Origin of the sequence: Variovorax sp. Varisp41 (assembly GCF_047325085.1) — a bacterium.
Classification (GTDB): domain Bacteria; phylum Pseudomonadota; class Gammaproteobacteria; order Burkholderiales; family Burkholderiaceae_C; genus Variovorax.
Genome location: NZ_CP168540.1, coordinates 6179365 through 6233537, shown reverse-complemented (window position 1 = coordinate 6233537; position 54173 = coordinate 6179365). Strand labels below are relative to the sequence as shown.

The window sequence follows — 54173 nt, the reverse complement described above, 5'->3', positions numbered from 1 at the left end:
CGCCCACCGCGTGGCGGCGCGCCCCGCGTCCGTGGGTAGGCGCATGCCGCGCGGCACGGGTTCGAACTTCCGTCTACATCTTTCGGCAGGACGGCAGCCCGATGCGCATGGCCGAGAATGGCTGCCGCTTTCCAGCCCCGCGCATTCCCCGCGCGCACCCCTGCCCTGATGCCGACGCCCATCGCCCTGTTTCATTCCCCCGCGCTCCCGCGCCTCACGCTGGCGCTCGCCGCGCTGATGCTGACGGCGCAGGCCGCATGGGCCGTGCCGAGCTTCGAGGAGGTGAAGCGCGACTTCCGCTCGTCCGACACCGCGGTGCTCGACCGCAACGGCGAGCTGCTGCAGCGCGTGCGCACCGACGCCAGCGTGCGGCGCGGCCAGTGGACGGCGCTGGCCGACATCTCGCCGGCCTTGCGCACGGCGATGGTGCTCAGCGAGGACCGGCGCTTCTACGAGCACAGCGGCGTCGACTGGCGCGCGGTCTCGGCCGCGGCCTGGGGCAACCTCTGGAACACGCGCACGCGCGGCGCCTCGACCATCACGATGCAGCTCTCGGGCCTGCTCGACGAGGACCTGCGGCGCGGCGGCGGCGGCCGCAGCCTGACGCAGAAGCTCGGCCAGACCGTGGCCGCGACCCAGCTCGAGCGCCAGTGGCGCAAGGACCAGATCCTCGAGGCCTACCTCAACAGCGTGCCGTTCCGCGGCGAGATCGTGGGCATCGACGCGCTCTCGCGCACGCTGTTCGGCAAGGCGCCGAGCGGCCTCGACGCGCGCGAGGCCGCCGTGGCCGCCGCGCGGGTGCGCGCGCCCAACGCGCGGCCGGCCCTGGTGGCGCAGCGCGCCTGCGAGGTGCTGCGCACCATGGAGCCGCAGCGCAAGGCCGACTGCGAGGCGCTCGACATGTTCACCAGCGCCGCGGTGCAGCGGCGCGCCTTCGAGGCCAGTGAAGGCATCGCGCCGCATGCCGCGCGGCGCGCGCTTCGCCAGGCGCGCGAGGGCCGCGAGCCCGGGCAGGAAGACACGCCGCCGGCCGAAGCCAGGGCGGCGGCGAAGGACACCGGCGACGGCAGCGTGCGCACCACGCTGCGCGCGCCGCTGCAGCGCTTCGCGCTCGGCACCCTGCAGCGGCACCTGCGCGAGCTGCGCGGCCGGCACGTGGAGGACGGCGCGCTGGTGGTGCTCGACAACGCCACCGGCGAGGTGCTGGCCTGGGTCGGTTCCTCGGGGCCGCTGAGCCAGGCGGCCGAGGTCGACGGCGTGATCGCGATGCGCCAGCCGGGCTCGACGCTCAAGCCGCTGCTCTACGGCCAGGCGATCGCCGAACGGCGGCTCACCGCGGCTTCGCTGATCGAGGACTCGTCGGCGCAGATCAACACCGCGAGCGGCCTCTACATCCCGCAGAACTACGACCGCCGCTTCAAGGGCCCGGTGTCGGCGCGCACCGCGCTCGCGGCCTCGCTCAACGTGCCGGCCGTGCGCACGCTGGTGATGGTGTCGCCCGAATCCTTCGCGCGCGGGCTGCGCGCGGCCGGCCTGCCGCTGCGCGAGAGCGGCGACTACTACGGCTACAGCCTCGCGCTCGGCAGCGCCGAGGTCACGCTGCTGTCGCTGACCAACGCCTACCGCATGCTGGCCAACGGCGGGCGCTACGGCACGACCACGCTGCTGGCGCCGGCGGCGCCCGACAAGTCGAGGAAGACCGCCGCCGCCACCGCGAAGAGCCCCCCGGCGCCGGTGCTCGACCCGCGCGCCGCCTTCATCGTCGGCGACATCCTGTCCGACCCCAACGCGCGCACCCGCAGCTTCGGCCTCGACAGCATCCTCTCGACCCGCTTCTGGAGCGCGGTGAAGACCGGCACCAGCAAGGACATGCGCGACAACTGGGCGGTGGGCTGGTCGCAGCGCTACACGGTCGGCGTGTGGGTCGGCAACGCGAGCGGCGAGTCGATGTGGGACGTGAGCGGCACCAGCGGCGCGGCGCCGGTCTGGGCCGAGGTCATGCGCTTCCTGCACGCGCGCGAGCCGAGCCGGGCGCCCGCGCCGCCGCCAGGCCTGGTGCGCACGCACATCGACTTCGGCCCCGGTCCCGACGGCAATGCGCTCGAGGCCGCGCGCGACGAATGGTTCGTGCAGGGCACGGAGCAGCCGCTGTTCGCGCTCGCGAACGAACCCGGCGCCGCGGGCACGGCCGCCATCGCGCGCATCACCGCGCCGGCCGACGGCACGATCATCGCGCTCGATCCCGACATCCCGCCGCTGCGCCAGCGCGTGCGCTTCGAATCGGAAGGCCGCGGCGTGCAATGGCGCATCGACGGCAAGCACTTCGCGCGCGGCAACAGCGCGCAGTGGCTGCCCTGGCCGGGCCGCCACCTGATCGAGCTGGTCGATGCCGGCGGCAAGGTGGTGGACCAGCGCCGGCTCGAGGTGCGCGGCGCGGGCGTCGTGACGAAGAGCGCCCAGCGATGAAGGCGACGACCCCGAACTCCCGACCCGGCCTGCACCTCTGGCTGTGTCTGGTGCTGCTGTTCGCCGCGGTATTCGGCGCGCAGGCCAAACCCGTGCCCGTGCCGGCGATGAAGTCGCGCGTGATCGACCAGAACAAGACGCTCGACGCCGCGCAGGCCGAGGCGCTGCGCGAGCGCATCGCCGACATCGAGCGCGAGACCCGGGCCCAGCTCGCGGTGCTGATCGTGCCGACCACCGGCGAGGACAGCATCGAGCAATACGCCACGCGCGTGTTCGCGCAGTGGAAGCTCGGGCGCAAGGACGAGGACGACGGCGTGCTGCTGCTGGTGGCGATCCGCGACCGGCGCATGCGCATCGAGGTCGGCCGCGGCCTCGAGGGCCGCATCACCGACATCCAGGCCGCGCGCATCATCGACCAGGAGATGACGCCGCGCTTTCGCGCCGGCGATTTCGACGGCGGCCTGGGTGCCGCGGTCGACGGCATCGCGCAGCTGATCCGCGGCGAGCCGATGGCCATGGCCCAGGAGCTGCCGCTGATCGATCCGGGCGAGCCCGTCGAATCGACGCCGCCCGAGCCGCGCGGATGGCACGTCACGCCCGAGGGCTGGGCCTTCTTCGCCGTGATCGGCTGGTCGGCGCTGGTCGGGCTCTGGCAGAGCCGGCAGAAGAAGAGCGCGGCCGAGCTGCGCACCGACGCCGACTGGCTCGCCCGGCGGCGCGCACGGCAGGCCCGCAGCAGCGCGCGCCGCTCGTCGAAGCGCGCACGCCGCGCGCAGGCCAGCGTCGCGGCCGAGCTGGAAAGCGCCTCGGCCCTTGCCGCGGCCGCGCCCGGCAGGACGCTGCGGCGCTGGCCCTGGACCTTCGGCGCGCTCGCGGTCGCGCCGGTCGCCGCGGCTGCTACGCTCGGCGAACCGATGTTCGCGATCGCGCTCGCGATGATGCCGGTGCCGATGGGCTTCGGCATCGGCTATGGCTGCGGCCTGTGGCGCACCATGCGCCTCGTCGTCGCCGGCATCGCGCTGCTGATCGCGGGCGTGGCGGTCGCGGGCCGGCAACTGGGCTGGGAGCGCGTGGGCTGGTCGCTGCTCGGCATGCTGGCGCTGGGCGCGGCGGTGCTGGTCGGGCTGCTGATCGTGACCGGCATGCGCAAGGCCTGGGGCAAGGGCGTGCGCAGCTTCGTCTCGCGCTGGATCGTGGTGTGCGTGGTGGTGGGCCTGTTCGTCGGGCTGATGCACGACGAGCTCGAGCCGCAGCTGTTCCTGCTCGTGCTGGCGGCCGTCACGGTGGTGGCGCTGCTCGTGGCCTTCTTCCCGGCCGATGGCGGCGGGGGCGGCGGGCACGGCAACGACTACGGCGACAGCGGATGGGGCAGCAGCAGTTCCTCGTCCTCCTCTTCGTACGAGTCCTCGTCCTCCTCGTCGTCGGATTCGTCGTCGTCCTCGTCGGACTCGGGCGGCTCGAGCAGCGGCGGCGGCGCCTCGGGAAGCTGGTAGCGGACGACCCGGGGGAACGCCCCGACCCAAGCCCCTCCCGCCACAAGGCCTACCGACCCCCGGCCACAATTCATCCGATGATTCAATGAATTAGCACCTCATGCTAGCCCAAGCCCCTCGCACCTCCCTGGTCGAAGCCGCCGCCAACGGCATCCGCGCCGAGATCTCCGCCGGCCGCTGGCCCGTCGGCGCGCGCATCCCCATCGAGCCGCAGCTCGCCCAGTTGCTCGGCGTGAGCCGCGGCACCGTGCGCGAGGCCGTCAAGACGCTGGTCTCGCGCGGCCTGCTCGAGGTGCGCCAGGGCTCGGGCACCTATGTGCGCTCGGGCTTCGATCCCGGCGCCAGCCTGCAGAAGCTGCGCCTGGCCAGCCTGCTCGACCAGTTCGAGGTGCGCTGCGCGCTCGAGGTGCAGGCCGCGCGGCTGGCCGCGCTGCGCCACACGCCCGAGGACCTGCGCCAGCTCCACGCCCTGCTCGACCGCCGCGGCACGCCCGCGCCCGACGACGGCGGCAAGGCCTTCATCGAGCGCGACCTCGCCTTCCACCTGGCCATCGTCGACATCACGGGCAACCTCGCGCTCGCCGAGACGGTGCGCTTCATCGGCGGCTACATCAAGGACACGATCGCCAGCACCATGGGCACGCTGCTGCCCGAGCCCGACGACGCCGCGCACCGCGCCGTGGTCGAGGCCATCGCCAGCCGCGACCCCGAGCGCGCCGACGCCGCCGTGCGCGCCTTCATGACGCCCATGATCGCGGCCCTCGCCGCCGGCTCCGACACCTCCACCGGCGCCCCACGCGCGCCGTCTCGCTCATGACCGCCACCAGCACTTTCCCTTCCGCCGCCACGGCCACCCTGCGCCACGCGCCCGCCGCCGAGGCCGGCCAGCTGCTGATCGACGCCGAGATCGACAGCCAGCCCGCGCCGCCGCCCACCCCGGCACCGAGCCGCGGCCGCCGCATCCTGCTGGGCGCCAGCGTGGTGCTGATCGCCTTCAACCTGCGGCCGGTGTTCGCCAGCCTCTCGGTGGTGTTGCCCGAGATCGTCCGCGCCACCGGCCTGTCGGCCACCGCCGCCAGCCTGTTGACCACCCTGCCCGTGCTGTGCCTGGGCCTGTTCGCGCCGCTCGCGCCCGGCCTCGGCCGGCGCTTCGGCACCGAGCGCACGCTGCTGGGCTGCATGGCGCTGATCCTGGTCGGCACGCTGCTGCGCGGCACCGGCAACGTGCCGCTACTGTTCCTCGCCTCGGCGATCGCCGGCAGCGGCATCGCGGTCGCCAACGTGCTGCTGTCGGGGCTGGTCAAGCGCGACTTCGCCGGACAGGCGGCGCTGATGATGGGCCTCTACACCATGGCCGTGTGCGGCGGCGCCGCGAGCGCGGCCGGCCTCACGGTGCCGATCGAGCATGCGCTGGGCGGCGGCTGGACCGCGGCGCTCGCGGTCTGGGCGCTGCCGGCCGCGCTGGTCACGCTGCTGTGGGCGCCGCAGGCGCTGGCGCGCAAGCCGATCGCCAGCGAATCGGGCTTCACCGTGCGCGGCCTGTGGCGCGACCGGCTGGCCTGGCAGGTCACCTGCTTCATGGGGCTGCAGTCCGCGCTGGCCTACATCGTCATGGGCTGGCTCGCGCCGATCCTGCGCGAGCGCGGCCTGGCCAGCGACGTCGCGGGCTACGTGGTCTCGGTCTCGGTCATCACGCAGGTCGTGACCTGCCTCGTGGTGCCCGCGCTCGCGGTCCGGCTGCGCAACCAGATCGGCCTGGCCGTGGCGCTCGCGCTGCTCACCGTGGCCGCCATGCTGGCCCAGCTGTTCGCCCCGCTCGGCGGCGTGTGGGTCTGGGCCGTGCTGCTGGGCATCGCGCAGGGCGGCACCTTCGCGCTGGCGCTCACCATGATCGTGCTGCGCTCGCCCGATTCGCACGTGGCGGCGCACCTGTCGGGCATGGCGCAGGGCGTGGGCTACGTCATCGCGGCCTTCGGCCCGCTGCTGGCCGGGCTGCTGCACGGCTGGACCGGCAGCTTCGGCGCCGCCTCGTGGCTGTTCGTCGCGGTCGGTGTCGCGCTGGTGATCGCGGGCATCGGCGCGGGCCGCACCCTGCACGTAGGCGCGGTCACGGTACCACGCTAGCGTGGTGCTGGCGCGACGCGGTACCGGGGTCCGCGCGCGCCTACAGCAAGAAGCTCGCGCGTCCGAAGGGCGATGGGTCCGGAGCATGAGAAACTTCGTCCCATGCCGACGGTCAGACTGCGGCCCCAAGCAGGCACCGCCCCGATCCACCCGCCTCACGGCTTCTCTTCGACGAGCGCACCATGAAGAAACTTGCCGCCCTGGCCTTGCTGGGCCTGATCCAGACCGCCCCCGCGCTGGCCCAGCGCGACATGGACGTCTATGAAGCCGACCGCCGCTACTGCGCGAGCGGCCGCTCGGGCATGGACTTCCACTCCTGCATGGACCGGCTGCGCTTCGACCGCCAGCGCGACCGCGACCGCTGGGAACGCGAGCGCTGGGAACGCAGCCGCGACGACCGCAGCCGCTGGGAATACGAGCAGCGCCAGCGCTATGCCGCGCCGCCGCCCCCGCCGGTCTACCGCGGCGAACCGCCGAAGCTCAGCGACATGCAGCAGCGCGCGCTCGACAACTGCGTCCTGCTCGCACCGCGCGACCAGCCGCGGTGCCGCGCGACCGTGATGTCGACGGTGCGCTGAAAAAGCGTGCCGTTGCGCTTGCTTTCCCGCGCGCGGTGACCCCGAGGGGACCGCGCAGGCCGCCCGCGGCGGCCGTGCCGCGCTGCGCGATGCGGCGGACCGGTGCATGATGCGTCGCCGATCCATTCCATGAACGCCTCCTCCCCTCCGCAGGAAGAAGAAGCCGCCGGCTCGCCCGACGGCCTCGCGCTGTCGCGCATGGTGCGCACCGAGCAGATGCTGGCGGTGCGCCGCAGCGTGCTCGCAGCGATCCCGGTCAACCTGGTGCTGAGCCTCACGGTGGCGCTGCTGGCCCACCACTCGGAGCTGACCGCGCTCGGCCTGGCCTGGCTCGCGCTCTCGCTGGCCGTCAACGTCACGCGCATCTTCGTCTGCCGCCGGCCCTTCGTGCCCGCGCCCAACGCCGACGGCACCGATCCCTCGGTCGACCACGAGCTGCGGCTGGCCTGGCTGTTCGCGCTGCTGTCGGGCTCGGTCTGGGCCCTGATCCCGATCCTCTGCGAGGGCTACACCTCGCCCGAGACCCTGTTCTACCTGACCGTGGTCTGCGGCATCTGCGCCGGCTCGGTCACCTACGGCATCGCCTACGCGCCGGTGCCGGTCAGCTTCATCACACCGGCCCTGCTGTCGGTGATGGGCTGCCTGGTCTGGGCCGGCGGCTTCGACCGCCTGATGCTGGCCGCGATGGTGCTGGTCTATCTCGCGGCGCTGATGCGCGCGGCGCTGCAGAGCGCACGCGGCTTCCGCGAAGGCAGCCGGCTCAAGAACGAGGCCGTGTCGATGGCCGCGCGCCTGCGGCAGTCGCATGCGCTGTCGCTCGAATCGACGCGCCAGCTCGCCTTCCGCGTCGCGCACGACGCGCTCACGGGCCTGCTCAACCGCGAGGGCTTCACGCAGGCCTCGAGCCTGCGCATCGATGCCGGCGGCAAGGAGCGCGAGCACGGCCTGCTGATCCTCGGCATCGACGGCTTCAAGGCCGTCAACGACGCCTTCGGCCACAAGATGGGCGACCGCGTGCTGCAGGACGTGGCGCAGTGGCTGCAGCGCGAGCTGGCCGGCCGCGACGCCATCCTGGGCCGCTGGGGCGGCGACGAATTCGCGGCCCTGTTCGTCGCCGGGGATGGCGGCCCCTCGCCCGAGCAGGTGGCGCAGGCGCTGATCGAATCGATCGCCTCGGCCACCGCGCAGTACGGCGGCAAGCTGAGCGCGAGCGTGGGCCTGTGCGTCGAGCGCGGCGTGCCGATCGCCGACATGCTGAGCTCGGCCGACGAGGCGCTGCACGAGGCCAAGCGCGCGGGCCGCAGCCGCTGCCGCCGCTTCGACGAGGCCCTGCGCGAACGCCTGGTGACGCGGCGCGACGTGGAGCGCGACCTGCCCGCCGCGGTCGCCTCGCGCGCCATCGGCGTCTGGTACCAGCCGATCCTGGCCGACGGCGGCCGCCGGCTGCACAGCCTCGAGGCGCTGCTGCGCTGGCAGCATCCGCGCCATGGCTGGATCCCGCCCGAGGACGTGATCCGCGCGGCCGCGAGCACCGGCCTGGCCGAATCGCTGCTGCGCCACATCCTGGCCGAGATCTGCGTCGGGCTGCAGGAGCTCGCCGCGGCCGACCCGCGCTTCGAGGCCGTGCCGGTGGCGATGAACGTGTCGCCGCGCGAGATGTCGCAGCTCGCGCTCGACCGCATCGTGCTCGGCGAGATCGCGCGCCACGGCATCGGGCCGCACCGCATCCAGATCGAGATCACCGAGGAGATCGCGCTCGACACCTTCGCCGCCAGCGCGCGGCTGCATGCGCTGGCCGACGCGGGCGTGGCGATCGTGGTGGACGATTTCGGCGTCGGCTATTCCTCGCTGGCCTCGCTGCGCAGCAAGTACGTGCGGCAGGTGAAGATCGACCGCAGCTTCATCTTCGGGCTGGCCGCCTCGCCGGGCAACCGCGTGCTGGTCGAATCGGTGATCCGCCTCGGCCATTCGCTGCGCATCGACGTGGTGGCCGAGGGCGTGGAGACCGTCGAGGAGCTCGAGGCGCTCAATGCGCTCGGCTGTCCTCTGATGCAGGGCTACCACCTCGCGCGGCCCGGACCGCTCGACGTGATCGTGCCCTGGGCCCGGCGCCTGCCGGGCTGAGCCTCAGCGCGAGGCCGGGCCGCCGTGCAGCGGCAGCCGCAAGGTGAGTCCGAGCGGACCGCCCGCGTGCGAGGCCGCATAGAGCCGCCCGCCCAGGCCGGCCGCGATGCGCTCGCAGGCCCGCAGCGGCGCCGCGCCGACATCGCGCCAGTGCACCACCGCCTGCGTGCCCTCGATGCGCGCATGCACGCGCGGCGCGGCGCCCGTCGAGGCCGAGGCGGCCTGCGCAGCCACTTGCGCGAGCAGCTCGCGCAGCTCGCTCTCCACCGCCAGCACGGGTACGGCCTGCGACGGCAGTTCGACGGCGGCGCGCGGCAGCGCCGCGCCGAGCAGCGCGCGCAAGTCGTGCACCGCGCTGCGGCCGAACCGCTGCAGGGCCTCGTCGCGCGCGCGTGCCGCGGCCTCGCGCGCCCGCGCACCGTCGCGCAGGTTCGCGACCAGCAGCGAGCCCATGAGGCCGAACACGCCCGCGAAGCCGAGCCCGATGACGCTCGCGATGGCGAAGCCGAGGTTGCCGGTCTGCATGGCCATGCCGGTTTCAGCGCGGCGCGCCCGGCCGGTATTCGAGCGAGCCCGAGGGCGTGCGCTCGCAGCGGCCCGCGAGCGCGTCGCCGCGCGGGCCCGGCGGCACCGGCCGCGCGCCCTCGGGCTCGCCCTCGCACATGTCCCAGGCCGGCAGCGCGCGCGTGTACATCGCGCCGGGCAGCGCCATGTGCAGCGGCATCGGCGGCGGCGGACCTTCGCCGCGAAAGGCCGGCGGCGGGCCGTAGGGCATGGGCGGCGGCAGCACGATGCAGCCGCCGAGGCTGGCCACGGCGAGCGCGCCGGCCAGGTGCTTGATACGCAAGGTCATGAAAGCTTCTCCTCTTCTTTTTCTGCATTCGCGCAGGGCCCGCGCGCCGCGAGGCATGCGGGCGCGCGGCGGCGTCAGAACGCGTGGCGGATACCGAAGTCGTAGCCGGTCGAGGACTTGGGCAGGCCGGTGTAGCCCACGCCCGTGCTGCCGTAGCCGGTGGTGCTGGCGGCCGTGAGGCTGCCGGTGTAGGCCGCGTCGTTGCGGTTGCTCACGCGTGCCACGGTGGCGTAGAGCGCGGTGCGCTTCGACAGGTTGTGCACGTAGCCCAGCGCTAGCTTGTTGACGCGCGGATCCTCGCCGTAGAGGCCGGTGGCGCCCTCGTTGTAGCGCACCGCCGAATACGAGGCGCGGATCAGGCCCGGGCCCACCGGCACGGTGGCGCCGATCAGGTAGCCCTTGTAGCTGTCGTGCGTGTTGGTCAAGCCGGTGTCGAACTTGTTCTGCACGTTCGAGAGCTCGCCGAACAGCTTGACCGGGCCGAAGTCGTACGAGGCGCCGAGGTTCACGGTCTGCACCTTGCGCGTGAGCGCGGTGGTGTCGACCGCCACGTTCTGGCCCGCGGCCAGCGCGACGTCGAGCGGCCCGTTGGCATAGCCGAAGCGCCCGCCGATGTAGCGGCCCGCGCTGCTGCTGGTGGCGGCCGTGAGGTCGGTGGCGCTGGTGCGCACGTTCTCGTTCAGGCTGTACTGCACCTGACCGTAGAAGCCGCCGAGGTTGGGCGGCAGGAAGTACGCGACCATGTTGCTGGCGCGCGCATAGTTGCTGTTGCCGATGCCCGTGCTGCCGCCCACGGTGCTGATCACGTTGGTGCCCGAGCCGTTGGTGCCGAAGGGATCGAACACGGTGTCGTTCCAGAAGGTGGCCGTGTAGTCGCGGCCCAGCCGCACTTCGCCGAAGCCGCCCGAGAGGCTCACGGTGGAGCGCCGGTTGAAGTTGGCGATGCCGGTCGCGCCGTCGTCGTTGGTGATCGGTGCCTCGAGCCAGAAGCTCGCGGCCAGCCCGCCGCCCAGGTCCTCGGTGCCCCTGAAGCCGATGCGGCTGGAGTTGTAGCCCGAGTTGGCCAGGCTCCATTGGCTCTGCTTGCTGGTGATGCCGGTGATCGCGTTGCGCGAGGTGGCCGACTGGTAGCTCACGCCGGCGTCGACGACGCCGAACAGGGTGACGGACGATTGGGCACAGGCCAGGCCGGTGACGGTCAGCGCGGCCAGGGCCGTGAGGGATTTCTTCATTCAGGTTTCTCCGGTTTCGGCGCTCTTCATCGAGCGGCCGGAACGGATGCTCCCGTCCAAATTCGGAGGAATCTGGTGCATGGGGGCGAATGTTGTTTTTGCGCGCAATCCCCGATCGCTCGCCTTACCAGAAGTCTCCCAAAAGCCAGGCAATGCTCGCGCTCTGAAGGAGCCACCATGACCATCGCATTGCAAAGCAACCTCGCCGCCTCGCTCGGCGTGCAACAGCTCGCCAACGCATTCCGCCCCGCGTTCGAGCACCTGCGCATTCTTCGCAACCTGATCATCCCGATGCCCGAGGGCTGCGCGGTGCGCACCGCGCGCATCGACGCGGTGGTGGTCTGCGAGACCGGCATCTACCTGTTCGAGATCAAGGCCTGGCGCAACGCCTTCGTCTACCGCAAGAAGTCGGACCAGGCGCCGCCGCGCTGGTTCCTGCGGCTGCAGGGCTGCAACCGCGCGCGCGAGGTGAAGGACCCGGCCTGGCAGGGCGGGCGCAAGACCACGCAGCTGCGCAGTCTGCTGCCCGACGACCTGCGGCTGCAGTACTTCGTGCTGCTGCCCTGCGAGGGCGTGGAGCTCGAGGGCGTGATGCCCGCGGCCGTCATCACGCAGCAGGACCTGCCCTATATCGCGCGGCTGGTGCGCAACAACGGCCGCACCGCGCGCAGCTATCCGCTGCTCGATGCGCAGGCGGTCGAGCGCACGGTGCAGCGGCTGCTCGAGATCCAGGGCGACCTCGACCTGGAGGAGCACCTGCGCAACTGCCGCGCCTGCACCGGCCCCGGCATGCGGGCCCCGCTCCCGGCCCCGGGCTGGCTGTCCGCCAACGCCATCGGACTGCAATAAAGGAGAGAAAGTGAACTCGGCGCGGCGTCCCAAATTTCTCCGACATTGGACGAAACCATGCGCCGATGAAATCTCCGAAGTCCCTCGCGGGCCTGGCGCTGCTCGCCGCGCTGATCGCACCTTCCACCCGGGCCGCCGAGCCCTTCGCCGTGCAGGACATCCGCCTGGAAGGCCTGCAGCGCGTGGAGGCGGGCACCGTCTTCGCGACCCTCGGCCTGCGCGCCGGCGACACCTACAGCGACGAACGCGGCAGCGAAGCGATCCGCGCGCTGTTCGCGCTGGGCCTGTTCAAGGACGTGCGCATCGACGTCAGCGGCCGCGTGCTGGTGGTGATCGTCGAGGAACGCCCGACCATCGCCGACGTCGACTTCACCGGCACCAAGGAATTCGACAAGGCGGCGCTGCAGAAGGCGCTGCGCGAGGTCGGGCTGGCCGAGGGCCGGCCCTACGACAAGGCGCTGGCCGACCGCGCCGAGCAGGAGCTCAAGCGCCAGTACCTGGGCCGCGGCCTCTACAACGCGCAGGTCGTCACCACCGCCACGCCCACCGAGCGCAACCGCGTGAACCTGAGCTTCGGCGTGACCGAGGGCGAGCCCGCGCGCATCCGCGAGGTCCGCATCGTCGGCGGCAGGGATTTCAGCGAGAGCACGCTGCTCGACCTGTTCGACCAGGACAGCGGCGGCTGGCTCAGCTGGTACACCAAGTCGAACCAGTACTCGCGCGCCAGGCTCGACGCCGACCTCGAGACCCTCAAGAGCTACTACATCACGCGCGGCTACCTCGAGTTCCGCGTCGACTCCACCCAGGTCGCGATCTCGCCCGACCGCCAGGACCTCGCGATCACCGTCAACATCACCGAAGGCGAGAAGTTCACGGTGGCCGGCGTGAAGCTCGCGGGCGACTACCTGGGCCGCGACGATGAATTCAAGACCCTGGTCACGGTCCGGCCCGGCGAGCCCTACAACGGCGAGCAGGTCGCGGCCACCACCAAGGCCTTCACCGACTACTTCGGCACCTTCGGCTATGCCTTCGCGCGCGTGAAGGCCGAGCCCGAGATCGACCGCGCACGCCACCGCGTGACCATGGTGCTGCGCGCCGAGCCCGCGCGCCGCGCCTATGTGCGGCGCATCCACATCGGCGGCAACGCGCGCACGCGCGACGAGGTGATCCGCCGCGAGTTCCGCCAATACGAGGGCGCCTGGTACGACGGCAACAGGATCAAGCTCTCGCGCGACCGCGTGGACCGGCTCGGCTTCTTCACCGACGTCAACGTCGAGACGCAGGAGATCCCCGGCTCGCCCGACCAGGTCGACATCGCGGTGACGGTGGCCGAGAAGCCCACGGGCTCGCTGCAGCTCGGCGCCGGCTATTCGTCCACCGACAAGATCTCGCTGAGCTTCGGCATCACGCAGGAGAACGTGTTCGGCTCGGGCAACTACCTGGGCCTGCAGGTCAACACGAGCTCCTACAACCGCACGATCTCGGTGACCGCCACCGATCCCTACTTCAGCAAGGACGGGATCTCGCGCACCTTCAACCTGTTCCACACCACCACCCGCCCCTACTACGAGGCCGACGGCAACTACAAGCTCGCGAGCGACGGCGGCTCGGTGCGCTTCGGCATCCCGGTCGGCGAGCTCGACCGGATCTACCTGGGCATCGGCGTGGAACGCTATGCGTTCACGCCCGGCAGCAACGGCAGCTACACGCTGGTCGACGGCTCCTATGTCTACACCGCGACGCCGCAGGCCTACCTCGACTACTTCCAGTGCACCGGCACGGCGCCGAGCGTGAGCTGCGCCAACCGCAACGTGGTGGCCTTTCCGGCCACGCTGGGCTGGTCGCGCGACGACCGCGACAGCGCGCTGATCCCGACCCGGGGCCGGCTGCAGAGCGCGAACCTCGAGGTCGGCGTGGGCGGCGCGCTGCGCTACCTCAAGAGCAACTACCAGTACCAGCAGTACTTCCCGCTGTCCAAGCAGTACACGCTGGCTTTCAACGGCGAGCTCGGCTATGCACGCGCGCTCGGCGACTCGGCCTTTCCGATCTTCAAGAACTTCTACGCGGGCGGGCTGGGCTCGATCCGCGGCTTCGAGCAGAACTCGCTGGGGCCGCGCGACGCGGTGACCGAAGGCGCGCTGGGCGGCACGCGCAAGGCGATCTTCAACCTCGAGTTCAGCACGCCGTTCCCGGGCGCGGGCAACGACCGCTCGCTGCGGCTGTACAGCTTCCTCGACGCGGGCAACGTGTTCGCGAGCCGCACGGCCAGCATGAGCGATGCGCAATGGAAGGCGCAGAACAGGTTGCGTGCCTCGGCCGGCCTGGGCATCAGCTGGATCTCGCCGCTCGGGCCGTTGCGACTGGCCTATGCGGTGCCGCTGCGCTACCAGAAGGAGGACACGGCCAACGGCATCGCGGCCGACCGCACGCAGCGGCTGCAGTTCCAGATCGGCACCGCGTTCTGAGCGCCATGGCCCGCATCCTGCTGGTGGAAGACGCGCGCCACGACAGCGCCGCCGCGCTGCACGGCCTGCTGCACGCGGCCGGCCACGAGGTCGAGCGGATCGGCGACGGCGCGGCCGCGCTCGAGCGCATCCTGCAGGCGCCGCCCGCGCTCACGCTGCTCGAGGTGGCGCTGCCGCGCATCGACGGCCTGCGGGTGCTGGAGGCGGTGCGTTCGCTGAGCGACCATCCGATCATCATGCTGACGGCGCGCACGCGCGAGGCCGACCGGCTGCGCGGGCTCGACCTCGGGGCCGACGACTACGTCTGCAAGCCCTTCTCGCCGCGCGAGGTGGTGGCGCGCGTGAACACGGTGCTGCGCCGCCATGCGCAGCGCCGGCACGCGGCGCGGCCCTCGGCGGCCGTGGCCTTCGACGACGCCGGGGGCGGGGCGCGGCTCGAGGGCCGGCCGCTGGCGTTGACGCGGCGCGAGCTGCTGCTGCTGCGCGCGCTCTCGGGCGACCCGGGCCGGGTGTTCAGCCGTTCGACGCTGCTCGAGGCCGCGTTCCCCGAGGCGCTCGAGGTGAACGAGCGCGCGGTCGACGGCCACATCAAGAACCTGCGCCGCAAGCTCTCGGCCGCGGCGCCCGCGCACGACTGGATCCGCTCGATCTACGGCGTGGGCTTCAGCTTCGCGGAGCGGCCGGCCTGAACTTCAACGGGCGTGGTAGCGGCAGGCCCCCGCGCCGCGGCGCGCGCCCGGCTTCGGCGCGGCGGGACTGTAGCTGTCGAAGGGCTGGCCGGGCCGGGGACGGGCCTGCTGCGGCAGTGCCGCGCGCTCGATCTCCATGATCGGCGCGAGCGTGGAGACCGGCGTGCGGCGCACCGTGCCGCGCCCGCCGGTTTCGGGCGGGCACTCGTCGCGCACCGCGACCACCGTGCCGGCCGCGAGGCCGCAGAAGGCCAGCGCGCCCGCCAGGCGCTGCATGCGCTTGCCGCGGCGCTCGGCGGGCGCGGCAAGGCTCACGTCGACTCCTCCCCGAGGGCCGTGCCGCCGACCACGCAGGGCCGCGTGGCGCGGCCCTCGGCCCAGTGGATCGCGAAGATCCAGGCGGGGGCGAACAGCCCGAACAGCGCGAGGAGCGCGGGCCACAGGAGGTCGATGCACGGTGTCATGGCAGCCATCGTGCGTGCCGATTCGGGAGAAAAATGGGAGATGGGCCCTCCCAGATTCCTCCACATTTGGCGGTCATGATCGGCGGCTTGCCGATGACGCCCCCGTCCGCCCTGCCCGCGCCCGCCGCGTCGCCTGTCGCAGAATGCGGCCCTCACCTCCCGAGACCATGCCGCGCCTGCGCCTGACCCTCTCCCGCAAGATCTTCCTCGCGCTCGCCGCGCTGCTGATCGTGCTGCTGCTGAGCTTCGCGGGGCTGTCGATCCTCGCGCTGCAGCGCGGCCTCGGCGCCTACGTGGCCGAGATCGAGATCCGCCGCATGGACTGGCTCTCGCAGCTGGTGCTCAAGCACTACGTGCTCAATGGCGACTGGAAGAGCCTGCGCGACAACGACGAGGCCTGGCACCGGCTGCAGATGGGCCGCGTGGCGACGGTGCTCGACAACGCGAGCACGCCCGACGACCGCCGGCTGCCGCCCTGGTACGAGTACCGCACGCGCGGCGCTCCGCCCGAGGGCTCGGCCGACAACGGCCCGCCGCCGATGCCGCCGGGCCAGCTCGAGCTGCTGCCGCGGCGCGCGGCGCCGGCGATGCCGCCGCCCTTCTTCTTCGCCGATCCGCGCGCGATGGCCGACTCGATCTACCAGCGGCTCGCGGTGCTCGACGCGCAGGGTGCGCGCGTGGTGGGCGCGACCATCGACCCCGAGAACGCGGCGCGCCTGCCGATACGGCGCGGCCGGGCCGTCATCGGCTACCTCGCGCTGGCGCCGCTGCAGGGCCTGGAGAGCGAGGCCGACCGCGCCTTCCTGGCGCGGCAGTCGGGCGTGATCGTGCTCACGGGCCTCGCGGGCCTGGTGTTCGCGCTGGCGCTCTCCTACCTGCTGGCGCGGCGCTGGTTCAAGCCGGTCGACGACCTGACGCAGGCGGCGCAGGACGTGGCGCGCGGCCGGCTGTCGACGCGCGTGGTGGTGCAGGGCTCGGACGAGCTCGCGCTGCTGGGCAAGACCTTCAACGACATGGCGCAGCGGCTCGACACCGTGGAGGCCTCGCGCCGCGCCTGGCTGGCCGATGCCGCGCACGAGCTGCGCACGCCGCTGGCCGCGATGCGCGCCGAGATCGAGGCGCTGCAGGACGGCGTGCGCACCTTCGACGAACGCACGGCGCTGCGGCTGCACCGCCAGGTGATCCGGCTCGGCCAGCTGGTGGACGACCTGCGCAGCAGCATGCGCGCGCCGCAGAGCGACCTGCCGACCACGACGGTGTATCCGCTGTCGCTGCTCAAGGAGGCGCTGGACCACACGCGCGACCGCTTCGCGCAGCGCGGCATCGCGGTCGACCGGCGCGCCATCGACCTGATCGCGGCACGCAAGCAGCCGGCGATCGAGGGCGACGCGCACCGGCTGCACCAGGTCTTCATGAACCTGCTCGAGAACACGCTGGCCTACACCGACCCCGGCGGCGTGCTGCGCATCGACGTCACGGTGGAGGGGCCGTGGACCGGCCACAGCCTCACGCTGCTGTTCGACGACAGCGCACCGGGCGTGCCCGAGAGCGAATTGCCACGCCTGTTCGACCGCCTGTTCCGCGGCGAGACCTCGCGCAGCCGCGAGCACGGCGGCTCGGGCCTGGGCCTGTCGATCTGCCGCACCACCATCGAGGCGCACGGCGGCACCATCGACGCCTCGCCCTCGCCGATGGGCGGGCTGCGCGTCACCCTCACCCTGCCGCTGGCCACTTCACCATGATCCGCCCATGACCCGCATCGTGATCGTCGAGGACGAAGCCGACATCGCCTCGGTGGTGCAGGACTACCTGCGCCACGCGGGCTACGAGACCACGCATTTCGCCGATGGCCAGAGCGCCCTCGAGAGCATCGTGGCCGCGCCGCCCGACCTGACCCTGCTCGACATCATGCTGCCGCGGCTCGACGGCATCGAGGTGCTGCGGCGCGCGCGCGAGCACACGGCCCATCCGATCATCATGCTGACGGCGCGCATCGAGGAGGTCGACCGGCTGCTGGGCCTGGAGCTCGGCGCCGACGACTACGTCTGCAAGCCCTTCTCGCCGCGCGAGCTGGTGGCGCGCGTGCGCGCGGTGCTGCGTCGCGCCGCGCCGGGCCTGTCCGACCCGGGAGGGCCGGGCCGCGCCGCGACCGACGCGGCGCCCGGGCTGGTGCTCGACGACGTGCACTGGCGCGCCTCGCTCGAGGGCACGCCGCTGAACCTCACGCGGCGCGAGTTCGGGCTGCTGCAGGTGCTGTCGCGCCATCCGGGGCGCATCTTCTCGCGCGCGCGGCTGCTCGAGCTGGCCTACGACGACACGGTGGACGTGACCGAGCGCGCGATCGACAGCCACGTGAAGAACCTGCGCCGCAAGCTCGGCGCGGTGACGCCCGGGCACGACTGGATCCGCTCGGTGTACGGCGTGGGCTTCGCGTGGGAAGCACCGCCGCCCGCGGACTGAGCCGCCCCGCTACTGCGGACCGCCGCAGAAGGGCACGGCCGAGGTGTCGGCCGCGGTGAAGCGCATCGTGCTGGCGCGCCGCGCGCTGCGCGGCTTGTTCGCGGGCCATTCGCTCTCGGTCCAGCTGAAGCTCCAGCCATAGGCGGCGCCGGGCCGCGCGGCGTCGGCATAGGCGATGCGCAGGCTGCCGGCGGTCTCGTCGTGGCAATGCGGCGAGGTCTTGTATTCCTTCTCGGAGAAGCAGGCACGGATCATCTGCGAGCACCAGAACGGGATGTCCTCGTAGGCGGCCCTGGCGCCGGCCGGGTCGCCGTCGATCGGCACGAAGTCGGCCACCACGAAGCTGGCGCCACCGCCCGAATACATGTCGCTGAAGGCGCTCTGCACCGCGACCGCCCAGCGGCCGTCGGCCAGCGGATAGAGCGCGGGCGCGAGCGAGCGCTGCGCCTCGCGGCCGCCACCGAGCTTCGAGGGCGTACCCTGGTAGGCCGAGAAGTCATGCAGCCGCTGCAGGCGCCAGCTTCCGTCCGCATTTCTCTGGACGCGCGCCATGGCGAGCGGCTTCACCGACAGCACCACGTACTCGCCCTCGGCACTGCCGCGCGGCCGGTAGAGGCCGAGCTCGCCGGCGTTGCAGGACGTCGAGAGCAATGCGCACAACGTGGGGCGCCATTGGGCGTCGACCGATTCCGGCTTGGCGACGCGGTCGAAGACCTGGGCTGTGGGGGCGGCGATCGCTGCCGTTGCGGCGAGGAACGAGAGCGCGGCGATGGCGGGGCGGATGAAGGGCATGGCGGGATCTTAGGGCGGGCTTGCTGCGGTTCGGGATGCGGGCGGTTCGACGACCGGCATACTTGCCGCCGCCCTTCCCCGACACGCCGAGGCCTCCATGACCCCAGAGCTGCGCCCCCTCTTCGACGCCCAGCGCGCCGCCAGCCTGCGCGACCAGGCCCCGCCTTGGAGCGTGCGCGCCGATCGCCTGCGCCGGCTGCGCGCGCTGGTGCGCGAGCACCGCGCCGCGATTGCCGCGGCGATCAGCGCCGACTTCTCGAACCGGCCGCGCCAGGAGACCGAGCTGGCCGAGGTCTTCCCCACGCTCGAGGGCATCGACCATGCGCTGCGCCACGGCAAGCGCTGGATGCGCGTGCGCCGCCGCAGCACCGGGCTGTGGTTCAAGCCCGCGTCCTCGCGGCTGATGCCGCAGCCGCTCGGCGTGGTCGGCATCGTCGTGCCCTGGAACTACCCGCTGTACCTCGCGGCCGGGCCGCTCACGGCCGCGCTGGCCGCGGGCAACCGCGCGATGCTCAAGCAGTCGGAGTACACGCCGCGCTTCGCCGAACTGTTCGCGCGGCTCGTGGGCGAGGCCTTCGCGCCCGACGAGATCGCGGTGGTCAACGGCGACGCCGAGGTCGCGCGTGAATTCGCGAGTCTGCCCTTCGACCACCTGCTGTTCACCGGCTCGACCGAGGTCGGCCGCCACGTGATGCGCGCCGCGAGCGAACACCTGACGCCGGTCACGCTCGAGCTCGGCGGCAAGTCGCCGGCCATCGTGGGCCGCGGCGCCGCCTTCGACAAGGCGGTGGAGCGCATCCTCGTGGGCAAGACGCTCAACGCGGGCCAGACCTGCATCGCGCCCGACTACGTGCTGGTGCCGCGCGAGCAGCAGGCGCGCTTCGTCGAGACCGCGCGGCGCGTGTTCGCCTCGCTCTACCCCGACCTGGGGCGCAACACCGACTACACCAGCATCGTGAGCCCGCGCCATTTCGCGCGGCTCGCGTCGCTGGTGGACGAGGCCCGGGCGCAGGGGGCCGCGGTGGAACGGCTGGGCGACGCGCCGGCCGATGCCGCGTCGCGGCGGCTGCCGCCGGTGCTGCTCACCGGCGTGGACGACGGCATGCGCGTGATGCAGGAGGAGATCTTCGGCCCCGTGCTGCCGCTCGTGCCCTACGACACGCTCGAGGAGGCCATCGGCTACGTCAACGCCCGGCCGCGGCCGCTCGCGCTCTACCTGTTCGAGAAGCAGCGCGCGGACATCGACCGCGTGCTGGCCCAGACCGTGGCCGGCGGCGTGACCGTCAACGACACGCTGTTGCACATCGCGCAGGACGACCTGCCCTTCGGCGGCGTCGGCGCGAGCGGCATGGGTGCCTACCACGGCGAGTTCGGCTTCCAGACCTTCTCGAAGATGAAGCCGGTGTTCCACCAGTCGGGCCTCAACGGCCTCGGCCTGTTCAAGCCGCCCTACGGCAAGACCTTCGAGCGCATGCTGAAGCTGCTGGCGCGCTGAGGCCGCCACCGCGGCCGCGAAGGATCGGGCAAGAACCGGCAAACGCAGGGCCGGAAACGGCCAGCCCCGAAGCGCCCGCGCACCGAAGATGGGCCCATGCGAGAAGAAAGTTCGCCTGCCAGCCGGTGTCGCCGGCGCGACGCCCTTGTTTCGGAGAAAAAGGCAAGAACCGCGTTCGATCCGGATAACGCCCGAGGCGGCAGCGGCGCGACACTTCCAAGCATGCCGGGAGCCCCTTGGCAACCGTGCATCCCCCAAGCATGAGGAGTTATCCATGACCGCAATCCAGGACAAAGTCGTTCTCATCACCGGCGCGAGCAGCGGCATCGGCGAAGCGACCGCGCGGCTGCTCGCGCGTCGCGGCGCGCATGTGGTGCTCGGTGCGCGCCGCACCGACCGGCTCGCGGCGCTCGCGGCCGAGATCCGGGCCACCGGCGGCTCGGCGAGCTTCCAGCGGCTCGACGTCACGCTGCGCCCCGAGATGGAGGCCTTCGCCGAACTGGCGCTCGAGCGCCACGACCGCATCGACGCGCTGGTCAATGCCGCGGGCGTGATGCCGCGCTCGCCGCTGTGGATGCGCAAGATCGAGGAGTGGGAGCTCATGATCGACGTCAACCTGCGCGGCGTGCTGCTCGGCATCGCGGCCGTGCTGCCGACCATGCAGGAACAGGGCTGGGGCCACATCGTGAACCTCGCGCCGGTGTCGGTCACGGGCGTGACGGCCGAGTCGGCCGTCTACCACGGCACGCAGTACGCGGTGGACGCGATCTCCGAGGGCCTGCGCCAGGAGCATGCGGGCCGCGTGCGCGTGAGCGTGCTCCATCCCGAACTCGCGCCGCCGGGCGATCCGCGCCTGGAGCGCATCGCGGCGGGCCTGGCGGGCGAACGCATGTCGACGCGGCGGCGCCTGCTGGCGCCGGCCGACGCGGTGGCGCGTTCGATCGCCGGCGCGATCGAGGGCGGCTACTACGCGGCGCATCCCGTGCCCGCGCTGCTGCGCTCGCCGGGCGGCCGCTCGGACAGCGCGCCCGAGGAGCCGGCCGAGTACGCCTTCTGATTCAGTAAGTCTTGTAGGGCAGGAACTTGCCCGAGAGCACCACGTTCACGCGGTCGCCCTTGGGATCGGGCTCGCGCTGGATGTCCATGCTGAAGTCGATGGCGCTCATGATGCCGTCGCCGAACTCCTCGTGGATCAGTTCCTTGATGGTGGTGCCGTAGACGCTGACGATCTCGTACCAGCGGTAGATCAGCGGATCGGTCGGCACCGCCGAGGGCAGCGAGCCCTTGTACGGCACCACCTGCAGCCACTTCTGCTCCTCGGCGCTGAGGCCGAAGATGCGCCCGACGATCTTGGCCTGCTTCTCGTCGAGCGTCATCTGGCCGAGACAGGCGGCGGTGGTCCATTCCTTCGAGAGGCCGAGCTTCTTCGCGACATCGGCCCACTGCAGGCCCTTGGCCACCTTGGTGGCGATGATCTTCTCGGTGACGTCGTTGCGGTTCATGTTCAGGTGCTCCTTGAGTGCCGGACACGGGCAAGCAACAGGCGTGCCGCCGCCCGGCCCGGCGCCATCAGGCGCGTTCCCAGCGGAACTTGCGCTCCGACTCCGCGATGGGCTGGTCGTTGATGCTCGCGTAGCGCCGCTGCATCAGGCCGTTGGGCGCGAACTCCCAGTTCTCGTTGCCGTGGCTGCGGAACCAGTGGCCCGAGTCGTCGTGCCATTCGTACTCGAAGCGCACCGCGATGCGGTTGTCCATGAAGGCCCAGAGCGTCTTCTTCAGGCGGTAGTCGAGCTCGCGCACCCACTTGCGCTGCAGGAACTGCACCACCTGCTCGCGGCCGTTGACGAAGTCGGCGCGGTTGCGCCATTCGGTGTCGGGCGTGTAGGCCAGGCTCACGCGTACCGGGTCGCGCGTGTTCCAGGCATCTTCGGCGGCCTGGACCTTCTTGAGCGCGGTCTCGAGCGTGAACGGGGGCAGCGGCGGGCGGGATTCGGATTCCATGGCGGTCTTTCGGTGAAGAGGAGAAGGTTGGAAAAAGGCAGAGGCGGTGTAGCCCGGCCGCAATGTGCCATATGTAGACAGACCTGTCTACATGGCGGCGGGAGTGCCTACAATCGCGCCATGGACCTGGACCTTTCCGCCCTGCCCGCGCGCGAGCGCATCCTGCTCACGGCGCACGACCTCTTCTATGCCGACGGCATCCGCGCCACCGGCATCGACCGCGTGATCGCGGCCTCGGCCGTGACCAAGGTCACCTTCTACCGCCACTTCCCCTCGAAGGACGACCTGGTGCGCGCCTTCCTCGACCACCGGCATGCGCGCTGGATGGCCTGGTTCGTCGATGCGCTGGGGCGGCGCGGCGCGCACGAGCGCAGCGGCGACGCGCAGGCCCTGCTGCTGCTGGCCGACGTGATGGCCGAATGGTTCGCCGACCCGGTGTTCCGCGGCTGTGCCTTCATCAATGCCGTGGCCGAGGTCGGCGGCAGCGTCGAAGGCGCGGCCGAGCGCGCGCGCGATCACAAGCGCGAGATGGTCGAGGTGATCGCCGACCTGCTCCCCGCCACGCTGCCGCAGCGCATGGCGCTCGCGCAGGCCGCCGCCATCGGCATCGACGGCGCGATCGTCAAGGCGCAGATGGGCGGCGCCGAGCTGGTGCGCGAGGCGGTCGAGGACCTGCGCCGGCTGCTGCGCGCGCTGGCCGACGCCGCGGCGCCTACTTCACCACCATCGCGGTGAACGGCCACACATAGGCCTGCAGGGTCACGAGGATGCCGACCAGGCAGGCCAGCGCGATCGAGTGGAAGAACACGTAGCGCAGGATCTCTCCCTCGTGGTTGAACCAGCGCGTGGCGGTCGAGGCCACCACGATCGACTGCGCATCGATCATCTTGCCCATCACGCCACCCGAGCTGTTGGCCGCGCCCATGAGGTTGGGGCTCAGCCCGAGCTGGTCGGCCGCCACCTTCTGCATGCCGCCGAACAGCACGTTCGAGGCCGTGTCGGACCCCGTGAGCGCCACGCCCAGCCAGCCCATCAGGGTGCCGAAGAAGGGATACAGCACGCCCGTGTTGGCGAAGGCCAGGCCCAGGGTGGTGTCGAGCCCCGAGTAGCGCGTGAGCGTGCCCAGCGCGAGCATCAGCACGATGGTGAGCAGCGAGAACTTCACCAGCCACAGCGTGCGGCCGTAGGCGGCCACGAGCTGGACCGGGTTGTACTTCATGACCAGCCCGCCCACGAGCGCCGACACCAGGATGCCGGTGCCGGTGGCCGAGAGCAGCAGCAGCTGGTAGACCGCGCCTTCCTTGGTCGGCTTGGGCACCACCGGCGCCACCTTCTCGATCATGTTGTGCAGCCCCTCGATCGGGAAGTTGGGCGCGAAGATGCCGTTGAGCCAGGTCTTGACCGCGGGCAGGCCCCAGATGAACACGAACACCGTGAGGATCAGCCACGGGGTCCAGGCGCGCACCACCGCGGCGGTGGGATGCCTGGTGGGCGCGCCCACCGGCGCGGCCTCGCCGCCGTCGGCCTCGTGGCCCTTGAGCGAGACCGAGGTCCAGACCTTGGCAGGCCTCCACACGCGCAGGAACAGCACCAGGCAGACCATCGAGACGATGGCCGCGATGATGTCCACCAGCTCGGGACCGATGAAGTTCGACACCAGGTACTGCGGGATCGCGAACGAGACACCGGTGACCAGGATCGCCGGCCAGATCTCCCACATGCCCTTGCGGCCCGCGAAGGCCCAGATCAGCCAGAACGGCACCAGCACCGAGAAGAAGGGCAACTGCCGGCCGATCATCGCGGTGACGGCCATCAGGTCGTAGCCGTGCACCTTGGCCAGCGTGATCACCGGCGTGCCGAGCGCGCCGAAGGCCACCGGCGCGGTGTTGGCGATCAGCGAGAGCCCCGAGGCCGCGAGCGGCGAGAAGCCCAGCCCGATCAGGATGGCGGCGGTCACCGCCACCGGCGTGCCGAAGCCGGCCGCGCCCTCGAAGAAGGCGCCGAAGGCGAAGGCGATCAAGAGCAGCTGCAGCCGCCGGTCCTCGGTGATGCCGGCGATGGAGTCCTGCAGCACCTGGAAGCTGCCGTTCTGCTGCGTGAGCTGCTGCAGGAAGATGATGTTGAGCACGATCCAGCCGATCGGCAGCAGCCCGGTGATGCCGCCGAGGAAGGCGGCCTTGCCCGCCATGTCGGCCGGCATGCCGAAGGCGAAGACCGCGATCGCCAGCGCGCTGAGGAGGCCGAGCCCGGCCGCGAAGTGGGCCTTGACGTGCAGGAGGCCGAGGCACACCAGCATCACCACCACCGGTATCGCGGCGAGCGCCGTCGATACCACCATGTTCCCGAACGGGTTGTAAACCTGCTGCCAAACCATGTGTCTGTCTCCGTACTGTTGGTATTCGATGTGACGGATGCGCTGCAACACACTGCGATCGCTCAAGCCTCCTTTGCCGTTTCTCTCCTCTGCACTGCACTGCGGCGCGGCGAAACGAAGCGCCGGGGCGGTCGGGCCCGCGGCGCTTCGATACCATCGTACGCCCGCAACCCCCGCGGCGCACCACCTGCGGACAACCGTGGGCCGGCCCGCCCCCTCGGGTACAACCTCCTTCTACGCACTGCCTTCGCACCTTCATGGCTTCCACGCGCCTCCCCTCGACCCAGGGCCTGCTCGCCTTCGAGGCCGTCGCGCGCCTGCGCAGCGTGAACCTGGCGGCCGAGGAGCTCAGCGTGACGCCCAGCGCCGTGAGCCACCGCATCCGCCAGCTCGAGTCGCAGCTCGGCCTGCGCTTCTTCGCGGGCAGCGACTTCAGCCTCAGCGCCGACGGCATCGTCTACCTGGCGCGGGTGCGCGAGGCCATCTTCGCGCTCGAGCAGGTGCCCGGCCGCGAGGCCGCGCCCAACACCCGGCGGCTGCGCGTGGCCGTCACGCCCACCTTCTCGCGCCAGATCCTGATGCCGCAGCTCGCGCGCTTCTGCGAGGCCCATCCCGAGGTCGAGCTGGTGATGCAGGTGACGGCGCCGATGCGCGAGAACGCGCTCGACGAGGCCGACATCGAGTTGCGTTTCGGCGCCGGACCGTTCCGCCAGCGCGAGTTCCTGCAGTTCCCGGCCGATGCGCTCACGCCCGTGTGCAGCCCGGCCTACCTGAAGCGCCACGGCCCGTTCGAGGGCTTCGCCACCCGGGCCGAGGTGGAGCGCGCCCAGCTGCTGCGCACCCCGCTCGAGAACTGGCGCATCTGGTTCGCGGCCCACGGCATCGGCCTGCCCGAGCCCGCCAGCGGCGCCCAGTTCACCGACCTGGGCCTGCTGCTCGAGGCGGCGGCCGAAGGCCTGGGCGTGGCGCTGATGCGGCTGCACCTGGGCCGCGCCTGGATCGACGGCGGCCGGCTGGTGCGGCTGTCGCCGGTCAGCGTACCCTCGCCCAACCACTACTTCCTGTGCTGGCGGCCGGGTGCGCTGGAGCGGCCCGAATGCGCCGCGTTCGTGGCCTGGGCGCGGCAGTCGCTCGAAGGCTGAGCCGGGCGCCTGAATTCTTTTCAGATCGCCGGCCAGCGTTTTTCAGCCCGGCCGGGCCCCGCCGAAGCCACACTCACGGCGCCGCGCGTTGCGCTGCGGGAGGAGCTGCTGCCCAATAATGGCGGCGGCCCGGCCCCCAGGCCCGCCCACGACAACAACCCGTTCCACAGGAGACTCCCCGTGCCCGACCTTTCCAAGATCACCTGCATCGAAGACCTGCGGGTGGTCGCCAAGCGGCGCGTGCCGAAGATGTTCTACGACTACGCCGACTCCGGCGCATGGACCGAGGGCACCTACCGCGCCAACGAGAGCGACTTCCAGAAGATCAAGCTGCGCCAGCGCGTGGCGGTCAACATGGAGGGCCGCTCCACCCGCACCACCATGATCGGGCAGGACGTGGCGATGCCGGTGGCGATCGCGCCCACGGGCCTCACGGGCATGCAGCACGCCGACGGCGAGATCCTGGGCGCGCTCGCGGCCAAGGCCTTCGGCATCCCGTTCACGCTCTCGACCATGAGCATCTGCTCGCTCGAGGACATCGCCGAGAACACCGGCCGCCATCCGTTCTGGTTCCAGCTCTACGTGATGAAGGATCGCGACTTCATCGAGCGCCTGATCGACCGCGCGCGCGCGGCCAACGTGTCGGCGCTGCAGCTCACGCTCGACCTGCAGATCCTCGGCCAGCGCCACAAGGACATCAAGAACGGCCTGACCACGCCGCCCAAGCCCACCATCAAGAACCTGCTGAACCTCGCGACCAAGCCGCACTGGTGCCTTGGCATGCTGGGCACCAAGCGCCGCACCTTCCGCAACATCGCGGGCCATGCCAAGGGCGTGAAGGACCTGTCCTCGCTGTCCTCGTGGACCGCCGAGCAGTTCGACCCGGCGCTGAACTGGGGCGACATCGAGTGGATCAAGAAGCGCTGGGGCGGCAAGCTGATCCTCAAGGGCATCCTCGACGCGGAAGACGCGCGGCTGGCCGCGAACAGCGGCGCCGACGCGCTGATCGTGTCGAACCACGGCGGACGCCAGCTCGACGGCGCGCCCTCCTCGATCAGCGCGCTGCCGGCCATCGTCGATGCCGTGGGCCGCGACATCGAGGTCTGGATGGACGGCGGCATCCGCAGCGGCCAGGACGTGCTCAAGGCACGCGCCCTCGGTGCCCGCGGCACGCTGATCGGCCGCAGCTTCCTCTACGGCCTCGGCGCCTACGGCCAGGCCGGCGTGACGCGCGCGCTGCAGATCATCCACAAGGAACTCGACGTGACCATGGCGTTCTGCGGCCACACGAGCATCGACACGGTGGATTCGGGGATCCTGCTGCCGGGCACGTTCTAGCAGGTCCGCGCCAGGGGCACGGGCCGCGCGCAAGGCCACGTCGGCGATAGGCCGATGCGGCACCCGCTGACACGACCCGGCCGTCGTGCGGCGCAGAATGGTCCGGCAACAACAACACGGCCGCCGGCCCGTTCGGTGGCCCACAGGCACCATGAGCGCGACCACGCCCCTCCAGGCCGGCCCGGCAAGCCCGGCGGCCTCCGCATCCCCACCCCACTACAGCGCGGAAGAGAAGCGCCACCGCGTGTTCGCGATCATGGCGGCCTCCTCGGGCAACCTGGTCGAGTGGTTCGACTTCTACGTCTACGCGTTCTCGGCGCTGTATTTCGCGCCGGCCTTCTTCCCCAAGTCCGATCCCACCGCGCAGCTGCTCAACACCGCCGGCGTGTTCGCGGCCGGCTTCCTGATGCGGCCGATCGGCGGCTGGCTGTTCGGCCGCATCGCCGACCGGCTCGGGCGCAAGACCTCGATGCTGATCTCGGTCACGATGATGTGCGGCGGCTCGCTGGTCATCGCCTGCCTGCCGACCTACGCGGCCATCGGCGCCTGGGCGCCGTTCCTGCTGTTGATGTGCCGACTGTTCCAGGGCCTGTCGGTGGGCGGCGAATACGGCACCACCGCCACCTACATGAGCGAGGTCGCGCTGCGCGGGCAGCGCGGCTTCTTCTCCTCGTTCCAGTACGTCACGCTGATCGGCGGCCAGCTGCTCGCGGTGCTGGTGATCGTGGTGCTCGAGCAGCTGCTCAGCGAGGCCGAGCTCAAGGCCTGGGGCTGGCGCATCCCGTTCGTGATCGGCGCCATCGCCGCGGTGGTCGCGCTGCTGCTGCGCCGCACGCTGCACGAGACGCAGAGCGACGAAGCGAAGAAGAACAAGGAGGCCGGCAGCATCGGCGGCCTGTTCAGGCACCACACGCCGGCCTTCCTCACCGTGCTGGGCTACACGGCCGGCGGCTCGCTGATCTTCTACACCTTCACCACCTACATGCAGAAGTACCTGGTGAACACGGTGCACCTGCCGATCAAGACCGCGAGCTACGTGATGACCGGCGCCCTGTTCGCCTACATGTGCATGCAGCCGCTGTTCGGCGCGCTGTCGGACCGCATCGGCCGGCGCAACAACATGCTGCTGTTCGGCGGCCTGGGCGCGATCGCCACCGTGCCGATCCTCACCGCGCTGCAGCACACCACCAGCCCGTTGCTGGCCTTCGTGCTGATCATCGTGGCACTGGCCATCGTGAGCTTCTACACCTCGATCAGCGGCATCGTGAAGGCCGAGATGTTCCCGCCCGAGGTGCGCGCGCTCGGCGTGGGCCTGGCCTACGCGGTGGCCAACGCGATCTTCGGCGGCTCGGCCGAGTACGTGGCGCTGGGCCTGAAGTCGCTGGGCCACGAGTCGGCCTTCTTCTGGTACGTGAGCGCGATGATGGTGATCGCCTTCCTCGTGAGCCTGCGGCTGCCGAGGCAGGCCAGCTATCTGCACCACGACCATTGACCTACTTGCGCGATCCGGCGGCGCGCGGCTAAACCATTCCGCGTAGGACGAGGCGACGTCTCGCCTCGCGGCACACGATCGTGGCACGCCACGGGTTGCTCCACGTGGCATCTCTGGTTAGTCTGCTCCGCGGCCCTATCGGCGGGCCAGCAGAACAACCAGGGAAGCCATGCCAGTTTCGTTCGCGGCCCTGTGGGCCAACCATCCCACCATCAAGGGCGACGCGCCCCTGCTCGACAAGGACGTCTACAAGGACCAGTGCGCGATCAACCTCGCCGCAGCCTTCATGCGCGCGGGCGTCTCCTTCGACCGCTTTCCCGGCACCTTCTCGTGGCAGTCCGACAAGCCGAAGTACCCGATCCGCGCGCAGGAGTTGGCGAACTGGTTCAGCCAGTCCCAGGGCGGCCTGATGCATCGGGTCGAGAAGTACGAGGGCAAGGACGGCTTCGAGAAGATCGCGGGCCGCAGCGGAGTCATCTTCATCCAGAACTACTGGGGGCCGGGCCGGCAAGGCGACCACATCGATCTCTGGAGCGGCGCCAGGCTCACCGATTTCTCGTCCTGGTTCCGCGTTCACATGGGCATTTCGTGGGAGGGCCTGATGACCGACTACCGCAAGGCCTCGGCCATCTGGTTCTGGTACGTGCCATGAACCGCATCAAGCACCTCGCAGCCATCGTGGCCGGCGCGCTCATCGTCGGCTTCCTGTTCTACAAGCTCATCGGGCCTGCGGGCCAGTGGTACGAACTCCATCACGCACGCAATGACGGCGACCTGGGCACGCTCTACATGGTCGCGCTCGGCGTGCAGTGCGTGTCGATCGTCGTGGGCGGCTGGCTCGGCAGCCGCGTCTACCGGCGGCTGCGGCGCGGGTCCTGAGGGTTCCGGCTATCCCCGGCATGAGGATTTCCAAACCCGCGCCGAGGCGATGCGCGGCACCATGGAGTCTCAGCCAGGAGAACCACCATGACGCTCATCAGGAACCTCAGAAAACTCGTCGGCGGCGCCATCTCGCTCGCGGGCGCCGCGGTGCTGATCTCCCAGCACCTCTGACGCACCGCCCACAGCCCGCGGCGCTCAGTCCGCGTACACCCCCGCGGCCTTGATGATCGGGCTCCACTTCGCGATCTCGGCCGCCACGAACTTCTTGTGGCCCTCGGGCTCGATGCGCCCGTCGGTCGCGACCACGGCGCCCAGCGCTTCCTCGCGCTTGATGAAGTCGGCGTCCTTCAACGCGGCCTTCAGGGCTTCGTTGAGCTTCTTCTGGATCGCCGCCGGCGTGCCCTTGGGCGCGTAGAGGCCGTGCCAGATCGTGACCTGGAAGTCCTTCAGGCCCGACTCCTGCAAGGTGGGCAGGTCCTTGAGCAGCGGCGTGGTCAGGCGCTTGGGCGAGGTCACGGCATAGGCCTTGACCTTCTTGGCCTCGATCTGCGGCGAGGTGTTGGTGGTCTGGTCGCACAGCAGGTCGATCTGGCCGCCGATCAGGTCGGTGATGGCCGGCGCCGTGCCCTTGTAGGGCACGGTCGTCATCTCGGTCTTGGTGGCGCTCTGGTAGAGCAAGCCGCACAGGTGCGAGGCCGAGCCCACGCCGGCGTTGCCGATGTTGATCTTTCCCTTGTTGGCCGACACCCACGAGGACAGCTCGGCGTAGTTGTTGGCCGGCAGGCTGGGCTTGGCGATCAGGGTCATCGGCACGTCGTTGACGATGCCCAGGTACTCGAAGTCGGTCTCGACCTTGAACGGCACGTTGCGCACCAGCGTCGGCACGGTGGCCATGGCGATGTGGTTGAGCAGCAGCGTGTAGCCGTCGGGTGCCGTGCGCGCCACCTTGGCCGCGCCGATCGAGCTGCCCGCGCCGGGCACGTTGTCGATGATCACGCTCGCGCCGCCCAGCGGCTTGCGCAGCGCCTCGGCGAGGTCGCGCGCGACGCGGTCGGTGGGGCCGCCGGCCGCGAAGGGCACGACGATGGTGACGGGCTTGCCCGCCGGGAAGTCCTGCGCCTGAGCGGGGAAGGCACAGGCGGCGGCCACCGTGGCGAGGGCGAAGGCGAAAGCGAAACGCTGGGTCATGGAGTCTCCGGGTATTGAAAGGTCGAATGCGAAAAGAGGATCAGGGCGCGCGCGCCGGCACGCGGCTCTCGAGCGGCGGCGGCTGCCAGGCCGGCTGGATGTGGCAGCCGTTCCTGCCGTCGGTGTCGTAGCGCGGCATCAGCGCGGCGCAGCGCTGCGCGAGGCCCGCGGGCGTGGGCTTTTCGCCCTTGTCGATCCAGTCGAGCAGCGCGGCGAACAGCGCCGGGTATTCCGAATCGCTGAGGTAGCTGTGCTCGCGCTCGTCGCTGAAGCTCTGCACCAGCAGGTCGCCGGTGCCGGCCGCGTCGCGGATGCGGCGGTAGGCGTTCTCGAGCTCGACGAAGGCGGTCGGGTCGTGGATGGCATGCAGCCCCACGGTGGGCAGCGCGGTGCGGCCCGTGGGCTGGCTGTCGGCCGCGAGCGCGCCCTGGGCCTGCGGATCGGCCGCGTAGCGCGGCACGCCGGCATTGAGCGCGGCCGCCTCGGCCGGCGCCGCGGCATAGCTCACGCCGACGTTGCCGAAGGGATTGCGGCCCTGCAGCCGCAGCTGCGTCAGGTCCTGGAACAGCCAGGTGGCCCAGTTCAGGTGGCCGACCAGCGAGCGCTCGGGGATCTTCACCGCGGTGAGGATGGTCTTGAGCCGCGCGGCCTGCTCGGGCGTGCGCTGCGCCGCGGGCAGGCCCACGCCGGTGCACTCGCGCACGCGCTCGGCCAGCTCCTTGCGCGTGAGCTTCGCGTCGAGCGGCAGGCCCTGCCACAGCGGGTACTGCGGCTCGTCGGGCTTCGGATGGTTGCGGCAGACGTACTGGTAGACCACGCGCAGGTCGAGCCGGAAGTCGTAGGCGCTGTTGCCGCCGCCGAGCACGCCGCTGGTCAGCAGCAGGCCGTCGTAGGGGCCCTTGGCGCCGCCGGCCGGCGCATAGAGCTCGGCCGCCTTCGCCGCCACGCCCGCGCCATAGCTCTGGCCGTGCAGCAGCGTGCGGCGCGGCTCGCCGAAATGGCGCACGAAGAGCTGGCGCAGGCGCTCGGTGTCCTCCGCCGCCATGGTCACGCCGTAGCCGCCGCGCCGGTAGGTGGAACCGGCCCAGGCATAGCCGGCCTTCACGGTGACGGCCCAGCGCTTGAGGTCCTCCTCGCTGCGCTCGAGCTTGGGGGGCCCGGTTTCAGGGCCGCCGTGCGCGTGCATCACGAGCACGCCGCGGTTCCAGTCCCTGGGGATCGCGATCCAGTAGAGCGCGCCCGTGCCGTCGGCACCGGTGTAGCAGCGGGCGCCCTCGGGGACCGGGGCCGGGCAGGTGGCGGCGCGCGGTCCTTCGACGCGCGCGGCCTGCGCCGGCAGCGTGGCGAACAGGGCGGCGGCCGCGGTCAGCGCCGCCGCGAAGGCGGGGCGTGCCCGCCGCTCGAGATGCATCGTCAATGGCGTACTCCGAGTTGCAGCGCCGCGCTCGTGCCCGCGCCGGACACGAAGCCGAGCACGCCGCTGTTGAAGAGGAAGTGGTCCGGCGCACCGAGGCTGGATTCCACCACGCCCGGCACCGGCTTGTCGTAGCTCAGCGTCGCGGTCGTGCCCGCGAGATTGAAGCCGGTGCCGGCCACGGTGGCCGCGGCGTTCTCGCCCTTCACGCTGGCCATCACGTAGCTGCCGTCGGCCGCGCCCGCGGTCAGGCTCAGTTGCGTCGCATGCAGGCGCAGGCCGAAGCTGGTGGCCGATTCGCGCACCAGGTGCATCGGCACCGCGGCGCCGTTCACCAGGCCGATCACCATCGAGCCGGTGAGCGTGCCGCCGGTGGTGGTGGCGCCGCCGGTCGGCGCGGTGGTGCGCAGGTCGAAGGCATTGCGCGTGCCGTTCCAGGTGATGTAGCCCTTCTCGGTCTCGGTGCAGTTGGCGTCGTAGACCATGAAGCTGCCGGCATTGCCGGCCGCGCTGCGGCAGTACTGGAAGGTGCCCGCGTTGCGCAGCCGCGCCGCGCCGGCATAGGCCACGGCGCTGCCGCTGCCCTGCTGCACGCCGACCGTGTTGAAGATGTTCGCGACCGGGTTGAACACCGCGGGCGAGGCCGAGTTCTCGAAGGTGTTCTGGAACGCGAGCAGCGGTGCGAAGCCGCCGCCGCTCGGCGCGTTCACGCCGCCCAGCAGCACGCCGCCCGGCGCGAACGCGAACGCCGCACCGCTCTCGCCGCTGGTGTAGCTGCACTGCCCCTGCGACACCAGCGTGCCGCTGCGCGTGGTGCCGGCGGTGCGCTGCAGGCTGGCATCGACGGTGACGGTGTAGGCCATGGTGGCCGGGTCGATCTTCACGCTGAGTTCCTCGCCGAAGCTGTCGCCGCCCTTGTAGGTGGCGACGGCCGCGGGCAGGTTCGGGCAGGCCAGCGGATCGCCGACCTCGGTCACGCAGCTGTAGTTGACGGCCGCGTCGAGGCTGCCGCTGCCGCGGTACTTGGGCCAGGCCGGGAACTGGCACAGCGGGCGGGTGCGGCCGTAGGTGCCGGCCACCGCGTCCACCGCCACGCCGGTGGCGGGCGCGAGGCCGCCCTCGACCCAGCCCTCGAGCGCCGCGAGCGAATCCCAGTTCGGGATGAACACGCCGGTGCCGTGGCCCATGCCGGGCACGGTGTAGAAGCGCACGTTCTGGTCGACCGAGGCCTGGCCCACGGTGGCGATCAGCTGCTTGTAGTAGTCGATGGTCGAGTTCGGGCTGATCACCTCGTCGGCCAGGCCGTGCAGCATGATCAGCTTGCCGCCGTGCGCGAAGAAGGGCGCGAGGTCCGGGTTGGTGGCGTCGGTGAGATTCGACACCTCGGTCACGCGCGCGGCGTAGGCGCCGGGGTTCAGCGGATCGAAGGTCAGCGTGTCGAAGCCCTCGATGCGCGTCACGAAGTACTTCACCCACTGGTCGCCGGTGACGTACATGTTGGCGTCGGCCGAGGTGGCCGGGTTGGCCGGCACCTTGCGCGTGCCGAGGTCGCGCGTGGTGTACGGGCCCGCCACCAGCGCGCCTTCGAGCAGGTTGTAGCCGCCCGCGCGCTTCACGCCGTTGCCCAGCGCGTAGCTCGTGAACTCGAGCGGCGACTCGATGGTGCGCACGGTATCGAGCTGCGCGTCGGACAGGCAGCCGTCGCCGGTGTCGGTGCCGCCGGTGCAGCGCAGCGAGGCGAGGATCTGCGTGTTGAGCTGGCGGCAGCTCTCGACGTTGCTCACGATGCCGTCGGCCGCGCCGTCGAGCTTGTCGCAGGCCTGCAGCACGGTCCGCTGCACCAGCAGCGTCTTGGCCACGTTCATCCAGCCCGCGCCGCCGTTGTTGTAGAGCGCCCGGCCCACGGCCACATTCGACAGCCGCGTGCCCGTGTAGTTGAGCGCGGGCTCGTTGGCGATCACGCCGTCGTAGTCGAGCGGCCAGCGCTGGATGTAGCTCAGCGCGTCGCGCCCGCCGGTCGAGGTGCCGAGGAAGTAGGCCTTCTTCGGCTTGCTGCCGTAGCGCGCGAGCACCAGCGCCTGCGCCACGTCGCGCGTCTTCTTGAGCGACTGGCCGCCGTAGTTGGCGAGCTGCTCGTCGTTGGCGGCGAAGCGGCCGTCGGTGATGCTGCTGGCCTGGTGGCCCGAATCGTCGCCATAGGTGGCATAGCCCAGCGCGAGCGGCGCGGGCTTTTCGCGCGGGCCGAAGCGGATCACCTCGGTGCCGTCGATCAGCACGCCGTCGAAACCGCCGCCGCCGAAGTGGATGGTCTTCTGGTTCCACTTCTCGGGCAGGTTCAGCGCGAAGTTGATCAGCTGCGAGTTCGGGTCCACCGGCTGGATGGTGCCGCGCACGCGGCAGTAGTCGCCGTAGTTGTTGCCGGCATCGCCCGCGGCCACCGCGGTGGCGCTGGTCACGGTGGCGCCTTGCGTGGGCAGGCTGATCTGCGAGGCGGCCAGGGTCATGCCGGCGAGTTCGGCGCAAGCCTTCGCGGTTTGTGCCGGCGGCGGGTTGACGGGCGGGTTGCCGCCGTCGCCGCCATTCGCCGGCGGGTTGACGGGCAGGAACGGAAAGCCGCCGCCCCCTCCTCCGCCGCCACCGCAGGCGGCCAGGATCAGCGAGAGGCCCAGCGCGGTGGCACCGGCGCGCAGCATGGAGGGAAGGCCGGGTCGGGTCGGCACGGATGTCGGCAAGGGGCGCGATGGGCGCATGGTCTTTGTCTCCGGAACACGGCCTCGCGGGGCCGTTCATTGAAAGTTGCCCCGCGGCCGCGACAAAAAACGCATCGGCTCGAAGGGGCGGCCGGACGATAGAAGCAGCCTGACCTGGGGTCAAATAAAATAAAAAGGCACTTTCGATATGAAAAAAATATGGAGATAAGACCGCTGCGCTACTTCGTGGCCGTCGCCGAGACCGGCCACATGACGCGCGCCGCCGAGCGCCTGGGCATCCAGCAGCCGCCGCTGAGCCAAGCCATCAAGGCGCTGGAACGCGAACTCGGCGTGCTGCTGTTCAAGCGCCATCCGCGCGGCGTGGCGCTGACCGACGCCGGCCGCCAGTTCCAGGCCGAGGCGCTGCGCATGCTGCAGGACATGGACGCGATGCGGCAACGCATGGCGCGCGTGGCCAGCGGCCAGGCCGGCAGCCTGGCCGTGGGCTTCACCAGTTCGGCCGCGGCGCACCGCTTCGTGCCCGAAGCCTTGCGCGCGTTCCGCCGCGAGTACCCCGACGTCGAGCTGCAGCTCAGCGAGAACAACGCCGCCGAGATCACCGAGGCGCTGGCCGCGGGCCGCGTGCACTGCGGCCTGCTGCGCGTGCCGGTCGACCGGCCCGCCGGCCTGGCGTTCGAGACCCTGCTGCGCGAGCCGGTGCTGGTGGCGATGCCCAGCGACCACCGTTTCGCCACCGCGCGCAGCCAGCGCGCGGCGTCCCGCCCGCTGCCGCTGGCGAAGCTCTGCGAGGAAGACCTGATCCTGGTGCGCCGCCCCGGCGCGCCCGGCCTCTATGCCGAGTTGCTCGCGCTGTGCCATGCCAAGGGCCTGCGCCCGCGCGTGGTGGCCGAGGTCGAACGCATGATGACCAACCTCAACCTCGTGGCCGCGGGCGTCGGGCTGTCGGTGGTGCCGGCCTCGATGACCGGCGTGCACGCGCACGCGATCGCCTATGCGCCGCTGGCCGATGGCGGCGCGCTCGACGCGCCGCTCACGCTGGTGTCGCGCGCCGACGAGGACAACCTGCCCGCGCGCCGCTTCGCCGCGCTGCTGCGCGGCCTCGCGGCCGGCGACGCGAAGGGCCGGCCATGACGCGGGCGCTGCATCGCCGCCTGCTGCTGGGCGCGGGCGCGTCCTTCGTCGGCCTCGCCGCGCTGGGCCTGTCGCGCGCCGGCGCGGCATCGGCCTGGCCCAGCCGGCCGGTGCGGCTGATCGTGGTCTACCCGCCGGGCGGCGTCAGCGACGGCATGGCGCGCGTGCTGGCCGAGCCGCTGGCGCAGTCGCTCGGCGTGCCGGTGCTGATCGAGAACCGGCCCGGCGCCGGCGGCAGCGTGGGCATGGACGCGCTCGCGCGCGCCGTGCCCGACGGCCACACGCTGGCCTTCTCGGCCATCAGCCCGCTCACCCTGCATCCGCTGCTCGCGCGCGTGGCCTACGACCCGCTGCGCGCCTTCGTGCCGGTGGCCAGCCTGATGCGCACGCCCGTGCTGGTGGTCGGCACCCAGGCCTTCACCGGCCGCGGCTTCGGCGACCTGATCGCGCAGGCGCGCGCCCATCCGGGCGCGGTGCGCTGGGCCAGCTCGGGCGTGGCCACCATCGGCCACCTGGTGCTCGCGCAGGTGCGGGTGCAGAGCCGCACCGACATCACCCACATCCCCTACCAGGGCGGCGGGCCGCAGCTCAACGACGCGCTGAGCGGCCAGTTCGAGGTGCTGTCGACCAACGTCGCGGCGCAGCAGCTGCAGTACATCGAGAACGGCCGCTTCCAGGCGCTCGCGGTCGGCGCGCCGCGCCGCATCGAGGCCCTGCCCGATGTGCCGACGCTCGCCGAGCTCGGCTACGAACGCGCCAACCGCGATTCGCTGTTCGGCCTGTTCGCGCCGGCGCACACGCCGCAGCCCGTGGTGCAGCGGCTCAATGCCGAGATCCAGCGCCTGCTGCGCGGCGAGACGCTGCGGCTTCGGCTGCGCGAGGCCTACAACCTGCCGGCCGGCGGCAGCAGCGAGGACTTCGCGCGCGAGATCGCGCAGGACCGGCGGCGCAACCGGGCGCTGGTGGCGGGGGATCGCTCGCAGTTCGATTGAGGCCGCATCGCGCGGCCGGGGCGCAGCTCAGGCTTCGGCGACCCAGAGCCCCGGATAGTCGTGCACGAAGCCATCGGCCGTGACGCCCAGCACCGCCTCGTAGTCGAAGCGCTTCGCCACGTAGCGGTAGGCGTTGTCGCCGCGGCGCTCGTAGCGCTGCATCAGCTCGCCCAGCCCGCCGCCATCGAGGTCGATCCAGGCCGCGGGCGCGTCCGCGCCTTCGCCGTCCGACAGGCTGAGGCGGCGCAGCTGCAGCAGGTTGGTCGCGGGCGTGAAGCCCAGGTCGAGGTCGACGCAGTGCGAGAGATCGGGCACCGGCTCGTCGTTGAGCTTCCAGCGGCCCTGCGCGTCGCGCGTGATCGAGAGGTCGACCGTGCTGTCGCCGAGCCAGCCTCGCACCGTACCCCATTGCGCGTGCCAGTGCAGGTCGCAGCGCACGCGGTAATGCAGCTGCGCCACGCGGCCGTCCTCGGCGCGGAAGGCCGAGGCGCCGTCGAGCTGCCAGGCGCTGGCGTTGCGTTCGAGACGGCAGGCATCGTGGCCCGGAACGTCGAGCCTGCGCCAGAGGATGGAAGCGACGGTTTGCATGGGGCGGATGATGGCTCCGGCCGTGGGCCCGCGCAAGCCTTGGCCTTATGCCGCGATGGGAGGCCGTGCCTACTGCACCGCCGCCAACACCTTGTCGAAGAACTCCGCCGCCGTGCGGCCGAAATCCTCGGGCAGGTAGTCGCGCTCGAAGTCGCGCGCGAACGCGGCCTCGATGTCGTCGTGCGAGCCCCGGTAGTCGGCGATCTCGGCACGCAGCGCGGCCAGTTCGGCCGGGGTGCTCGATTCGCGGTACGAGGCCATGATCTCGGCGCCGGTCTCGCCGAAGAGGATGTCGGCGTCCTGGCCGAAATAGACCTTGGTCAAGTGGTCGATCAGTTCGAATCGCATCGTGGTTTCGTTGTACTGGCTGTCAGAACGGATGGGCGGTGAGGATGTAGAAGGGCTTGCCGTTGTAGGCCTTCATGTTGAGGGTCACGCGCACCTTGGTGAGCTGGCTCACGGCCGTGCTGCCGCGCTGCACGCCGATGCCGACCACGGTGCCGATGTCGTGCTCGAAGGCCACCGGCTTGGAGCCCACCTGCGCCGAGCGCGACCAGGCGCGGATCGCGCGCGCATTGACGCGCACGGTCTGGCTGATGGCCGACTCGGCGGTGGCGAGATCGAAGAAGGACGAGGACTTCTGCAGGCTGGGCTTCTTCGCAAAGCGGTCGAACAGGTCCTGCGCCGACTTGCCGACGTGCTCGCGGATGGTGTGGCCGCCGGCCTTGGAACCGGCCACGCCCTCGTGCTCGATGAGGCGCACCGGCTCGAGCTTGAAGCGGCTCGCGCGCACCGCGATGACGCGCGACGCGGCCAGGCCGCCGGCCACGAACAGCGGCACCGCGACGTCGACCGCGAGCCCCACCTGCGCGCCGGTCTCGGGCGAGGCGCCCATGGCCTGCGCGGCGGCATCGGCCGTCATGGAGGTGGCGGTGCGCTGCGAGCGGCCGGTCCAGACCTGGCGCGCGGCGGTGGCGGTGACGTCGCTGCCGTGGGCGCCGAGCACCACGCAGCCGACCTTGCTCGCCATCGTGGGCTCGGGCGCGACGCACAGCACGCCCGCGCCGACCAGCTCGAGCACGCCGCCGACCAGCGCCGCGGTGCCCCAGAGCCGGTTGCTGAGGCTCGCCGACTCGGGCACGTCCTCGCCACCGAGCACCGCCGCCATCTGCACCGGCGTCAGCGCGACCGAGAGGCCGCCTTCCTCGTCGTCACCCATGGCGCATTCCTTTCCGTTGTCCTCGCGGGGGATTGAAATTCCGATGCATTCTTGCACGGCCCGGGCGAACATCGGCGCAGCGCGAGACAATCGTTACCGTGAGTTCCAAGCCTGCCGCCACGCCCCCGATCCGCCGCATCGCCCACCTCGACATGGACGCCTTCTACGCGTCGGTCGAGCTGCTGCGCTATCCGCAGCTCAAGGGCCTGCCGGTGGTGATCGGCGGCGGCCGGCGCAGCGTGGACGAGGCGATCCGCCACCTGCCGCCCGGCGGCACGCTGGCCGACATTCCGGTCGAGGCCTTCGCGCGGCTCAAGGACTACGTGGGCCGCGGCGTGATCACCACCGCCACCTATCCGGCGCGGCAGTTCGGCGTGGGTTCGGCCATGGGGCTCATGAAGGCCGCCAAGCTGTGTCCGCAAGCGATCCTGCTGCCGGTGGACTTCGAGGAGATCCGCAAGTACTCGCGCGGCTTCAAGTCGATCATCACCGAGATCGCGCCACTGATGGAGGACCGCGGCGTGGACGAGGTCTACATCGACTTCACCGAGGTGCCCGGCGGGCAGCGCGAAGGCGGGCGCACGCTGGCGCGGCTGATCCAGAAATCGATCTTCCAGGCCACCGGCCTGACCTGTTCGATCGGCGTGGCGCCCAACAAGCTGATCGCCAAGATGGCGAGCGAATTCAACAAGCCCAACGGGATCTCGGTGGTCTACCAGGACGACATCGAGACGCGCATCTGGCCGCTGCCCTGCCGCAAGGTCAACGGCATCGGGCCCAAGGCCGACGAGAAGCTCAAGCGCCTGGGCATCGAGACCATCGGCCAGCTCGCAGCCTGCGAGCGCGGCTGGCTGGTCGACCACTTCGGCAAGTCCACCGGCGCCTGGATGCACGAGGTGGCGTGGGGCCGCGACGATCGCCCGGTGGTGACCGAGAGCGAGCCGGTCTCGATGAGCCGCGAGACCACCTTCGAGCGCGACCTGCATGCGGTGCGCGACCGCGCGGAGCTCGGCGAGATCTTCACGCGGCTGTGCGAGAAGCTCGCCGAGGACCTGCAGCGCAAGGGCTATGTGGGCAAGACCATCGGCATCAAGCTGCGCTACGACGACTTCAAGATCGCCACGCGCGACCAGACCATCGACCGTTTCACCGACGACGCGAAGACCATTCGCCGCACCGGCGGCCTGTGCCTGAAGCGCGTGCCGCTCGAACGCCCGCTGCGCCTCTTGGGCGTGCGCGTGGGCGCGCTGGCGCGCGCGGGCAGCCCCGAGGCGCTGGCACCGGCCGGCGGCACGCAGCGTTCGGCCGCCGCGCCCGAGTCGGCCACCGCCTCGCTGTTCTGACGCCATGGCCTTCATCACGCGCTGGCTGCGCCGCTTCTCGCTGCTGCTGCTCGGCCTCGTGGTGCTGATCGCGCTCTACGTGGGAACGGCCTTCGCGCTGGTGTTCTGGCCCAGCCATGCGAAGACCGCCGCGCCGGCCACGCCCTACGTCGAGGCCTGGGTGCTGAGCAACGGCGTGCACACCGACTACGTGTTCCCGGTGCGCTCGGCGCTGATCGATTGGCAGAAGCTGTTCCCGCTCGCGGACTTCCCGGCCGTGCCGCCCGGTGCCGAGTACGTGGCGCTGGGCTGGGGCGACCGCGAGTTCTACCTGCACACGCCGACCTGGGCCGACCTCACGGTCTCGCGCGCGCTGGGCGCGCTGTCGGGCCGCAACCGCGCGCTGCTGCATGTGAGCTATTTGCGGCGCGACCAGTTCGGGCCCGGCGCGTTCCGGCTGCCGCTGTCGATGCCGCAGTACCTGCGCCTGATCGAGCATGTGCGCGGCACCCTGCCCGCGGGCCAGGCGACGGCCATCGCGGGCGCGCACTACAACGCGCAGGATGCCTTCTACGAGGCCAACGGCGCCTATCACCTGTTCGAGACCTGCAACACCTGGACCGGCCGCGGCCTGCGCCGCGCGGGCGTGACGGTCAGCCGCTGGACGCCGTTCGACTTCACGGTGACGTGGCATCTGCAGCGGGTGCCTTGAGCGGCTGGAAATACGGGCAGCCGGACGCAGAGGACGCGAAGGTTTCGCGAAGAGCGCGAAAGGAAGACAAAGGAAGGTGAGCCGCTGCCGTTCGGCGGTTGCGACCGATCGGGGCATCCGGCAAGGGGTGCACCGCCCGCAGACGCAGGGCCCACTTTCAAAGGCTGTTCTTTCGCGCTCTTCGCGGAACCTTCGCGTCCTCTGCGTCCGGAAGTCCGCTCCCGACTTCAGGGCCTGGGCACGCCGCTCGCCCACGCACCCCAGTTCGCCACGATGTGGTCGACCATGCGCGTGCCCACCAGCGCGACGTTCTCCACCGTCTCGGCGAAGCCGCCGGCCGTTTCGCCGGGCGCGGGGTCGAGATGCTGCAAGGTGGTCTCGTTGGGATTGCCCTGGTCGAAGTTGACCGCGCCGCGCAGGCTCATCACGCGGTCGGTGCCGTGGGTGCGCTGGATCACGAGCGTGATCGCGGCGGCCTCCATCTCGGTGATCACGTAGTCGTCGGCACCGTAGAGCTTCGCGATGTACTGCGCCTGGTTCGACATGCCGGGGCCGTGGAAGAAGGTGTCGCCCGTCATGTGGGTGCCGGTGCCGACGAAGGGCGCGCGGCGCGCCGCGGCATCGGGATAGCGCAGCCGGTAGCTGCGCGCCGATTCAGAATCCTTGAGCGGCGTGTCGGCCGTGAGCTTCATGGCCCAGCCGACGAGGTCGGGGTTGAGCTTGAAGCGGCGGTACGACTCGTAGCCCTTGCGCGGCATGAAGGTGGGCTCGCCGGGCTTGTTCTCCTCGGGCGCCCAGCGGTGGCCGAGGTCGTAGTCGACCAGCCAGGTGGCCCAGCTGACCTCGCCGATGGTGCCGCGCGAGGGCGGCGTGCCGGCCACGCCCGAGATCACGTAGTAGGCCTGCGAGAAATCGAACTGCGGGTTCAAGAGGATCGCCTGCATCGAGGCCGAGGAATTGACCTTGCCCATGCCGAGCACCGCGCCGCAGACGCCGTCGGCATTGCAGTAGACGGGCTGCAGCGCGCCGGGCACGGCCATCGGCTTCGCGCCCTTCCAGTAGCGCTCGTACCAGTGCTGGAACTCGCCCGCGCGGTCGCCGCTGTTCTGGCCGATCTCGAACATGGCGGCGACGAACACCTTCACCTTCACGGGCAGTTCGGCGCGGGCCTCGGCGCCGGGCGCGGGCGGCATGGTGGCGGCGCTGGCGGCACCGGCCAGCAGCGCGGCGGTGGCCAGCGCCGAGAGGCGGGCGAAGCACAGGGAGGAGGAAAGCGGCATGGGGGAACTCCGTGGGTTCGAGGATGAGGGCAGGACACGCAAGCGCGGCCATCGCACCGGCGGCGCTCGCGGCGTCCTACAGCCGCGCATTGTCGGCGCTGGCACAACAGGCCTGTCTACATCACGCAACCACCATGCCGGACACAGCATCCTCCGCGAGACGGCCTCCGTCCAAGCCCACGCCGATCGCGAACGGGCTGGTCTACGTGAACCCCGACATGCCGGGCATCCGGCGCCTGCGGCACGGCGCGAAGTTTCGCTACCGCGACGCGCGCGGCCAGTGGGTGCGCGACGCGGACGAGCTCTCGCGCATCCGCATGCTGGCGATACCGCCGGCCTACGACGAGGTGTGGATCTGCCCGCTGCCCAACGGCCACCTGCAGGCCACGGGCCTCGATGCGCGCGGCCGCAAGCAGTACCGCTACCACGCCGACTGGCGCGCGCTGAAGGACGAGACCAAGTTCGACCGGCTCGAGGCCTTCGCGCGCGCGCTGCCGCGCATCCGCGCGCGGGTGCAACGCGACCTGCAAGCCGGCAAGGGCACGGGCGCGCCGGCCCGGGCGCAGGTGCTGGCCGCGCTGGTGCGGCTGCTCGACACCACGCTGATGCGCGTGGGCAACGAGGAGTACGCGAGCAGCAACGGTTCCTACGGCCTCACGACGCTGCGCAACCGGCATGCGGCGGTGAAGGGCGCGGCGCTGCGGCTGCGCTTTCGCGGCAAGAGCGGCGTGATGCACGAGGCCACGCTCGAGGACCCGCGCGTGGCGAAGATCGTGCGCGGCTGCCAGCAACTGCCGGGGCAGGCGCTGTTCCAGTACGTGGGCGAGGACGGCGAGCCGCACAGCGTCTCGTCGACCGACGTCAACGACTACCTCGGCGAGGCGGTCGAGGGCCAGAAGGGCCTGGGCGGCGAGCGCTTCACCGCGAAGGACTTCCGCACCTGGCACGGCACGGTGCAGGCGCTCGAACTGACGCGGCTGGCCTGCGAGCCGGGCCGGGTCGCCTCGGACGGCAGCCGCTACACCGCGAAGGACATCCTCGCGACCGTGGCGCGCCAGCTCGGCAACACGCCCGCGGTCTGCAAGAAGGCCTATGTGCATCCTGCCGTGCTGTCGCTGGGCAGCGCGCTCGCGAGCACCGAGGCCGATGCCGCCTCGGCCCTGCTCGAGCGCATCGCGGGACGCCGCAGCGCGCGGCCCTCGCGCGGGCTGCATGCGGCGGAGCGGCGGCTGCAGGCCTTCCTGCAGGCACACCGGCGCGAGCTCCAGGCCGCGACGCGGCAGCGAAAGAGCGCGAAGCCCGCATCGGGCCCGGCGACATCACCGGGAACATCGAAGCACGCGCCGCTGGCGGTGCGCAAGGCCGCGCCAGCGCGGCCGCGTGTTCAGCCCGCGCCGAGCGAGAAGCGCACGCTGTCGCGCTCGAGCGCGATGCGGTAGCCGAGGTCCTCGGCCAGGCTCTGCAGCGCGACCGCGTCGATGGCCAGCGCGCGCGGCGCGCGGTGCGCATCGAGCACCGGATTGACGGCGCTGGCCTCGCGCGGCAGTGCCGCGAAGCGCAGGCCTTCGGCGCCGTCCGCCTCGATCCGGATCGCGCCGGCTTCGGGCGCGCCGTCGTGCAGGTAGCCGAGCGCGCCGAGGAACAGGTAGCGCAGCGCGGCCGCCGCGGGCCAGCGCTTGTCGTCCTCGCCGGCGGCGAGCGCATCGTCCACATCGAGCGACACGCCATGCAGGTCGAAGGCCGCGCGCATCAGCGCGACGCAGCGCGCCACGAGCGCGGCGCGCGTGATGCCGTCGTCGGTGGTGGCCAGCTCCCAGTCGCGCAGCGAGCGGATGCCTTCGACCAGTTCGGACACCTGGCCGTCGACCAGGCCCATGCGTTCTTCGCTGGCGGCGCGATCGATGGTCTCGGCGGCGAGCTGGCGCTTGAGCATCAGCAGCGCCATGCGGATCACCGACACCGGCGCCGCCATGTCATGGCGCAGCGCGGGCAAGGCGCGGGTCAGGAGTTCGTGACGCACGCCGGCGGCGATCCAGCTGCGCGCTCCGGGAGAGGTCTTCATCGCGCCGCGGCTCCGGCCGCGTGGGCGGCATGTGGATGGCGATGCCCGGAGGTCGGGCCGGCGAGGGAGGCGATGAGGAGGGGGAAGTTCAAGGGAGATGTCCCGGTGCGAGGCAAGCGACAGAGTATCGGCCGCGCCTCGCCGCCCGGGTGTAGGAACCTGCCTACGCAGGTTCGCTCGCTGGCGATCAGGGCTTGCCGAGGTAGGTCCGCACGTCCTTGACCTCGACGCCGGCCGCCGCGACGGCCGAGCGCAGCTGCGCCTCGGTCACGCCCAGGGTCTGGGTCCAGTAGCGCATCTCGTGCGCCTCGTTCACGTTGATGCGCGAGCGGTCGGGTTGCCCGCGTTGGCTCAGGTCGTCTGCCATGGTGCTGTCCTCCAGGATGGTTCAGGGAATGGACAGCAGACTGAGTCCGTTCGATGACCGCGACGGAAAGACCGCAGCGCGTCCCCGTGCAGGACATGTCCGAAGCCGGGCGGGACGCGCGCGTTTTTCGCTCAGTCGAACAGGCGGCCGTTGCCCGGCGAGCGCGCATCGAGCCCGGCCTTGCGCACCAGGTCGCGAAAGCCCGCGGGCGAGCTCGAGACCACGGGCACCTTCAACACCGATTCGAGTTCGCGCACGGCATCGAGCGTGACGAGGCCGCCGCAGGAGATGAGGATGCCGTCGGCGCCGGGCCGCGCTTCGAACACGCGGCGGCCCAGGTCCACGAGCACCTGCGTGCCGACCTGGCCGACCGCTTGCACATCGGAGATCGACAGGCCTTCGATGGCCAGCGCTTCGAAATCGCTCTGTTCGAGGTAGCGCCGCAGCTGCACGTTGACCTCGTCGATGTAGGCGGTGGCCACCGCGACGCGCTTCACGCCGAGGCTGCGCAGTCCCTCGACGATGGCGTTGCTCATGGTGGTGCAGGGCAGGCCGGTGGCGCGCGACATCTCGACTTCGAGTTGCCGGTTGAAGGCGGCGCCGCGGAAGAAGCTCAGCGAGGTGCCCATGAGGGAGATGGCGCTGACGCCCTCCTCCTTGAGTTCCAGCGCCTTGCCGATCACCGAGTCGATGACTTCGGTGTAGCCGCGCGTCGAGATTTCTCCAAGACCCAGGCCGCGTGCGCTGAAGCGGATGCGGGTGCCGTAGAGAAGCGGGCCGTCGATGGGGACTTCGCCTGCTTTCGGGGGGACTATGAGGCCCAGGTGGGTCATTTTTGGTTGCCTTCGGTTTTGGGGTTCGGGGTGCGCAGCGGTGGTGCGGGCGGTTCAACGACCGGCGCGTCCAGGCTCACGCCGATGGGGTGCTCCCCGCAGCGAAATCAAGGAGGAGCCGAAGGCGGGGGACATTCGCGGAGGGGAGTATCCCGTCGGCGTGAGCCCGCCCCGGACAAGAAATCACCCCCCATCCGCCACGATCCGCTGCTCCGTGATGATGCGTTTCCACCGCACCGTCTCCTCGGCCATGTCCTTGCCGAGTTGCGCCGGCGTGGCATAGGCCCGCAGGGTGCCTTGCGCCGCCGCGGCAGTCCCGGCATCGGGCGCATCGAGCACGGTCTTCACGGCGGCGGAGAACCGGTCGACGATCTCGTTGGGCGTTCCAGCAGGTGCGAGCACGAAGATGCGCGGCGCCACATCGAACCCCGGCAACGCATCGGCCAGCGGCGCGATGTTCTCGGCCCCTTCGAGCTTCGCGCTGTTCATCAACGCCACCGCGCGCAGCTTGCCAGCCTTGGACTGCGCCATCGCCGCCGTGGCGCTGACCACGCCGATCGGCACCTGGCCGCCGATCACGTCGGGCACGATCTGCGCGGCGCCGCGGTACGGCACATGCACCACGAAACTGCCGGTGGACTGCTTGAGCATCTCGAAGCCCAGGTGCTGCACCGTGCCCACGCCCGAGGTCGCGAACGAGAAACGGCCCGGGTTCGCCTTGAGCTGGGCGACGAACTCCGCCGGCGTCTTCGCGGGGAAGTCATTGCCCGTGACGATCATCAGCGGCGAGACGAAGGCGCCGGCCACCGGCTTGAAGCTGGTGAGCGGATCGATCGCGATCTTCGGCTGCAGCAGCTTGGCGATCAGCAAGGCGCTGTCGCCCATCATCAGCGTGTAACCATCGGGCGGCGCCTTGGCGACGAAGTCGGCCGCGATGAGACCGGTGGCGCCGGTGCGGTTCTCCACCAGCACCTGCTGGCCCAGCACCGCGGGCAGGCGCGCGCTCAGCAGGCGCGCCACGGCATCGACGCCGCCGCCGGCCGAATAGCCGACGATGAGGCGGATCGGCTTGTCGGGGTACTTCTGGGCCCAGGCCATGGGCGTCGCGAGCAGGCCCGCGAGGCCGAAGACCGTTGCGGCGCGCAGTGCAAGACGACGCGAGCGAAAGATCGTGGGTGTTGTCGTCTTCATCGTTCAGGCCTTGCCCTTGCCGCGCGAGGTCGGCAGCTTCGCGAGCTCGCGCACGCGCTCGGCGTTGGGCGCGAAGCCCAGGCCCGGCGTCTCGGGCAGCGTGAGCCAGCCCTGATCGGGCACGGGCAGGCCGTCGAAGATCTGCTGCAGCATCTTCACCGCCACGTAGTGGTACTCGACCAGCCCGCCGTTCGACACCCCCGCATGCAGGTGCATGTTGTGGAAGGGCCAGGCGCCGCCGTTGTCGATCGGCACGTTGAAGGCCTGCGCCATGCCCGCGATCTTCAGGCACTGCGAGTAGCCGCCCGAGATCGTCACGTTGGGCTGCAGCACATCGGCCGCCTGGTTCACCAGCAGGTCGCGGAAACGGAAGGCCAGGCCCTCGTTCTGGCCGCAGGCCAGCGGGATGCTCGTGCGCGCGCGCAGCTGGGCCATCTGGCGCACGTCGTTCTGCGTCAGCGGCTCCTCGAAGAAGCTGATGCCGTAGGGCTCGATGCGGCGCGCGAGCTCGCTCGCATGGAACAGGTCGAGGCCGCAGTTGGCGTCCACATAGAGCTTCACCTCGGGGCCGACCGCCTCGCGCACCGCGGCGACGCGGCGCACGTCCTCGGCGATCACCTCGTCGATCGGCCGCGGCTCGTCGCGGCGCGCGAGCGCATGGCCGCCGACGGTCATCTTCAGCCGGCGAAAGCCCTGCTCCACCCACAGCTTGGCGGCGGCCGCGAGCTGGTCGCGCTCGAAGAAACCGAAGCCGAAGGTCGCATACACCGGCACCCTGGCGCGCGCGCCGCCGAGCAGGCGCCACAGCGGCTGGCCCAGCGCCCTCGCCTTCAGGTCCCACAGCGCGATGTCGAGCGCGGCGATGGCATGGCTCGCGTAGCCGGTCTGGCCGCGCGGCGACAGCAGCCAGTAGAGCTTGTCCCACAGGCGCTCGGTGGCCATCGGGTCCTCGCCGATCAGCGCCGGGCCCGCCACCTCGCGCACCGCGGCGGCGACGATCTCCTCCTCGGTGATGGCGGTCATGCCGTGGCCGACGAGGCCCGTGTCGGTCTCGATCTCGGTCAGGCACAGCGACAGCGAGGTCTTCTTGTCGAGCCCCAGCACGTCGATGGCGACGGGAATGTTCAGCGGCGTGGCGCTGACGCGAACGATCTTCAAAATTGTCTCCTTCGTTGTGCGCGCATCTTTGCGCGCGCCCCGGTGGAGAACAATTCGTTTTTGGCGGGAGCGAGGCTTCGCGCGGCGCGAAGCCTCGTGCTTCAGTCGGGCCGGCTCAGGTGTTCCAGCACCGAGCGCGCGGCCACCGTCAGGTCCTGCTGCCGGCGCACGCACAGCAGGTGGCGGCGCACGGCCCAGGGCGCATCGAGCTTGAGGCAGCGCAGCTTGAGGATCTGCAGCTGCGGCAGGATGGCCGCATAGGGCAGCACGCCGATGCCCGCGCCCTGCTCCACCATGCGGCACACCATGTCGAAGCTGCCGACCTGCATGCGCACCTTGAGCGGCACCTGCGCCTCGAGCGCGGCGCTCAGCAGCACGCGGTGCAGCGCCGTGCCTTCGCGCACCACGATGTGCTCGTGGCGCAGCACCTCGTCCGCGCCGATGCGCTTGCGCCGGCCCAGCGGATGGTCGCGCGCCACCACCACGGCCAGTTCGTCGCTGCGGTAAGGCAGGCATTCGAGCGGATCGGCCGGCGTGTTGCCCTCGATCACGCCGATGTCGGCCAGGCCGGCCTGCACCGCCTTCACCACCTCGGTGCTCGCGCGCTCCTGCAGGTCGATCTTGAGCACCGGATGCAGCCGCAGGAAGGAGCCGATCTGCGCCGGCAGGAACTGCGCGATGGTCGAGGCATTGGCCGTGATGCTCACCACGCCCGCCACGCCGTTCTGGAAGTCGTCGAGTTCGGCGCCGAGCCGGTCCATGGCCGAGAGCACGGCGCGCGCATGCAGCAGCAGGCCATGGCCCGCCGAGGTGAGCGTGACGCCGCGCGCATGGCGCACCAGCAGCGGCAGCCGCGCGCGCGCCTCGAGGTCGGAGATGCGCTTGCTCGCGGCCGCGAGCGCGAGGTGGCAGCGCTTGGCGCCCTCGCTGATGCTGCCGTGGTCGGCCACGGCCACGAACAGGCGCAGCGAGCGGGTGTCGGGGGTCATGCGGGCAGGATGCCACAGGGGCCGGGCCGCCCCTCGCGAACGGCCGCGGAAAAAGAAAAAGGCCGCTGGGGTCAGCGGCCTTTTCTTTCGTCTTCGCTTGCGTTCTGCGGCGGGTCTTGCGGGCCCTTCGAAGAAGCAAAAAATTTGGAGCGGGAAAAGAGTCTCGAACTCTCGACCTCAACCTTGGCAAGGTTGCGCTCTACCAACTGAGCTATTCCCGCGAAGCCTCAGATTATATGCCCCAAAAACGCCATTTTCGAATCCGGGCAAAAAAATCTTCAAAAAACTTCGACGACACCGATCCGCCTACTGGCGCGCCGTGCGCACGTTGGCCGGCAGCGCCTGCGGCCAGCTGGTGCGAAACGGGTTGATGTCGAGCCCTCCGCGCCGCGTGTAGCGCGCGTACACCGCGAGCTTGGTCGGGTGGCAGCGCTTCCAGATGTCGGTGAACATGCGCTCGGCGCAGGGCTCGTGGAATTCGTTGTGGTTGCGAAAGCTCACGATGTAGGCGAGCAGCCCGGCCTGGTCGATGGGCGGGCCGCTGTAGCGGATCTGCACGCTGCCCCAGTCGGGCTGGCCCGTGACCAGGCAGTTGCTCTTGAGCAGCCGGCTGGTCAGCGTCTCGGTCACCGGCACCTGCGTGGCGTCGCTCGAGAGCAGCTCGGGCGCGGGCTGGTAGTGCGTGCACTCGATGTCGAGCCGGTCGAGGTCCAGGCCGTCGAGCTCGTGCACCGGCTCGCGGTCGAACAGCTCGGGCGCGACCAGCTTCACGCCGATGCCCGCCGCGCGGTCGCTGCCGCGCCACAGCGCCTCGGCCAGGTCGGTGCGCAGGCGTTCGCGCACGGCCTCGGCGTCGGCGAAGGCGGTGTTGTTGAAGCTGTTGAGGTAGAGCTTGAAGCTCTTGCTCTCGATGATGTTGGGCGTCTCGCAGGGCACGGTGAAGTGCGCGATCGCGAGCTGCGGCTTGCCGCGCGGGTTGAGCCAGCTCAGTTCGAAGGCGGTCCAGAGGTCGGCGCCGAAGAAGGGCAAGGCGCCGGCCGCGATGCCCATGGCCTCGCGCTGGGTGGCGCGCGCGATCGGGAACAGCAGCGTGGGGTCGTAGCGGTCGGCGTAGGCCGAGGCGCGGCCGAGCTGGGACTGCTCGGGCGTGTTGGGGTTGGGGGTGTGGGAGGCGTCGTGGCTCATGGATGGCGGGATGGCGTCGCGTTCAGGAACGGGACGATGTGTCGGGCAAGGATGGCGCAGACCTCGGGCGGGAGGTCGTGGCCCATGCCGGGAATGGGCACGAACTGCGCGCCGGGGATGCGGCGCGCCGTGTCCTGGCCGCAGGCGATCGGCACCAGCGCGTCGGGCTCGCCGTGCAGCACCAGGGTCGGGCACTGGATGCGGCCCAGCAGTTCGGGGCGCTCGGTGTCGGCGCCGATGGCGAGCATCTGACGGAACATGCCGGCCGGATGGTAGGCGCGGCGCATGGAAAAGCGCAGGCGCTCGGCCAGCGCCTCGTCGGTCTGCGGATAGGCCGGGCTCTGGATCAGGCGCAGCAGGCGGATGCTGTGCGCGATCAGCTCGTCCTCGCCGCGGCCCAGCGGGCGCCGCAGCAGCATCGCGGCCACCTCGCGGCGCGGACCGGGCAGACCGCGCGCGCCGCTCGAGCTCATGATGCTCACGAGGCTCTGCACGCGAGAGGGCGCGGTCGCGGCCATGCGCTGCGCGATCATGCCGCCCATCGAGGCGCCAACCACGTGCGCCTGCGCGATGCCCAGCGCGTCGAGCACGCCCAGCGAATCGGCCGCCATGTCCTGCAGCGTGTAGGCCGAGCGCACCGGCAGGCCCAGGCGCAGCCGGATGCTCTCCCAGACGATGTTGCCCACGCCCTTGTGGTCGAAGCCTTCGCTCAGGCCGATGTCGCGGTTGTCGTGGCGCAGCACGCGAAAGCCGGCGTCGACCAGCGGCTGCACGAAATCGCGCGGCCAGGCCACGAGCTGCATGCCCAGGCCCATCACCAGCAGGATCACCGGCCGGCCCTCGCCGCCGGTGTCGTCGACTTCGATCTGCAATCCGTTGGCCTGGACCTTCATCGCGGCTTTCTTGTGTTGCGGGCTAGCGGAACTCGCGTTCGCGCAGCCACTTGGTGGCGACCCACTTCTCGCCCGCGACCACGGGCGCGCCGCCGTGCAGCGTGCGGGTGGCGGGATCGGGATGGTCGTAGCTGAAGAACACGCCGGTGCCGCGCACCGGCGCGACCTCGAGGCCGACGTCGGGGAAGGTGGTGGCGCCGCCCTTCTCGGGCTCCTGCAGGTACATCACCAGCGTGGCGACGCGCTGGCCGCCGCGCTTGAGGATGGTGGGCGTGCCGGGCTCGCCGGGATCGAAATAGTCGTAGTGCGGCCGGTACTGCGCGCCGGGCGCGTAGCGCAGGATCTGCAGCCCCTCGCCGAACTCCAGCGGCCAGCGCAGCAGCAGCGCCAGGCGCTGCTCGAGCCGCTGCACGGTCTCGTTCTCGCCGCGCTCGAAGAACATGCCTTCGCTGGTGCGGTCGACGTTGAGCACCTCGCCGCCGGTCTTGGTCTCGACCGTGAGCGAGCGCGCGAGCCGCACGCGCGCGGCCGCGATCAGCGCCTCGCACTCCTCGGCCGACAGCAGGTTGCCGAAGACGATCACGCGCGGGTGCTTCATGGTCTGCAGCACCTGCACGCGGCGGTCGCCGGCATCGATGTACAGCGGCGAGCCCTCGAGGTCGGGGCCCGGCATCGAGGTGCGCGGCGGCAGCGCCGACGCGGCCCTGGATTCGGGAAAGCCGGCCTCGAGCTGGGCCAGCGCGATGTCGGTGGCGGCGTCGTGCCAGCCGGCCGCGCGCATCGAGGCGCGCAGCGCGGGCACCGAATGGCCGGCCGCGAGCTGGCTCACCAGCCAGTCGCGCAGTTCGGGACTCACGGACTGCGTCATGCGCGCGCTCCGGTTGCCTCGCCTGCTTCCCTCACATCATTCATACGAGTTTTCTCCTGAAGACCAGCCGTTCGGCCGTGGACACCTGGGCGTCGAAACCATAACCCTCGAGATCGAATTTTTCCAGCGCCTTGGGCGTGGCCGCGCGGTGCAGCACGGCCCAGCGCGCCAGCAGGCCGCGCGCGCGCTTGGCGAAGAAGCTGATGACCTTGTAGCGGTCGCCCTTCCACTCCTCGAACACGCATTCGACCACACGCGCCTTCAGTGCCTTGGTATCGACCGCGCGGAAATACTCCTGCGAGGCGGCGTTGATCACCACCGGCGTGCGGTCGGCCGCCAGCCGCTCGTTGAGGTGCTCGGCGATGCGCGCACCCCAGAAGGCATAGAGGTCCTTGCCGTGCCGGTTGGCCAGCGCGGTGCCCATCTCGAGCCGGTAGGGCTGCAGCCGGTCGAGCGGGCGCAGCACGCCGTACAGGCCGCTGAGGATGCAGACGTGGTCCTGCGCCCAGTCCAATTGCGCGGGCGTGAACGAGCGCGCGTCGAAGCCGCCGTAGACGTCGCCGTCGAAGGCGAAGGCGGCCTGGCGGGCGTTCTGCCCGGTGCTCTTGGGACGCCAGGCGGCATAGCGCGCCACGTTGAGGGCCGAGAGCTTGTCCGACAGGCGCATCAGCTCGGAGATCTGCTGCGGCGACTTCTCGCGCAGCAGCTTGATCAGTTCGACCGAGGGGCCCTTCGGGCTCTCGAAATGGGGTTGGGTGGCGGGGACTTCGGCGGGGACCGGGGTGTCGTAGTCGAGCGACTTGGCGGGAGAGAGCAGGAACAGCATCGCGGAATTATCTGTTGGCCCGCCCGCCCCTTGCGGCGCCGGTAAAATCGCCGACCTTCCCTGCCTCCGCGCGGCCCGCGGCCCGTACGACCTGCGTACCGGCGCCATGGCCGCATTGCCCCAAGCCCCCATGAGCGAACCCACCACACCCACCGCCCAACCCGGCCTCGAGAGCCTTTCCAAATCGTTCGAACCCGCGGCCCTCGAGGCGCACTGGGGTCCCGAATGGGAAAAGCGCGGCTACGCGCACGCGGGCTGGCGCGGCACCGGGAAGCCGAAGGCCGACGCCGGCGCGTTCTCGATCCAGCTGCCGCCGCCCAACGTGACGGGCACGCTGCACATGGGCCATGCGTTCAACCAGACGATCATGGACAGCCTCACGCGCTACCACCGCATGAAGGGCGACAACACGCTGTGGCTGCCGGGCACCGATCACGCGGGCATCGCGACCCAGATCGTGGTCGAGCGCCAGCTGCAGGCGCAGAACATCAGCCGCCACGAGATGGGCCCGACGCCGCAGGAAGCACGCAAGAACTTCATCGCCAAGGTCTGGGAGTGGAAGGAACGCAGCGGCAACACCATCACCCAGCAGATGCGCCGCATGGGCGACACCGTCGACTGGAGCCGCGAATACTTCACCATGGACGAGAAGCTCTCGCCCGTGGTGATGGACACCTTCGTCAAGCTCTATGAAGAGGGCCTGATCTACCGCGGCAAGCGCCTGGTGAACTGGGACCCGACGCTCAAGACCGCCGTGAGCGACCTCGAGGTCGAGAGCGAGGAAGAGGACGGCTGGCTCTGGCACATCGCCTACCCGCTGGAAGACGGCTCGGGCACGCTCACGGTGGCCACCACCCGGCCCGAAACCATGCTCGGCGACACGGCCGTGATGGTCCATCCGGAAGACGAGCGCTACAAGGCGCTGATCGGCAAGCAGGTGCGCCTGCCGCTGGTCGACCGGCTGATCCCGGTGATCGCCGACGACTACGTCGACAAGGCCTTCGGCACCGGCGTGGTGAAGGTCACGCCCGCGCACGACTACAACGACTATGCGGTGGGCCAGCGCCACCAGCTCGAGACCATCGGCATCCTCACGCTCGACGCGACCGTCAACGACAACGCGCCCGAGAAATACCGCGGCCTCGACCGCTTCGTGGCGCGCAAGGCCGTGGTGGCCGACCTCGACGCGCTGGGCCTCCTGGTCGAGACCAAGAAGCACAAGCTGATGGTGCCGCGCTGCGCGCGCACCGGCGCCATCGTCGAGCCGATGCTGACCGACCAGTGGTACGTGGCCATGACCAAGCCCGGCGCAGACGGCCAGTCGATCGCGCAGAAGGCGATCGACGTGGTGCGCTCGGGCGAGGTGCGCTTCGTGCCCGAGAACTGGATCAACACCTACAACCACTGGATGGAGAACATCCAGGACTGGACCATCTCGCGCCAGCTCTGGTGGGGCCACCAGATCCCGGCCTGGTACGACGACGAGGGCAATGTCTACGTCGCGCGCAGCGAGGAGGAAGCCCAGGCCAAGGCGCCCGGCAAGACGCTGCGCCGCGAGGAGGACGTGCTCGACACCTGGTTCTCCGCGGCCCTGTTCCCGTTCTCGACGCTGGGCTGGCCGAACCAGGGCACCGAGCCCACGAGCGACTACAACCTCTACCTGCCCTCGAGCGTGCTGGTCACGGGCTACGACATCATCTTCTTCTGGGTCGCCCGGATGATCATGATGACCAAGCACTTCACCGGCCGCGTGCCGTTCAAGGACGTCTACATCCACGGCCTGGTGCGCGACGCGCAGGGCAAGAAGATGAGCAAGTCCGAGGGCAACGTGCTCGACCCGGTCGACCTGATCGACGGCATCGAGCTGCCCGAGCTGCTCGACAAGCGCACCCAGGGCCTGCGCAAGCCCGAGACCGCGCCCACGGTGCGCA

At 70.9% G+C, this 54173-nt stretch carries 51 protein-coding genes and 1 tRNA gene (1 of these 52 running past the window's edge); 25 read left to right on the top strand and 27 right to left on the bottom strand.

The genetic code is table 11. From position 1 onward, the window contains the following. The first annotated feature begins 168 nt into the window (after positions 1 to 168). From pbpC to ACEN9J_RS28910, 6 genes are all read left to right on the top strand, one after another. Positions 169 to 2466 (top strand): penicillin-binding protein 1C, encoded by a 2298-nt coding sequence (pbpC, locus tag ACEN9J_RS28935; protein WP_413762711.1) that lies wholly within the window; start codon positions 169 to 171, stop codon positions 2464 to 2466. Next, the gene (locus tag ACEN9J_RS28930) at positions 2463 to 3959 is read left to right on the top strand and encodes a TPM domain-containing protein (protein ID WP_413762710.1); all 1497 of its coding nucleotides are present in this window, start codon (positions 2463 to 2465) and stop codon (positions 3957 to 3959) included. Before pbpC ends, ACEN9J_RS28930 begins: the two co-directional genes overlap by 4 nt. Before the next feature lie 100 nt (positions 3960 to 4059). Then, positions 4060 to 4776 carry a FadR/GntR family transcriptional regulator gene (locus tag ACEN9J_RS28925; RefSeq protein WP_413762709.1) on the top strand — a complete coding sequence of 239 codons (717 nt, stop codon included), beginning with the start codon at positions 4060 to 4062 and terminating at the stop codon, positions 4774 to 4776. Beyond that, entirely contained in the window at positions 4773 to 6083 is a 1311-nt protein-coding gene (locus ACEN9J_RS28920; RefSeq protein ID WP_413762708.1) for a CynX/NimT family MFS transporter, read from the top strand. Before ACEN9J_RS28925 ends, ACEN9J_RS28920 begins: the two co-directional genes overlap by 4 nt. 182 nt (positions 6084 to 6265) lie before the next feature. Next, positions 6266 to 6661 (top strand): hypothetical protein, encoded by a 396-nt coding sequence (locus tag ACEN9J_RS28915; RefSeq protein ID WP_057595271.1) that lies wholly within the window; start codon positions 6266 to 6268, stop codon positions 6659 to 6661. A 129-nt stretch (positions 6662 to 6790) separates the two neighbouring features. Continuing rightward, a complete protein-coding gene (locus ACEN9J_RS28910; protein WP_413762707.1) occupies positions 6791 to 8785 on the top strand; it encodes a putative bifunctional diguanylate cyclase/phosphodiesterase in 1995 nt (664 codons plus the stop codon). A 3-nt stretch (positions 8786 to 8788) separates the two neighbouring features. On the opposite strand, the gene ACEN9J_RS28905 is transcribed toward ACEN9J_RS28910, so the two are convergent. The 3 genes from ACEN9J_RS28905 to ACEN9J_RS28895 all read right to left on the bottom strand — a co-directional run bounded on the left by ACEN9J_RS28905 (position 8789) and on the right by ACEN9J_RS28895 (position 10870). After that, positions 8789 to 9316 (bottom strand): ATP-binding protein, encoded by a 528-nt coding sequence (locus ACEN9J_RS28905; protein ID WP_261215766.1) that lies wholly within the window; start codon positions 9314 to 9316, stop codon positions 8789 to 8791. A 7-nt stretch (positions 9317 to 9323) separates the two neighbouring features. After that, on the bottom strand, positions 9324 to 9638 hold the full coding sequence (locus ACEN9J_RS28900; RefSeq protein WP_413762706.1) for a hypothetical protein: 315 nt from the start codon (positions 9636 to 9638) through the stop codon (positions 9324 to 9326). A gap of 74 nt (positions 9639 to 9712) precedes the next feature. Continuing rightward, entirely contained in the window at positions 9713 to 10870 is a 1158-nt protein-coding gene (locus tag ACEN9J_RS28895; RefSeq protein WP_057595274.1) for a porin, read from the bottom strand. Positions 10871 to 11047: 177 nt separating this feature from the next. Between ACEN9J_RS28895 and ACEN9J_RS28890 the strand changes: the two genes are divergently transcribed. The 3 genes from ACEN9J_RS28890 to ACEN9J_RS28880 all read left to right on the top strand — a co-directional run bounded on the left by ACEN9J_RS28890 (position 11048) and on the right by ACEN9J_RS28880 (position 14873). After that, entirely contained in the window at positions 11048 to 11719 is a 672-nt protein-coding gene (locus ACEN9J_RS28890; RefSeq protein WP_413762705.1) for a nuclease-related domain-containing protein, read from the top strand. 65 nt (positions 11720 to 11784) lie between these two features. Continuing rightward, entirely contained in the window at positions 11785 to 14184 is a 2400-nt protein-coding gene (bamA, locus tag ACEN9J_RS28885) for an outer membrane protein assembly factor BamA (RefSeq protein WP_413762704.1), read from the top strand. Positions 14185 to 14189: 5 nt separating this feature from the next. Then, entirely contained in the window at positions 14190 to 14873 is a 684-nt protein-coding gene (locus tag ACEN9J_RS28880; RefSeq protein WP_057595277.1) for a response regulator, read from the top strand. Positions 14874 to 14876: 3 nt separating this feature from the next. On the opposite strand, the gene ACEN9J_RS28875 is transcribed toward ACEN9J_RS28880, so the two are convergent. Then, positions 14877 to 15188 (bottom strand): hypothetical protein, encoded by a 312-nt coding sequence (locus ACEN9J_RS28875; RefSeq protein ID WP_413762703.1) that lies wholly within the window; start codon positions 15186 to 15188, stop codon positions 14877 to 14879. Beyond that, positions 15185 to 15337 carry a hypothetical protein gene (locus ACEN9J_RS28870; RefSeq protein WP_172705354.1) on the bottom strand — a complete coding sequence of 51 codons (153 nt, stop codon included), beginning with the start codon at positions 15335 to 15337 and terminating at the stop codon, positions 15185 to 15187. Before ACEN9J_RS28870 ends, ACEN9J_RS28875 begins: the two co-directional genes overlap by 4 nt. A gap of 167 nt (positions 15338 to 15504) precedes the next feature. Here ACEN9J_RS28870 and ACEN9J_RS28865 point away from each other — a divergent pair, with 167 nt between their 5' ends. Both ACEN9J_RS28865 and ACEN9J_RS28860 read left to right on the top strand, forming a co-directional pair. Continuing rightward, complete coding sequence (locus ACEN9J_RS28865) at positions 15505 to 17079, top strand: ATP-binding protein (RefSeq protein WP_261215747.1); 1575 nt, start codon at positions 15505 to 15507, stop codon at positions 17077 to 17079. Between the two features lie 7 nt (positions 17080 to 17086). Next, positions 17087 to 17797: a response regulator gene (locus ACEN9J_RS28860; RefSeq protein WP_413762702.1), complete on the top strand. Its 711-nt coding sequence runs from the start codon at positions 17087 to 17089 to the stop codon at positions 17795 to 17797. Between the two features lie 9 nt (positions 17798 to 17806). Here the strand turns inward: ACEN9J_RS28860 and ACEN9J_RS28855 are convergent, their stop codons facing one another. After that, positions 17807 to 18589, bottom strand: coding sequence for a hypothetical protein (locus tag ACEN9J_RS28855; protein ID WP_057595281.1), 783 nt, complete (start codon positions 18587 to 18589; stop codon positions 17807 to 17809). Positions 18590 to 18686: 97 nt separating this feature from the next. Here ACEN9J_RS28855 and ACEN9J_RS28850 point away from each other — a divergent pair, with 97 nt between their 5' ends. Together ACEN9J_RS28850 and ACEN9J_RS28845 are read left to right on the top strand one after the other, a co-directional pair. Beyond that, on the top strand, positions 18687 to 20084 hold the full coding sequence (locus ACEN9J_RS28850) for a coniferyl aldehyde dehydrogenase (protein ID WP_296735354.1): 1398 nt from the start codon (positions 18687 to 18689) through the stop codon (positions 20082 to 20084). A 274-nt stretch (positions 20085 to 20358) separates the two neighbouring features. Further along, positions 20359 to 21141 carry an SDR family oxidoreductase gene (locus tag ACEN9J_RS28845; protein WP_261215741.1) on the top strand — a complete coding sequence of 261 codons (783 nt, stop codon included), beginning with the start codon at positions 20359 to 20361 and terminating at the stop codon, positions 21139 to 21141. A gap of 1 nt (position 21142) precedes the next feature. Here ACEN9J_RS28845 and cynS read toward each other — a convergent pair whose 3' ends face one another. Together cynS and ACEN9J_RS28835 are read right to left on the bottom strand one after the other, a co-directional pair. Continuing rightward, positions 21143 to 21586, bottom strand: coding sequence for a cyanase (cynS, locus tag ACEN9J_RS28840; protein WP_296735360.1), 444 nt, complete (start codon positions 21584 to 21586; stop codon positions 21143 to 21145). 67 nt (positions 21587 to 21653) lie between these two features. Continuing rightward, positions 21654 to 22085, bottom strand: coding sequence for a DUF1348 family protein (locus tag ACEN9J_RS28835; RefSeq protein WP_057595284.1), 432 nt, complete (start codon positions 22083 to 22085; stop codon positions 21654 to 21656). Positions 22086 to 22211: 126 nt separating this feature from the next. On the opposite strand from ACEN9J_RS28835, the gene ACEN9J_RS28830 reads away from it, so the two are divergent. After that, positions 22212 to 22820, top strand: a complete 609-nt coding sequence (locus tag ACEN9J_RS28830) for a TetR/AcrR family transcriptional regulator (protein WP_057595300.1) — start codon at positions 22212 to 22214, stop codon at positions 22818 to 22820. Here ACEN9J_RS28830 and ACEN9J_RS28825 read toward each other — a convergent pair. Continuing rightward, the gene (locus ACEN9J_RS28825; RefSeq protein ID WP_057595285.1) at positions 22798 to 24459 is read right to left on the bottom strand and encodes an L-lactate permease; all 1662 of its coding nucleotides are present in this window, start codon (positions 24457 to 24459) and stop codon (positions 22798 to 22800) included. The two genes, ACEN9J_RS28830 and ACEN9J_RS28825, sit on opposite strands and share 23 nt — an antisense overlap. 257 nt (positions 24460 to 24716) lie before the next feature. Here ACEN9J_RS28825 and ACEN9J_RS28820 point away from each other — a divergent pair, with 257 nt between their 5' ends. The 5 genes from ACEN9J_RS28820 (at position 24717) to ACEN9J_RS28800 (ending at position 29310) form a co-directional block, all read left to right on the top strand. Then, positions 24717 to 25601: a LysR substrate-binding domain-containing protein gene (locus tag ACEN9J_RS28820; RefSeq protein WP_057595286.1), complete on the top strand. Its 885-nt coding sequence runs from the start codon at positions 24717 to 24719 to the stop codon at positions 25599 to 25601. A gap of 180 nt (positions 25602 to 25781) precedes the next feature. After that, a complete protein-coding gene (locus ACEN9J_RS28815; RefSeq protein ID WP_057595287.1) occupies positions 25782 to 26939 on the top strand; it encodes an alpha-hydroxy acid oxidase in 1158 nt (385 codons plus the stop codon). 151 nt (positions 26940 to 27090) lie between these two features. Continuing rightward, positions 27091 to 28431, top strand: coding sequence for an MFS family transporter (locus ACEN9J_RS28810; protein ID WP_057595288.1), 1341 nt, complete (start codon positions 27091 to 27093; stop codon positions 28429 to 28431). A gap of 169 nt (positions 28432 to 28600) precedes the next feature. After that, positions 28601 to 29083 carry a type VI secretion system amidase effector protein Tae4 gene (locus tag ACEN9J_RS28805; protein ID WP_413762701.1) on the top strand — a complete coding sequence of 161 codons (483 nt, stop codon included), beginning with the start codon at positions 28601 to 28603 and terminating at the stop codon, positions 29081 to 29083. Continuing rightward, positions 29080 to 29310 (top strand): hypothetical protein, encoded by a 231-nt coding sequence (locus ACEN9J_RS28800; protein WP_413762700.1) that lies wholly within the window; start codon positions 29080 to 29082, stop codon positions 29308 to 29310. The genes ACEN9J_RS28805 and ACEN9J_RS28800 overlap by 4 nt, the downstream gene beginning before the upstream one ends. Positions 29311 to 29508: 198 nt before the next feature. On the opposite strand, the gene ACEN9J_RS28795 is transcribed toward ACEN9J_RS28800, so the two are convergent. The 3 genes from ACEN9J_RS28795 to ACEN9J_RS28785 are packed head-to-tail and all read right to left on the bottom strand — an operon-like array spanning position 29509 to position 34608. Continuing rightward, entirely contained in the window at positions 29509 to 30501 is a 993-nt protein-coding gene (locus tag ACEN9J_RS28795) for a tripartite tricarboxylate transporter substrate-binding protein (protein WP_413762699.1), read from the bottom strand. Positions 30502 to 30541: 40 nt separating this feature from the next. Continuing rightward, entirely contained in the window at positions 30542 to 31912 is a 1371-nt protein-coding gene (locus ACEN9J_RS28790; protein WP_413764631.1) for an alpha/beta hydrolase family protein, read from the bottom strand. A gap of 2 nt (positions 31913 to 31914) precedes the next feature. Further along, positions 31915 to 34608 (bottom strand): tannase/feruloyl esterase family alpha/beta hydrolase, encoded by a 2694-nt coding sequence (locus tag ACEN9J_RS28785; protein WP_413762698.1) that lies wholly within the window; start codon positions 34606 to 34608, stop codon positions 31915 to 31917. A gap of 216 nt (positions 34609 to 34824) precedes the next feature. On the opposite strand from ACEN9J_RS28785, the gene ACEN9J_RS28780 reads away from it, so the two are divergent. Both ACEN9J_RS28780 and ACEN9J_RS28775 read left to right on the top strand, forming a co-directional pair. Then, on the top strand, positions 34825 to 35757 hold the full coding sequence (locus ACEN9J_RS28780; RefSeq protein WP_413762697.1) for a LysR substrate-binding domain-containing protein: 933 nt from the start codon (positions 34825 to 34827) through the stop codon (positions 35755 to 35757). Further along, positions 35754 to 36749 carry a Bug family tripartite tricarboxylate transporter substrate binding protein gene (locus tag ACEN9J_RS28775; RefSeq protein ID WP_057595295.1) on the top strand — a complete coding sequence of 332 codons (996 nt, stop codon included), beginning with the start codon at positions 35754 to 35756 and terminating at the stop codon, positions 36747 to 36749. Before ACEN9J_RS28780 ends, ACEN9J_RS28775 begins: the two co-directional genes overlap by 4 nt. 27 nt (positions 36750 to 36776) lie before the next feature. Here the strand turns inward: ACEN9J_RS28775 and ACEN9J_RS28770 are convergent, their stop codons facing one another. The 3 genes from ACEN9J_RS28770 to ACEN9J_RS28760 form a co-directional block, all read right to left on the bottom strand. Continuing rightward, positions 36777 to 37337: a putative glycolipid-binding domain-containing protein gene (locus ACEN9J_RS28770; RefSeq protein ID WP_057595296.1), complete on the bottom strand. Its 561-nt coding sequence runs from the start codon at positions 37335 to 37337 to the stop codon at positions 36777 to 36779. Between the two features lie 69 nt (positions 37338 to 37406). Beyond that, a complete protein-coding gene (locus ACEN9J_RS28765; RefSeq protein WP_057595297.1) occupies positions 37407 to 37685 on the bottom strand; it encodes a contact-dependent growth inhibition system immunity protein in 279 nt (92 codons plus the stop codon). Between the two features lie 22 nt (positions 37686 to 37707). Continuing rightward, positions 37708 to 38556 carry an RNase A-like domain-containing protein gene (locus ACEN9J_RS28760; protein ID WP_057598104.1) on the bottom strand — a complete coding sequence of 283 codons (849 nt, stop codon included), beginning with the start codon at positions 38554 to 38556 and terminating at the stop codon, positions 37708 to 37710. 152 nt (positions 38557 to 38708) lie between these two features. Here ACEN9J_RS28760 and ACEN9J_RS28755 point away from each other — a divergent pair, with 152 nt between their 5' ends. After that, entirely contained in the window at positions 38709 to 39899 is a 1191-nt protein-coding gene (locus ACEN9J_RS28755) for a Y-family DNA polymerase (protein ID WP_413764629.1), read from the top strand. Between the two features lie 4 nt (positions 39900 to 39903). Next, on the top strand, positions 39904 to 40590 hold the full coding sequence (locus ACEN9J_RS28750) for a TIGR02117 family protein (RefSeq protein ID WP_413762696.1): 687 nt from the start codon (positions 39904 to 39906) through the stop codon (positions 40588 to 40590). Between the two features lie 227 nt (positions 40591 to 40817). Here ACEN9J_RS28750 and ACEN9J_RS28745 read toward each other — a convergent pair whose 3' ends face one another. Further along, positions 40818 to 41870: a purine-nucleoside phosphorylase gene (locus tag ACEN9J_RS28745; RefSeq protein ID WP_413762695.1), complete on the bottom strand. Its 1053-nt coding sequence runs from the start codon at positions 41868 to 41870 to the stop codon at positions 40818 to 40820. A gap of 134 nt (positions 41871 to 42004) precedes the next feature. Here ACEN9J_RS28745 and ACEN9J_RS28740 point away from each other — a divergent pair, with 134 nt between their 5' ends. Beyond that, entirely contained in the window at positions 42005 to 43309 is a 1305-nt protein-coding gene (locus tag ACEN9J_RS28740; RefSeq protein ID WP_413762694.1) for a DNA topoisomerase IB, read from the top strand. Here ACEN9J_RS28740 and ACEN9J_RS28735 read toward each other — a convergent pair. From ACEN9J_RS28735 to yaaA, 11 genes are all read right to left on the bottom strand, one after another. Continuing rightward, entirely contained in the window at positions 43255 to 43932 is a 678-nt protein-coding gene (locus ACEN9J_RS28735) for a hypothetical protein (RefSeq protein ID WP_057592922.1), read from the bottom strand. The genes ACEN9J_RS28740 and ACEN9J_RS28735 overlap by 55 nt on opposite strands. A 187-nt stretch (positions 43933 to 44119) precedes the next feature. Next, positions 44120 to 44299: a DUF3606 domain-containing protein gene (locus ACEN9J_RS28730; protein WP_203204764.1), complete on the bottom strand. Its 180-nt coding sequence runs from the start codon at positions 44297 to 44299 to the stop codon at positions 44120 to 44122. 131 nt (positions 44300 to 44430) lie between these two features. Next, the gene (locus ACEN9J_RS28725) at positions 44431 to 45132 is read right to left on the bottom strand and encodes an arylmalonate decarboxylase (RefSeq protein WP_413762693.1); all 702 of its coding nucleotides are present in this window, start codon (positions 45130 to 45132) and stop codon (positions 44431 to 44433) included. Between the two features lie 183 nt (positions 45133 to 45315). After that, complete coding sequence (locus ACEN9J_RS28720; RefSeq protein WP_057592919.1) at positions 45316 to 46323, bottom strand: Bug family tripartite tricarboxylate transporter substrate binding protein; 1008 nt, start codon at positions 46321 to 46323, stop codon at positions 45316 to 45318. A gap of 3 nt (positions 46324 to 46326) precedes the next feature. Beyond that, entirely contained in the window at positions 46327 to 47481 is a 1155-nt protein-coding gene (locus tag ACEN9J_RS28715) for a mandelate racemase/muconate lactonizing enzyme family protein (RefSeq protein WP_261215690.1), read from the bottom strand. A gap of 101 nt (positions 47482 to 47582) precedes the next feature. Further along, positions 47583 to 48470 carry a LysR family transcriptional regulator gene (locus ACEN9J_RS28710; protein ID WP_057592917.1) on the bottom strand — a complete coding sequence of 296 codons (888 nt, stop codon included), beginning with the start codon at positions 48468 to 48470 and terminating at the stop codon, positions 47583 to 47585. A 145-nt stretch (positions 48471 to 48615) separates the two neighbouring features. Further along, positions 48616 to 48691 (bottom strand) — tRNA-Gly (locus tag ACEN9J_RS28705). A gap of 85 nt (positions 48692 to 48776) precedes the next feature. Beyond that, positions 48777 to 49655: an NADPH-dependent 7-cyano-7-deazaguanine reductase QueF gene (queF, locus tag ACEN9J_RS28700; protein ID WP_413762692.1), complete on the bottom strand. Its 879-nt coding sequence runs from the start codon at positions 49653 to 49655 to the stop codon at positions 48777 to 48779. Beyond that, positions 49652 to 50548 (bottom strand): alpha/beta fold hydrolase, encoded by an 897-nt coding sequence (locus ACEN9J_RS28695; protein WP_093355674.1) that lies wholly within the window; start codon positions 50546 to 50548, stop codon positions 49652 to 49654. Before ACEN9J_RS28695 ends, queF begins: the two co-directional genes overlap by 4 nt. A gap of 22 nt (positions 50549 to 50570) precedes the next feature. Continuing rightward, positions 50571 to 51416, bottom strand: a complete 846-nt coding sequence (locus tag ACEN9J_RS28690) for a 2OG-Fe(II) oxygenase (RefSeq protein ID WP_413762691.1) — start codon at positions 51414 to 51416, stop codon at positions 50571 to 50573. Between the two features lie 40 nt (positions 51417 to 51456). After that, entirely contained in the window at positions 51457 to 52242 is a 786-nt protein-coding gene (gene yaaA, locus ACEN9J_RS28685; RefSeq protein WP_413762690.1) for a peroxide stress protein YaaA, read from the bottom strand. A gap of 130 nt (positions 52243 to 52372) precedes the next feature. On the opposite strand from yaaA, the gene ACEN9J_RS28680 reads away from it, so the two are divergent. Beyond that, positions 52373 to 54173 carry the 5' portion of a valine--tRNA ligase gene (locus tag ACEN9J_RS28680; RefSeq protein ID WP_413762689.1) on the top strand. Its footprint extends 1109 nt past the window's final position, so the window shows 1801 of its 2910 coding nt (coding positions 1-1801); its start codon is at positions 52373 to 52375; its stop codon lies off the right edge, out of view.

Bases quoted from the DNA above. Each gene is read 5' to 3' on its own strand.
- ACEN9J_RS28720 (WP_057592919.1), bottom strand. From the start codon at position 46,323: ATGAAGACGACAACACCCACGATCTTTCGCTCGCGTCGTCTTGCACTG.
- ACEN9J_RS28760 (WP_057598104.1), bottom strand. From the start codon at position 38,556: ATGGGTGACGACGAGGAAGGCGGCCTCTCGGTCGCGCTGACGCCGGTG.
- ACEN9J_RS28890 (WP_413762705.1), top strand. From the start codon at position 11,048: ATGACCATCGCATTGCAAAGCAACCTCGCCGCCTCGCTCGGCGTGCAA.
- ACEN9J_RS28920 (WP_413762708.1), top strand. From the start codon at position 4,773: ATGACCGCCACCAGCACTTTCCCTTCCGCCGCCACGGCCACCCTGCGC.
- ACEN9J_RS28930 (WP_413762710.1), top strand. From the start codon at position 2,463: ATGAAGGCGACGACCCCGAACTCCCGACCCGGCCTGCACCTCTGGCTG.
- ACEN9J_RS28805 (WP_413762701.1), top strand. From the start codon at position 28,601: ATGCCAGTTTCGTTCGCGGCCCTGTGGGCCAACCATCCCACCATCAAG.
- ACEN9J_RS28925 (WP_413762709.1), top strand. From the start codon at position 4,060: ATGCTAGCCCAAGCCCCTCGCACCTCCCTGGTCGAAGCCGCCGCCAAC.
- ACEN9J_RS28910 (WP_413762707.1), top strand. From the start codon at position 6,791: ATGAACGCCTCCTCCCCTCCGCAGGAAGAAGAAGCCGCCGGCTCGCCC.
- ACEN9J_RS28810 (WP_057595288.1), top strand. From the start codon at position 27,091: ATGAGCGCGACCACGCCCCTCCAGGCCGGCCCGGCAAGCCCGGCGGCC.
- ACEN9J_RS28860 (WP_413762702.1), top strand. From the start codon at position 17,087: ATGACCCGCATCGTGATCGTCGAGGACGAAGCCGACATCGCCTCGGTG.
- ACEN9J_RS28800 (WP_413762700.1), top strand. From the start codon at position 29,080: ATGAACCGCATCAAGCACCTCGCAGCCATCGTGGCCGGCGCGCTCATC.
- ACEN9J_RS28835 (WP_057595284.1), bottom strand. From the start codon at position 22,085: ATGGAATCCGAATCCCGCCCGCCGCTGCCCCCGTTCACGCTCGAGACC.
- ACEN9J_RS28740 (WP_413762694.1), top strand. From the start codon at position 42,005: ATGCCGGACACAGCATCCTCCGCGAGACGGCCTCCGTCCAAGCCCACG.
- ACEN9J_RS28850 (WP_296735354.1), top strand. From the start codon at position 18,687: ATGACCCCAGAGCTGCGCCCCCTCTTCGACGCCCAGCGCGCCGCCAGC.
- ACEN9J_RS28880 (WP_057595277.1), top strand. From the start codon at position 14,190: ATGGCCCGCATCCTGCTGGTGGAAGACGCGCGCCACGACAGCGCCGCC.
- ACEN9J_RS28745 (WP_413762695.1), bottom strand. From the start codon at position 41,870: ATGCCGCTTTCCTCCTCCCTGTGCTTCGCCCGCCTCTCGGCGCTGGCC.
- ACEN9J_RS28765 (WP_057595297.1), bottom strand. From the start codon at position 37,685: ATGCGATTCGAACTGATCGACCACTTGACCAAGGTCTATTTCGGCCAG.
- cynS (WP_296735360.1), bottom strand. From the start codon at position 21,586: ATGAACCGCAACGACGTCACCGAGAAGATCATCGCCACCAAGGTGGCC.
- ACEN9J_RS28855 (WP_057595281.1), bottom strand. From the start codon at position 18,589: ATGCCCTTCATCCGCCCCGCCATCGCCGCGCTCTCGTTCCTCGCCGCA.
- ACEN9J_RS28790 (WP_413764631.1), bottom strand. From the start codon at position 31,912: ATGCATCTCGAGCGGCGGGCACGCCCCGCCTTCGCGGCGGCGCTGACC.
- ACEN9J_RS28695 (WP_093355674.1), bottom strand. From the start codon at position 50,548: ATGAAGGTCCAGGCCAACGGATTGCAGATCGAAGTCGACGACACCGGC.
- ACEN9J_RS28785 (WP_413762698.1), bottom strand. From the start codon at position 34,608: ATGCTGCGCGCCGGTGCCACCGCGCTGGGCCTCTCGCTGATCCTGGCC.
- ACEN9J_RS28775 (WP_057595295.1), top strand. From the start codon at position 35,754: ATGACGCGGGCGCTGCATCGCCGCCTGCTGCTGGGCGCGGGCGCGTCC.
- ACEN9J_RS28870 (WP_172705354.1), bottom strand. From the start codon at position 15,337: ATGACACCGTGCATCGACCTCCTGTGGCCCGCGCTCCTCGCGCTGTTC.
- ACEN9J_RS28780 (WP_413762697.1), top strand. From the start codon at position 34,825: ATGGAGATAAGACCGCTGCGCTACTTCGTGGCCGTCGCCGAGACCGGC.
- pbpC (WP_413762711.1), top strand. From the start codon at position 169: ATGCCGACGCCCATCGCCCTGTTTCATTCCCCCGCGCTCCCGCGCCTC.
- ACEN9J_RS28905 (WP_261215766.1), bottom strand. From the start codon at position 9,316: ATGGCCATGCAGACCGGCAACCTCGGCTTCGCCATCGCGAGCGTCATC.
- ACEN9J_RS28725 (WP_413762693.1), bottom strand. From the start codon at position 45,132: ATGACCCACCTGGGCCTCATAGTCCCCCCGAAAGCAGGCGAAGTCCCC.
- ACEN9J_RS28750 (WP_413762696.1), top strand. From the start codon at position 39,904: ATGGCCTTCATCACGCGCTGGCTGCGCCGCTTCTCGCTGCTGCTGCTC.
- ACEN9J_RS28820 (WP_057595286.1), top strand. From the start codon at position 24,717: ATGGCTTCCACGCGCCTCCCCTCGACCCAGGGCCTGCTCGCCTTCGAG.
- ACEN9J_RS28795 (WP_413762699.1), bottom strand. From the start codon at position 30,501: ATGACCCAGCGTTTCGCTTTCGCCTTCGCCCTCGCCACGGTGGCCGCC.
- ACEN9J_RS28690 (WP_413762691.1), bottom strand. From the start codon at position 51,416: ATGACGCAGTCCGTGAGTCCCGAACTGCGCGACTGGCTGGTGAGCCAG.
- ACEN9J_RS28755 (WP_413764629.1), top strand. From the start codon at position 38,709: ATGGACGCCTTCTACGCGTCGGTCGAGCTGCTGCGCTATCCGCAGCTC.
- ACEN9J_RS28770 (WP_057595296.1), bottom strand. From the start codon at position 37,337: ATGCAAACCGTCGCTTCCATCCTCTGGCGCAGGCTCGACGTTCCGGGC.
- ACEN9J_RS28730 (WP_203204764.1), bottom strand. From the start codon at position 44,299: ATGGCAGACGACCTGAGCCAACGCGGGCAACCCGACCGCTCGCGCATC.
- yaaA (WP_413762690.1), bottom strand. From the start codon at position 52,242: ATGCTGTTCCTGCTCTCTCCCGCCAAGTCGCTCGACTACGACACCCCG.
- ACEN9J_RS28895 (WP_057595274.1), bottom strand. From the start codon at position 10,870: ATGAAGAAATCCCTCACGGCCCTGGCCGCGCTGACCGTCACCGGCCTG.
- queF (WP_413762692.1), bottom strand. From the start codon at position 49,655: ATGAGCCACGACGCCTCCCACACCCCCAACCCCAACACGCCCGAGCAG.
- bamA (WP_413762704.1), top strand. From the start codon at position 11,785: ATGAAATCTCCGAAGTCCCTCGCGGGCCTGGCGCTGCTCGCCGCGCTG.
- ACEN9J_RS28845 (WP_261215741.1), top strand. From the start codon at position 20,359: ATGACCGCAATCCAGGACAAAGTCGTTCTCATCACCGGCGCGAGCAGC.
- ACEN9J_RS28735 (WP_057592922.1), bottom strand. From the start codon at position 43,932: ATGAAGACCTCTCCCGGAGCGCGCAGCTGGATCGCCGCCGGCGTGCGT.
- ACEN9J_RS28915 (WP_057595271.1), top strand. From the start codon at position 6,266: ATGAAGAAACTTGCCGCCCTGGCCTTGCTGGGCCTGATCCAGACCGCC.
- ACEN9J_RS28710 (WP_057592917.1), bottom strand. From the start codon at position 48,470: ATGACCCCCGACACCCGCTCGCTGCGCCTGTTCGTGGCCGTGGCCGAC.
- ACEN9J_RS28825 (WP_057595285.1), bottom strand. From the start codon at position 24,459: ATGGTTTGGCAGCAGGTTTACAACCCGTTCGGGAACATGGTGGTATCG.
- ACEN9J_RS28865 (WP_261215747.1), top strand. From the start codon at position 15,505: ATGCCGCGCCTGCGCCTGACCCTCTCCCGCAAGATCTTCCTCGCGCTC.
- ACEN9J_RS28900 (WP_413762706.1), bottom strand. From the start codon at position 9,638: ATGACCTTGCGTATCAAGCACCTGGCCGGCGCGCTCGCCGTGGCCAGC.